We start from the raw sequence: 57,671 nt of genomic DNA, 5'->3' as shown, positions 1-57,671 counted from the left end.
TATTTATTCTTTTGATCAGGATGACGAGGCCATTGCCTATAATCAGCAGCAACTGTCTGAATTTATTGAAGACGGCAAACTAACCTTGATTCATGATAACTTCCGCAATTTAAAAGCAGCACTCCAAGACGTCGATGTTTCAGGAATTGACGGTATTGTTTATGATCTAGGGGTTTCTTCACCTCAATTTGATGAAGCTGGTCGCGGATTCAGCTACCGCTTTGATGCCCGCCTTGACATGCGGATGGATCAGGATAATCCACTCGATGCATGGAAAATTGTGAATGAATGGCCTTATGAAAAATTGGTGCGAATCTTCTATCGATATGGTGAAGAGAAGTTTGCCAAATCAATTGCCCGGCGCATCGAAACCGTTCGTCGAGAACATCCGATTGATACCACTAACGATTTGGTTGAAGTGATTAAGGAAGGCATCCCGGCAGCCGCTAGACGCCATGGTGGTCACCCGGCCAAAAAAGTATTTCAAGCGGTCCGTATTGCCGTCAACGATGAATTGTCTGCTCTGGAGGATTCACTGGAACAAGCTTTGGACCTGCTAAAGGTCAATGGCAGAATCAGCGTGATTACTTTCCAATCCTTGGAAGATCGCTTGGTTAAAACGATGTTCAAAGAAAAGACATCGCTGCCGGACCTACCGCCCAATTTACCCATTATCCCCGAAGGCATTAAACCAAAATTTAAGCCTATTACCCGAAAGCCAATTGTTCCAACCGAAGCTGAGTTAGAAGAGAATCATCGTTCACATAGTGCAAAGTTGAGAATAATTGAACGAATCAAAAACTAAAATAAAGGAAGAGTACATAATTATGGCGCAAAATAATTTAGCTCGTAACCTAACCGATCAACCGCAACCATACGTTTCCAGGCCTGATCAGGCCCAAGTGAAACGGGTGAGCATTTCTAAAGCCCTCAAACTTTCATCCTTTGAAAAGCTGTTAATTGTGTGTGGTAGCGCGGTCTTAACTGTGTTAATGTTAGTAGTTGTATCATCAAAAATTGCGTTGTCGAATTCACAACACGAACTCCAGCATCTGGACAACCAAATTGTGACGGTTCGTACCAGTAATACTAATTTAAAGCAACAGATCGGTGAGCTTCAAAGCAGCACCCGTCTGGATAAAATTGCCCACAAGAGCGGCATGTCACTCTTAAACGCAAATATAAGGAATGTTACTAAATGAAAGATTCATCTGATCGTTCCGCAGACAAACTTAATGCTCGAAAAAGCCGGAAAATTGTTGGAATAAGTTTGTTCCTTGCATTTTTCCTGCTTTTTGCATTTTTAGGTAGTCGTTTACTTGTCATTGCGGTTGGAAAAAATGTTAAAAACGTCAATTTAAATGACCGTGCTGAAAAACTTTATACCCAAACTCAGACCCTCAAAGCCAAACGAGGATCTATTTATGATGCGAACGGCAACCCGATTGCTGAAGATACCAGTACATATTCGTTGTATGCTGTTTTGGATAAGCGGCAGAAGGGCCTGAATGGCAAACCACTCTACGTTGTGAATAAGGAAAAGACCGCGAAAGTTCTGGCCAAGTATTTACCGATCACCGAAAAAAGGGCTTTGAAGACCCTATCTCCCAAGGATAAGCAACCGTTCCAAGTGGAATTTGGCAGTGCTGGGACTAACATTTCCTTATTGACTAAGAAAAAAATTGAAGCAGCTAAACTGCCTGGAATTGATTTTGTTCAAAAACAGGCCCGACTGTATCCAAATGGTGTCTTTTCTTCCAATTTAATTGGGGTTGCGGTTTCTGAAACCAACAAGAAAACCGGTACTGCCAACCTGGTCGGCCAAATGGGGATTGAGAAGGCTTTCAATAAAACACTGGCTGGCCAAAATGGCTTTAAAAATGCTCAATACGATGTTTATGGGTACAAGCTTCCTGGTAAACGGCAAAAAGAAAAACCCGCTAAAAACGGTCATAACATCTACACCACTATCGATTCACGGATTCAAACCTTGTTGGAGAGTGAAATGAACTCGGTTCAGTCACAAGTTCATCCGGCCGGCATGAATGCCGTCTTAATGGACGCCAAAACCGGAAAAATCGTTGCCGCTTCTCAACGGCCAACTTTTAATGCCGCAACCTTGAAAGGGATCGGCTCGGCGTGGACCAACACATTGTCCTCTGATATGTACGAGCCCGGGTCAACAATGAAGGTCTTTACACTTTCATCGGCGATTAATTCCGGCCATTATAATGGGACTGATACTTACGAGTCAGGCCGTTATTCAATTGACGGCAAGATCGTTCCCGATTGGAATCCTGGTGGATGGGGATACATTACTTATAACAAAGGATTTGCGTTGTCCAGTAACGTTGCCATGGCACATTTGGAACAGCAGATGGGTCCCACGACTTGGAAAAAATACATTAAGCGTTTTGGCTTTTTAAAGAGCACCAATAGTGGTCTGCCTGGTGAACTAACCGGCCGAATTCAGTTCAATTACCCAATTGAACAGGCTGATACGTCCTTTGGCCAAGGAATTGAAGTGACCACTTTGCAAATGATGCAGGCTTTATCTGCAGTCTCAAATAATGGTACAATGATGAAGCCGTACTTTATTTCTAAGATCATAAATTCGGCCAATAATAAGACGATTAAAAAATACGGCAAGAAGGTTGTTGGTCACCCCATTAGTGCAGCAACAGCCAAAGCCGTCAGAAAACACATGCAGGACGTTGTCTACAAGCCTTATGGGATTGGGGCCGACTACAAAATTAAGGGTTACCGAGTCGCCGCAAAGACTGGGACAGCTCAGGTCAGCAACGGGATGGGCGGTTACGCATCCGGCGATGATAGTTATCTGTATTCTGTTGCCGGTATGGTGCCAGCCAATAATCCACGCTACGTGATGTTTATCACGATGAAGCAGCCCAAACTGACTGGAACCAAGACGGCGACACAATTATTGGCCGAAATTTTCAAACCAGTGATTACCCGTGCGCTGCAGAATTCTAACGCCAAGCAGGCAACTGTTAAGCGGCAGGTACCTAGTGTGGTCTATCAGACAACGACGGATGCCAAACGAATTATGAATGAGAAAGGTTTTGACGTGGTCACAATTGGATCCGGCGATTCAATTCTCAAACAATCACCAGGCGTTGGAACGACTCAAGCCGAACAAAAGCGGGTATTTTTACTGACCAATAAGGGCTGGAAAATGCCACGGATCATTGGCTGGAGCAAGGATGATGTTGAAAAACTCTGCTCATTGACCGGTTTGAAGCTCGAATCTACTGGAAGCGGCTATGCTGACAGTCAAAGCATCAACTTTGAAAAGTCAATTGACACGGGCGATGTGTTAAAAGTAAATTTTGAATAATGAAGGATGGTAAATGGCGACTATGGGTAATTGGTTAACACCTCTATTAGGTACATTTTTGATAACGGCAGTCTTAATGCCAAGTTTGATCAAATATTTTCGGAGTCGGCATGAAGGTCAGATGATTCGAGAAGAGGGGCCTTCATGGCACGAAAAGAAATCCGGTACGCCAACGATGGGAGGCATCCTGTTTATCGTCGCTATTGTCCTGGTGGATTTGGCGTTTAGCTGGCTGAGGGGATTGCTGAACCCGACGCTGTTGATTTTGCTATTTGTGCTGGTGACGTACGGCTTGCTCGGAATGTGGGATGACAGTATTAAGTTGTTTCGGCGCCAGAACGAAGGACTAAAGGCCTGGCAAAAGTTGCTGGGGCAAATTGTGGCTGCCGTGATCTTTTCTGTGGTATACATACACGAAGGCTTCCCAATGGCGATTAAGATTCCCTTTGGTGGCGACCTTCGACTGGGCTATTGGTACATTTTGTTCGTTGTCTTTTGGCTGGTTGGCTTCTCCAATGCCGTTAATTTGACTGACGGGCTGGATGGATTGGTTGCCGGACTCGGGACAATCTCTTTTGCCGCTTATGGGATCGTTGCCATGGTTCAACAGCAGGTAGAAGTTGCAGTGTTCTGCTTTTCGGTGGTCGGCGGTTTGTTGGCATTCTTCATTTTCAACCATAAGCCTGCCAAGATCTTCATGGGAGATATGGGTTCACTGGCACTCGGCGGGGCACTGGCTGCCGTTTCAGTGCTGGTTCACCATGAGTTCTCCTTGTTAGTGATTGGGATTATCTATGTTTGTGAGACCGCCAGCGTGATCATCCAGGTTGGTTCTTTCAAACTAACCGGTAAACGGGTCTTCAAGATGACCCCGATTCACCACCACTTTGAAATGAGCGGCTGGTCTGAATGGAAGATTGATATCATTTTCTGGCTGATTGCCCTTGCGGCGTCTGCCGTAAGTGTGATGACGATTATTTAGAGGTTGGGACAAAACGGTTGGTTTTGTATCCAACCTATTTGACTATTCACATGACAAAAACGAGGGAATAAAATGAAAAAAATTGATGATTATAATCATAAGAAAGTATTAGTTTTAGGTGCTGGTAAAAGCGGAACTCACGCTGCTGAGCTCTTAAAGGAACTTGGGGCGACGGTTGTCCTAAGCGATTCCAAACCAAGTTCTGAATTGCCTGAAGTTGCTGAACTCCAAGATAATGGCATTCAAACCATTACTGGTAAACAGGACCCAGCCATTTTGGATGATGGCTTCGATATGATGGTCAAAAATCCGGGGATTCCTTATGACAATGCGGTTGTTGCCGCTGCGGTCGATCATCATTTGCCAATTATGACGGAAGTTGAGCTGGCCTCACAGATCACGGACGCGGAAATTATTGGGGTAACTGGCAGTAACGGTAAGACAACGACAGTTACCATGATTACTGAAATACTTAATCAGGAACGCGCCAAAGGGCATGCATACGCAGCTGGTAACATTGGTATTTCGGCCACTGAAACTGCTAAAAAGGCAACTGCTGACGATACGATCGTGATGGAACTTTCCAGTTTTATGCTGTTGGGAATTAAAACCCTGCATCCACATGTTGCAGTATTGACCAATATTTTCTCAAACCATTTGGATTATCATAAAACCCGTGAAAATTATGTGAATGCCAAGATGCGGATCACGATGAATCAAACACCCGATGATTTCTTCGTGGTTAACTTCGATTCTGATGAGTGGCGGGATTTGAGCAAGCGCAGTGCTGCAAAAGTCGTTCCGTTTGCCAGAACAACTGAGATTGATAAAGGGGCCTATGAAAAGAATGGCAAGCTGTATTATAACGACGAGTTCATTATGAACGCCGAAGACATCAAGGTTCCAGGCAAACAAAACGTTGAAAATGCTTTGGCGGCAATTGCCTGCGCAAAAGTCCTCGGTAAATCCAATCTTGCAATCACCAACGTCTTGGAGGCCTTCACAGGTGTTCGCCACAGACTTCAGTTTGTTCTTGAAGCCAATGGCCGCAAATTCTATAACGATTCTAAGGCGACCGACATTGAGGCCACTCAGATGGCGCTTGAAGGCTTTGATAAGCCAGTGGTATTACTGGCTGGTGGGCTGGACCGGGGTTATACGTTTGACAAATTAATTCCGCAATTCAAGGAACATGTTAAGGCAGCCGTCCTGTTTGGCGAGACGGCCGATCTTTTGGAAGATTCCTTGAAGAAGGCAGGCATTCAAAACATTTCGAAAGTTGATAATTTGGATGAAGCCGTTCCCACTGCGTACTCCTTCAGTGACGAAGGTGACATTGTCCTGCTCTCACCTGCAAATGCCAGCTGGGATCAGTTCAAAACTTTCGAAGAGCGTGGTGATCGCTACATCGCGGATGTTGAGAAGTTGACGAATAAGCAGGAGGAACACTAATGCGTTTAATCATTTCTGGTGGTGGTACCGGCGGGCACATTTATCCGGCGCTGGCAATTATCGAAGATTTACTCAAACAGGAACCGGACTCGAAAGTTCTCTACGTGGGGTCCAAACGCGGACTGGAAAGTTCAATCGTTCCACAACAGGGAATTGAATTTGTTGCTTTGGAGATCCAGGGCTTTAAGCGGTCACTCTCGCTTGAAAACTTTAAAACCGTTGCGCTATTTTTAAAGAGCGTCCATGAGTCGAAAAAGATTATTCGAGATTTCAAACCCGACGTGGTCATTGGAACCGGTGGTTATGTCTCCGGTGCCGTGGTTTACGCAGCCGCTAAAGCCCACATTCCAACCATGATCCATGAACAGAATAGTGCCGTTGGGCTAACCAATAAGTTTTTGAGTCATTACGTTGACAAGATTGCGATTGGCTTCCACGAGGCTGCCAGCCAATTTCCAAAAGAAAAGGTTGTCTTTGCGGGTAATCCACGCGCTCAGCAGGTCGCCAATATGAAGCCTACTTTCAAGTGGTCAGATATTGGCCTACAGGATAATGAACCGACCGTCCTGATTTTTGGTGGCAGTCAAGGTGCCCCTGCCATTAATAAGGCCGTGATTGGAGCTGTCAACGAGTTTAATAAACGTCAGTATCAAGTTGTTTTTGTCACCGGCCAAAGGCGATATCAAAACGTTTTGAACCTGCTTGATAAGACGCGGATCAGCAGTAACATCAAGATTTTGCCGTACATAAACAACATGCCGCAAGTCTTACCGAAGGTTTCACTCATCGTTGGTCGATCAGGTGCAACGAGTATCGCTGAAATTACGGCACTGGGCATTCCATCCGTTTTGATACCGAGTCCTTACGTTACTGCGGATCACCAAACGAAGAACACGATGAGTTTGGTCAACCGCGGAGCCGCATTGATGATCAAGCAAGAAGAGTTGAATCCTAAAAGTTTGTTAAAGGCAGTCGATCAATTGATGCACGATTCAGCGGCACGTGAGAAAATGGCAGAGAATTCAAAGCAGTTGGGAGTCACTGACTCTGCTGACGAGATTTTGAATTTAGCCAGAACGCTTATCAAGTAGTTCGACTAACGGGGGGGAGAGTCGTTTGGGAACACAAGACCAAAACGGGAAGAATCACGAAGGACTGTTTCGCGATTTTCAAAATAGAAACGTTAAAAAAATGTGGCCGCTGGTGATCCTGATTACCGTCATCCTGTTGGTCATGATCTTTATGATTTCATCCTATAGTCGGGTGCAAAAAGTCACAGTTTTTGGCAATGAAATTGTCAGCGATCAACAGATTAAGGCTTATTCACCCGTGAAGAAGGGAACGTCGCTTTTTGCGGTTTGGGGAAAGACGGACAAATTGGCAAAATCACTTAAATTGCGTAGCATGCGAATGCAATCAGTTCAGATGAAATTGGTCAACTTCAATCAGGTGAAAATCAAGGTTGAGGAATATCCAACGATCGGTTATCTTTTTGTTCACGGTGGCTATCAGCCGATTTTAAAGAGCGGCGTGATCATTAAGGGCAAAGTATTAAATCCCAAGGCTGGTTTTCCGGTTCTAAAGAAATTTCAGAACCCTAAAAAGCTGCGACGCACCATTAAGCAGTACCGGCGGATCAGTCCGCCTGTGCGCGCGGTCATGAATACGATCAGTTTTTCACCGACCAAGAGTAACCCCGATCGGATATTTATTCAGATGAGTGATGGCAACAAAGTCTATGCGTCTATTAGTACCTTTGGCGATAAGATGGACTACTATCCAAGCATTAGTTCGAAGCTAAAAGTCAAGAGTGTCATCAATCTGGAAGTTGGGGCGTATTCATACCCAATTTCCAAAAAACAGACTTCAACAAAAACGACTACAATGCAAGGCTATTAGAGCTAATTAATCTTTTTCGATGTTTATGATTGTGTTAAACTTATGTTATGTTCAGAAAATATTCTAGATGTGGAGGTTCCTTACATATATGGATAATTCGGGTTTATATGTGGGACTTGATATAGGAACTACCTCAATAAAAGTGATTGTTGCAGAAAAAGTAAAAGGGCAATTGAACGTTATTGGTGTGGGGAATCAGCCTTCAAATGGATTGAGCCGTGGTGTGATCGTCGATATTGACCAAGCCGCAGACGCAATTCGAAGTGCTGTGAATCAAGCTCAAGAAAAAGCAAGTATTGAGATTAAAGACGTGATTGTAAGTGTTCCGGCGAACATGTTACGGATTGAACCATGCAATGGATTAATTACTTTGGATGATCAGTCACGTGAAATAACTGAGGAAGATGTCCGAAACGTTGCCGCATCCGCACTCGGAACCAGTTTGCCACAAGAACGAGAGATAATTGACATCCAACCGGAAGAATTCATCGTTGATGGATTTGACGGCATCAAAGACCCTCGGGGGATGGTCGGCGTTCGTCTAGAAATGCGCGGTAAGTTAATTACCGGTTCAAAAGGGATTATGCACAACTTGCAAAAAGCCGTGAATAAAGCTGGTTTGAACATCATTTCGACTGTGTTAACGCCATTGGCCGAAAGCCATGTCGTTTTAAATGACGGTGAACAGGACTTTGGAACGATTATTGTGGATCTGGGCGGCGGACAAACTACCGCATCCGTCATTCATGATCATCAATTAAAATACGCCACAACTGATCCTGAGGGTGGCACCTTTATTACCAAAGATATTTCAATTGTTTTAAATACATCAATGGAAAATGCTGAAAAAATTAAACGTGATTATGGTTATGCCGACTCCTTACAAGCATCGGCAGATAATGAATTTCCAGTTGAGGTAGTTGGTCAATCAGAACCAACGTATATCGACGAACGTTATCTCGCTGAAGTCATCGAAGCACGGTTAAGCCAGATTTTTGATCGAATTAAGGATCGTTTGAATCAAATTCAAGCACTTGATTTACCAGGTGGAATTGTTTTGACTGGCGGTGTGGCTGCACTTCCAGGAATTGCCGAATTAGCCGCTGACCAATTCAACACTAATGTCAGGGTCTATATTCCTGATCAGATGGGATTAAGACATCCGTCGTTTACAGCCGCACTTTCACTGGTATCGTATTTTGCCGACTTGGCAGATGTGGATATGATTGTTCGATCGGCCGTTGGTGCGACATTAACCAAGGCACCTAAACTTAGTCAACCAGAACAAGTCAAACCTGCTGTTGCTGGTAAGTCTAAAAAGGCCAAGAAACCGACACAGAAGAAAAAACGCGGTGAAGGAATCAAGAACTTCTTTAGTGATTTCTTTGATTAAGCGCACAAACGGAGGGAAAAGACAATTATGGAATATTCATTAGATTCCACCGATAACCACGGTGCAAACATAAAAGTTATCGGCGTTGGCGGTGGGGGAAGTAATGCCGTTAACACGATGATTAACTCAGATGTAAAAGGTGTTGAATTTATCGTTGCCAACACCGATGTTCAGGCTTTAGCAACTTCAAAAGCCGAAACCAGAATTCAATTAGGACCCAAACTTACACGTGGGCTGGGTGCCGGTTCCAACCCTGACGTTGGTGCTAAAGCTGCTGAAGAAAGTGAAGAAGCCATTACTGAAGCACTTGAAGGTGCGGACATGATCTTTGTAACGGCCGGAATGGGTGGCGGTACTGGTAACGGTGCTGCGCCAATTGTTGCCAAGATTGCAAAGGACCAAGGTGCACTGACTGTTGGTGTGGTTACCCGGCCATTTAGCTTTGAGGGACCTCGTCGAGCAAAGTATGCTGATGAAGGGGTGGCTCAGCTCAAAGAAAATGTCGATACTTTGATTGTCATTTCAAATAACCGTTTGCTGGAAATGGTCGACAAGAAGACACCAATGATGGATGCCTTCAAGGAAGCCGATAACGTTCTACGACAAGGTGTCCAAGGAATTTCAGATCTGATCACCAGTCCTGGTTACGTTAACTTGGATTTTGCTGATGTTAAGACCACGATGCAGGACCAAGGTTCAGCTTTAATGGGTGTCGGAACCGCAAATGGTGAAAATAGAACCGCTGAAGCAACCAAGAAAGCGATTTCTTCTCCATTGCTGGAAGTTTCAATTGATGGCGCCGAACAGGTGTTGTTAAACATCACCGGTGGGCCTGACCTATCCTTGTTTGAAGCCCAAGATGCTTCTGACATTGTGTCACAAGCTGCAACCAGCGATGTCAACATCATCTTTGGAACGTCCATTGACGAAACACTTGGTGATGAAGTCCGCGTGACGGTTATTGCTACCGGGATCGATAAGAAGAAAGCCGAACAGGAGCGGATGTCAACACGGCGGACTCGTTCTGCTCGTCCACAACCAAGTGCACGGCCACATTCAGATCGCCAAACGTCAGACACTGATCAAACAAAAGACCGTTCAAATACTAATAGTGATCCACTTGGTAACTGGGACATTCGAAAACAACCAGCCCCAAGCCGTCCTGCTGCTCAGGATGAATTCAACGACGTTGAGAAAAAGGATTTTGATCCCTTCCAACCAGACGTTAGTTCTGATGACACAAGGCCAGACACCAGTGATGATTCACAAGACGATATTCCACCATTCTTTAAGCACCGTCGTTGAGGTAAGTAGTACAGGCTGACCGGTACTGATGTTTGGTGAAATGTGAAAGGACACGAAATGCCAAAATTTAATTTAGCCAATTTTTTTGGGATGGATACAGACCAACCAGAAAATCAAATTGATAAGCCGGCGGATAACGTTGTATTGATGAATAGACAGGAACCAGAAACCAGCAGTATCGTTGTTTTTGAACCAGTCAACTATACTGATGTTGACACGATTGCCCAAAAATTACTGGAGGACAGCGCTGTCATCATCAAGCTGGACAAACTCGATAACAATTCAGCTGCCCGGATGGTTGATTTCTTGAATGGTGTTTTGTTTGCCATTCACGGGTCAATCAATCGGCTCGGTCGAAACATTTTCATTTGTTCACCAAAGAAATTTCAAGTAACTGAGTAATCTCAAAAAATAAGGAGCAACCTATTGGTCACATTTGTTATGTATGCAGTTTGGTTTATCGACAAGGCCATCAACATTTATATGCTGTGTATTGTCGTGTATGCCCTAATGAGTTGGTTCCCAAATGCTTATGGAACGGCAATTGGTCGATTCTTGGCACGGATTGTTGAACCGTTTGAAAGCTTGTTTAATTTTGCCACAATTGGGATGATTAGCCTTGCTCCGATTGTTGCTTTAGCAGTATTGACGTTTGTTCAAATGGGCGTCAATTATCTTGGACAATTGTTAATCGGCTATTAATTGGGGTGCAGACGTTTCAGCAAGAGGGGGAAATATCTTGGTAGACTCGAATGTTTCGCAACACTATCGACAGGCCGAATTGCCTTTTTTAGAGTCAATCGACAGTTTGAGCGGCAGGGTTGCAAATGAATATCGACCGATCCTTACTGATTTTTTGAATCCTAGACAGCTTTATATACTTGAAACAATCGTCAATAGATACGAGGGTGTCTCATTTCAGACGCTTGGCGGATATCCTTCGGCCGAATTAAAACGAGCGGTTGCCTTTCCGGATTACTTTGTTCCCAAGGCCGACGATTATAATATTACCGCATTCCAAATTGACTATCCCAGCAAATTTGCAACCTTATCTCACGGACAAATTCTGGGATCAATTATGGGGAGTGGCATTGATCGAGATGTCATTGGTGATATCGTCACCGATGGTTTGAATTGGCAATTCATGTGTGAGTCCGAAATGGCGGATTATGTTCAATCACAAGTCGATCGGATTGGTAAGATTAAAATCAAGCTGGAAAAAATTCAGCCTGAAGAGATCATTGTGCCGGTTGACGAAGGCGAAGAATTAACAACAACTGTTGCTTCTTTACGGGTTGACGCACTCGTTAGTGAAGGATTCCACATTTCTCGTCATCATGCCAAGGAACTCATTGAAAGCGGCATGATTCGCATTAATTGGGAGGATGCCAACCGTCCTGATTTAGAAATTTCCATTCAAGATATTATCTCGGTTCGCGGTTTCGGCAGATTGGTTGTGCAGGATATTGCCGGCATGACCAAAAAGGGTAAGATTCGAATTGCATTAAAAGTATATAATCGAAATAAATAGGAGGATTGAATCATTATGGTATTAAGCCCACAAGATATTCATAACAAGGAATTTTCGACAAAACTACGAGGCTACAATGTTGATGAGGTTAACGATTTTCTTGACCAAGTTATCAAGGATTATCAAATCGTTTTGCAAGAAAACAAAGACTTGGACTCCCAGCTCAATGAAGCCAAAGACAAACTTTCCTACTTTAACGATTTAAAGGATTCCTTGAACCAATCCATTTTGGTTGCGCAGGAAGCTGCAGATAAAGTTAAAACCAACTCGAAGAAGGAAGCTGAAATCACCAGCCGTGAAGCACAGAAGAAGGCTGATGATATTTTGAACGCTGCTAACGAGAAGGCGGATGCTGTTCTTGAAGAAGCTTCAAAACGTGCTAAGAAGTTAGCGATTGAGACTGATGATTTAAAGAAAAATACCAGGGTGTTCCGTCAACGACTTCAAGTCATGTTAGAAAGTCAGCTTGAAGTGATTAAAGGTTCTGACTGGGATCGTTTGGTTGAAGAGAAGCCAACCACGACCTATGAAGATATTGAAAAAGTGGTTGGTAGCCTTGACAACATTGTAAAACCAGGGGTACAATCTGAAACTAAACAGAGTAATGGTGCGAAAGATGTTGAGGAAACACCGGCTACTGTGGATGATTCAGATCAAACCGTTGTGATTTATCCAGATGGTCGCACGAAAAGTGAATAATTAATCGGTTAGAGAAAAGAAAGTTATTGGCTGACACAACAGCGAGCTGAAGTTAGTGGAAGTTCAGCAGTCACCAACCAATAAATCGATCACCTCTAGTACATAAATCGATTATCTGAAGAGATAGAATTTTAAATTCTAAAATTGGGTGGTACCGCGAAGACTTCGTCCCTTGTGACGGGGTCTTTTTTTGTAAGAGCGCGACAAGGGCTGGGTGACCCGGTTTCCAAGGGTACTTTGATTGAAGTTCCTGGGTTTGGAACTTTAATCAAAGTACCCTTGGAAGTTAGGGCCAGGCCCGTCGGAGCGTATTTTAAAGGCAGAAGGGGAGCACATAAGAATCTAACAAACGTGTTTCTGCGACGTGCCCCAGTTAGCTTCTGAGCACGTTTCGATCAGAGTGCGGAGCCGAGCGGTTAGTAACCGGAGCCTAAGTTGACTTTGGGGGAAATCGAGTTTGATTTCGCCCGATGTTGGCTTAGGCACAGGTTGCTGCTCGGTGGAGCACATTTCACCTAGCTGTTCACGACCACTCAAACTTCATCCACCACCAAGCTCCATGGCACCAAACTCATCATTACTCCGTCAAATATCTCCACGAAAGGAAGTCCAGCAATGCGGGTAAAAGATACGTTAAACTTAGGCAAAACAAAGTTCAAAATGCGTGGTAATCTTCCTGTTAAAGAAGTCGATCGTCAAAAGGCTTGGGAAGACAACGATGTTTACCAACAAAGACAAAAATTAAATGAGGGCAAACCAACATTTGTCCTCCACGATGGCCCGCCATATGCTAATGGTGACATTCATATGGGCCATGCCTTAAATAAAATTTCAAAGGATATTATTGTTCGATACAAATCTATGACGGGTTATCGAGCACCTTACGTTCCAGGTTGGGATACTCATGGACTGCCAATCGAGCAGAAGTTGATTCAGGCCGGGTATGACCGCAAGAAAATGTCGACCAACGAATTCCGCAAATTATGTCGGGACTATGCTTTAAAGCAGGTTGAACGTCAAAAGGAAGAATTCAAACGTTTGGGTGTTTCGGGTGACTGGGACAACCCATACTTAACGCTGAAGCCAGAATTTGAAGCTCAAGAAGTTCGTGTATTCGGTGCCTTTGCCAAGCGTGGCTTGATTTACAAAGGTAAAAAACCGGTTTACTGGTCATGGTCATCAGAGTCTGCACTCGCAGAAGCTGAAGTTGAATACCATGATATTACTTCACCAACGGCATTTTATGGTGAGCACGTCGTTGATGGTAAAGGTGTCTTAGATGATGATACCTACATGGTGGTTTGGACTACGACACCATGGACGATTCCAGCTTCTGAAGGAATTACCGTGGATGCCGGTTTTGATTACTCGGTTGTTCAGCCCGAAGGTGAGACTCGGAAATTTGTCATCGCCACTGAGTTGGTTGATAAAGTTGCCGACCTCATCGGCTGGACAAATGTTAAAACAGTTAAAACGGTCAAAGGCCAAGACCTTGAAGGCATTTTGGCGGAACATCCATTTGATCATAGCCGTAAACTATTAACGATGTTGGGCGATTTCGTCGACCTTGAAGAGGGGACCGGATTAGTTCATACCGCTCCTGGTTATGGGGAAGATGACTTTAATATTGGCCGCAAATACGGTTTGGATATTTTTGCCCCCGTTGATGATAAAGGTTACTTAACCAAAGAATCCGGTGAAGATTTTGCCGGCGTCTTCTATGATGATGCCAACAAGATTGCCTTGGACAAATTAAAGGACGACAACTTATTGCTTCACTACATGCCATTGAAGCATAGTTATCCATTTGACTGGCGGACTAAAAAGCCAATCATTTTCCGGGCAACCCCACAGTGGTTTGCGTCTGTCGACAAAATTAAAGATGAAATCATCAAATCTTTGGATGATGTTCAATTCTTCCCTGATTGGGGCAAGGTTCGTCTCTCCAACATGATTCAAAACCGTGGGGATTGGGTTATCTCCCGTCAACGGGTTTGGGGTGTGCCGCTGCCAATTTTCTATGGTGAAGATGGTGAAGCAATTATCACCGAAGAGACCGTTAACCATGTGGCTGACTTATTTGAGAAATATGGTTCTGACATCTGGTTTGAAAAGGAGGCCAAGGACTTGCTACCCGATGGCTTTACTAGCGAGCATTCACCAAATGGTCAATTCACCAAAGAAAACGACATCATGGATGTGTGGTTTGATTCTGGATCCTCACACCAGGGGGTTCTTGAAGAACGGCCAGAACTGACCTATCCGGCTGATATGTACCTTGAAGGCTCAGATCAGTACCGTGGCTGGTTCAACTCCAGTTTGATTACCAGCGTTGCTGTTTCTGGCAAGGCTCCTTACAAACAAGTGGTTTCACAAGGCTTCACTCTCGATGGCAATGGCCATAAGATGAGCAAATCACTTGGTAACACAATTGCACCAATCGACGTGATCAAACAGATGGGAGCTGAAATTGTTCGTCTGTGGGTTACCTCAGTTGATACTTCAGCTGATGTGCGGGTAAGTACCGAAAACTTCGTCAAAATTTCGGATTCGTATAAGAAGATTCGGAACACGATGCGGTTCTTGTTGGCCAACACAACGGACTTTGATCCTAAAGAAAATACCGTCCCATTTGATGAATTGGAATCTCAAGATCAATACATGCTGGTACTTTTCAATCAATTCCTGGCTGATACCAGAAGCTATTTGGAACGATATGACTTCTTGGATTGGAACAAGAAGGTCATCGGTTTTATTACCAATGATCTGTCCGCGTTCTACCTTGATATCGCGAAGGACATTGTTTACATCGACAAGCAGGACGGCCATAAACGTCGTTCAATGCAGACGGTCATGTATGAGATTGCCGTTGGCTTAACTAAGTTGATGACACCGGTATTGCCACACACTACTGAAGAGATTTGGGGATTCCTCCACGAACCTGAAGAATTTGTTCAGTTAACCGATATTCCGGAACCTAAGAAATACGAGCACGATTCAGAGATTCTGGCCAACTGGACGAAATTCCGAAGTTATCGTGATGATGTTCTTAAAGTGCTTGAAGAGGCGCGTGACGCCAAGAAGATTGGGAAGTCATCGGAAGCTGCTTTGACAATTTACGCAACTAGTGAAGTAGCCGACTTGATGAACAGTTTGAAGACTGATCTGGCAACTGTCTTGATGGTTTCTCAATTGACCATCAAGGACTTTGCCGATGCGCCTGATAACAGCACTAAATTCGATAGCGATGGCTTGGCACTACTGGTTGAACCCGCCGAAGGCAAGACCTGTGAACGTTGTCGTCTGGTTCGTAAGGACGTTGGTGCTGATTCGGACTACCCAACTTTCTGTCAATCTTGTGCCCAAATTGTCCGTGACCAGTTCCCTGAAACAGCGACTGAAGGATTTGAGGAAAAGTAAGTCGAAGTTTGTACCATTGATCCTTTAAAATTCAGCAAAAGATGTTTCAATCTTCATGATTAACCATTAAAATGAAACTATGACTTAAATGTTGTAGTTTCTTTTTTTATTTTAAATAATTGAAATGTGTGTTGGCCCACCCCGTGTGCCGAACACTTCGGAGGATATTTTGCTTAAAGGAAAAATTAAAAGTTATAACCCACAGAATGCATTTGGCTTCATTACTCAGGACAGTGGCGAAGATGACCTGTTCTTCTTTAAAAACGCCTTTCCTGAAGATCAATATGGCACCATTCAAGTCGGTAAACCAGTGGAATACGTTGTTGTTGCCGGACAGAAGGGACCCCAAGCTGCCAAGACCCACGTGATCGATGATTAGCCGTCTTGATTGCAATGACCCGGTATTATTTGTAGAATGATCCTATTAACTAAAAAAGGTGATCGAGTTGGACTTTGAAGAAAAAGTAATGGGTACTGAGAAGATCTATGATGGGGCAATTATCAATGTCGAAAAGCAGACGGTTAAGCTGCCTGACGGACAGACATCATTTCGAGAGATTGTCCACCATTCCGGTGCCGTGGGTATTTTAGCCCTTACCCACGATAATAAAATAATTCTTGAGAAGCAGTGGCGCGCACCAGCTAAAAAGACCACCATTGAGATTCCTGCGGGAAAAGTCGATGGTCGAGATGCTAATTTTCACGATACCGTCATTCGAGAATTAAACGAAGAAATTCGTTATGTGCCCAAAACCATCAAAAAACTCTATGGTTTTTACTCATCAGTCGGTTTTTCTGATGAATACATGAAACTATACCTTGCTGAAGGACTGACGCCGGTTGCTAATCAATTGCCACGCGACAAGGGGGAATTCCTTGAAGTGTTTGAAAAAACGCTGGATGAGGCGGTGGCAATGATTGCTGATGGCGAAATCCAAGACGCAAAGACCATTACTGCCATTCAATATTGGCAGTTAATGCAAAAGTAGGTGACCATTTAACTTGGCGATCGATGATAATCACAAAAATGACGGGAAACCGTTAACGCGAGAACAGTATCGAAAATTAAAAGGGCAACAGGAAGCTGACTTTCAGGCACGCGATAAACGTCGGGTGCAAGTCGAACGTGAATATGCAAGAAAACACCATCAGCCGGTTTCCGAAGCAACTCCTGAACCACAGGAAACAACGCGGGCTCGTGAAAATTATTCAGTAGCCGATGATTTTAAAACACCGCGTTGGCATCGGATTAACCGCAAGATGAACTGGACAATCACAATCTTAATTTTACTGATGGTGATCGTTTTTTTAGTGTTGTTTTTTGTCAATTAAGGAGAATTTGAATGACTTACGGAATTATTTGTGCAATGGATGAAGAACTGGCGATCTTAAAAGAAGCCCTTTCTGGTGAACAAACAAAGCATTATGGCAATGCTGATTACTTTCTTGGAACGATTCAGGGTCAAACATTGGTCATTGTTAAATCAGGGATTGGTAAAGTGCAAGCCGGTATCACGACATCAACTTTGATTAATGAATTTCACGTGGATGCCGTAATTAACTCAGGTTCAGCTGGCGGCATTGGTGCAGGTTTGTCGGTTGGCGACATTGTTGTCTCAACCGAGACGGCCTATCATGACGTTGATGTCACCACTTCCGGCTATAAGATGGGGCAGCTGCCTGGGTTCCCAGCTCGCTTTAAAGCGTCAGAAGAACTAGCCGACAAGATCGTCAAAGCGGCTCAAAAAAGTGGTGTGACTGCCCACAAAGGGTTAATTGTTTCTGGCGACCAATTTATTGCCGATTCGAATAAAATTGCGCAAATTAAGCACAACTTTCCCGATGCCCTGTGTTCTGAAATGGAAGGAGCGGCTGTTGGACAAGTGGCTTATCAGAATAATGTTCCATATGCCGTTATTCGCGCCATGTCTGACGTTGGTGATGAGGAAGCTGAAATCAGTTTTGATAAATTTATCATTACAGCCGGTAAAAAGTCCGGTCAGATGCTGATTGACCTCTTTAAGAACGAGTGAATTTAAGGAGTAAAAATAATGAAAGAGATATACCTCGATAACGCCGCAACGACCCCGGTTTCTGATGAGGTTTACACGGAATTGATGGATAAATATAAGAATCTTTACGGGAATGCTTCCACCCTGTATGGCCTGGGAAGAGAATCCAAAGCCGTCATGGAAAATGCTCGGGACCTGATTGCCAAAAGCATTAACGCTGATCCAGATGACATTGTCTTTACCAGCGGCGGTTCTGAAAGTGACAATACGGCAATCACCCAAACGGCCATTGCCCGCAAGTCACTTGGTAATCACATTATCACGACCGCCATTGAGCACGAAGCCGTTTTAAGGCCCTGTGAAGCACTTGAAAAAATGGGCTTTCGAGTTACCTACCTCTCCGTTGACATCTATGGCAACATCTCTTTAGACGACCTTAAGGCTGCTTTGGACGATGACACGATCCTGGTTTCAATTATGACTGGGAACAACGAGGTTGGTTCAGTGATGCCAATTCATGAAATCGGCGAAATCTTGAAGGACCATCAAGCCTGGTTCCATACGGATGCCGTTCAGGCATACGGATTGTTGGATATTGATGTTCAACGTGATCACATTGACATGCTGTCAACATCGGCTCACAAGATCAATGGTCCCAAGATGATTGGTTTTCTTTACCGTCGTAAGGGGGTTAACTTCCCCAGTTTGATTAAGGGCGGTGATCAAGAGGAAAAGCGCCGTGCCGGGACCGAGAACGTTCCCGCAATTGCCGGATTTGCCAAGGCGGTCGAAACGATTACGGCCGAAGAGAAGGCTCATCGACAAGCAAAATATTTGAAATTTAAACATTATATCGCGGATAAATTGACCCAAAACGGGGTTGAGTTTGAAGTCAACGGCCGCATCACTGAGGATAATTTGAATCACGTGTTTAATATCTGGCTTAAAGGTATTTCAACCTATGTGATGCAGACCAATCTAGACTTGGCGGGAATTGCTGTTTCCGGTGGATCGGCATGTACAGCCGGCAGCATTGAGCCGTCACACGTTTTGGTGGCGATGTATGGCAAGGACAGCCCAAGAATAAGCGAGTCGATCAGAATCAGCTTTGGGCGGTATAATTCAATTGAGGACCTTGATAAGTTGGTAGATGCAATTACCAAGATTGTTAATCGGGTCAAAACTAAGGGGGTAAAGATGTAATGGCATTTTCAAAGACAGGTAAGGTTAACGGTGATGATACGGTGTATGAGCTGAGGGATAACGTTAAACGGTTCACACTGCGTGATTTAGGGTTTATCGAAGGCAAGACGGGGGTCTTTTCACTGGAAAAGTCCTTGGACCCAACGTCGCCATACAATGCCAACTATAAATTCAAAATGAAGGTTGATAAGGATTTGAGTGGTTTTAGAATGGCGATCACCACTGGAAACGGTCTGGAAAAAGTCAACATCTTCAATAATCCCGACACTCAACCGAGTGTTGATCAATATCAATTTATTATTAATGATTTGATTGATCGGGATGTAATTAAGAGAAGAGTGTGACGAGCAACGGGTGAGGCGGAACGTATTTTAAAAGCTGAAGGGAGCACAAAAGAGCATAACAAACGTGCTCCTCTGTGTGAGAGACCTGGATAGGACCCGGAACACCTTTCAGCCAAGTACGAGTCAAGATCATCACATGCGATAAGCACTCACATACAAAAACATAATTCGCCTCATGCAAGAGAGCCAGGACAAAAGCAATACCTTGTCCTGGCTCTTTTGCAGTCTGGCCTACTAAGTTGAATGGTGGCTCAATCAGCAGCTTCCGGCCGTATAAGCGGGCTTGGCCAAATATCCAAGCCCTGGATATCTGACTAAGCCCGCTTATACTCTGGAAGCTAACCGCTGATTGAGCCACACTGTCTTTCTCAAGATTAACATTGACACCTCCACATAAAAGCGATAAATTAGATAATAATTAAGATATGATGATAAACGAATAAGTGATGATCTTATGAACAAGGTGTGTTTCATGTTCGTCCGATGATTTCTTACATATCTGAATTGTAGAAACCATACTTAGTTACAACGCTTATCACCTGCTTAATTAATATTTTAAGGAGGACACATATACATGGCAAAACAAAAGTTAGAGGATTTAGATTGGACCAATCTTGGATTTGCATATCGTGATTTACCGTACAGTTATAACGAGGAATTTAAGGACGGCAAGTGGCAAAATGGCGGTTTAACGACCGATTCGACATTAACTTTCAACGAAGCTGCTGAAGATTTGCATTATGGCCAGGAAGTTTTTGAGGGGATGAAGGCTTACCGGACCAAGGACGGCCAAATTCAACTCTTCCGTCCCGATATGAATGCAAAGCGTTTTAATAATTCCGCTAAACGCTTGGTTATGGAACAATACCCTGAAGATAAATTTGTTGAAGCGGTTAAAGAAGTTGTTAAGGCAAATGCTGATTTTGTGCCACCTTATGGTTCAGGCGGCTCGCTTTACATTCGGCCATTCATGGTTGGAACCGAACCACTGGTTGGGGTTTCACCCTCATCGACTTACACGTTCCATATCTACGCGACCCCAGTTGGTGCTTACATTAAAGGGCTTCATCCAATGCCATACATGGTCAGCAAATACGACCGGGCTGCTTACGCTGGAACTGGCCAAGCGAAGACTGCCGGCAATTACGCTGGAAGTTTGTTAGCAGCTAAGGAAGCTAAAGATAATGGTTTTGCCGGCGAACTTTATTTGGATCCTCGTCAACATAAATACGTCGATGAATTTGGCGGCGCCAACTTCTATGCCATTGGCAAGGATGGCAAGTTCTATACACCAAAATCTCATTCAATCCTACCGTCAATCACGAAGAAATCAATCCTTCAAATTGCTAAGGATTTAGGATTAGATCCTTCTGAAACCAACATCGATGTCAATGACTTGGATGAGTACACAGAAGCCGGTGCCATGGGAACCGCTGCCGTTATTTCGCCAGTTGGTTCGTTAACCAACAACGGTAAAAAGCATGTCTTTTACAGTGAAACTGAACCAGGCCCCGTTACTCAGAAGCTTTATGATACATTATTTGGGATTCAATCAGGTGATGTTGAAGATAAATATGGCTGGGTTGTGCCAGTTGAATAAAAGAGAGCGCGACGAGACCCGGTTAGGGCCCAGAACATAAGCGAAAGCTTCCAATGATGAACGGCTTTTGTTCATCGTTGGAAGCTTTCGTTTATGTGGCCGGGCCCTGGGTCGACGGAGCGTGTTTTCAAAGCAGGAGGGAGCTCAAAAGAGCATTACAAACGCACCAGAGCGCGGTTTATATTCTGGAAGCTGCTTGATGTCCCACGTTTCCGCAAGGTAACATTTAAAATCATAAAGGACAGGTGAGACAAACAATGTTTTTGTCTCACTTTTTTGACGACTTAATCCCTTCGAAAGTGTTTTACATTTTTTCTAACACACATTAGAATATTAAAAAATGGTTAGACCGATGACAACTCACTACTACATATCCTCAGGAGGGACACTATGGCAAAAGCAAAACCGGCAACAGAAATTGATTGGGAAAACTTAGGCTTTGATTATATGGATTTACCATATCGCTTCTTAGCCCATTATCAGAACGGCAAATGGGACGATGGCGAGCTCACTGAAGACGGTACCTTACACATCAGTGAAGGCTCAACCGGGCTTCATTATGGGCAGGCGGATTTCGAAGGCTTAAAGGCGTATCGAACAAAAGATGGTAGTATCAACCTGTTTAGACCGGATCAAAACGCCAAACGGATGACCCGATCCTGTGCGCGTTTATTGATGCCGGCATTTCCCGAAGATAAATTTGTGGCGGCGGTAAAAAAAGTCGTTGCGGCCAACGCGGATTATGTGCCGCCATACGGAACGGGTGGAACACTCTACTTACGACCTCTGATGATTGGCGTCGGTGGCACCATTGGTGTTCATCCGGCTGATGAATACATCTTCACGATTTTTGCGATGCCAGTTGGTGCCTACTACAAGGGTGGTCTGAAACCAACTAATTTCACAACCTCTTACTACGATCGGGCAGCTCCTCATGGAACCGGCCAGAGTAAAGTTGGTGGCAACTACGGCGGCAGTTTGCTGCCTGGGGACCAAGCTCACAAAGCTGGCTATTCGGACGTGATTTATTTGGATCCCGCAACCCATACCAAAATCGAAGAGGCAGGCTCAGCCAACTTTTTTGGGATTACTGCAGACAACGAATTTGTGACACCAAAGTCAGATTCAATTTTACCAAGTATTACCAAATATTCGCTGTTGTACCTGGCGGAAAACCGCTTAGGGTTAACGGCCATTGAAGGCGATGTCTTCATCGATGACCTTGACCGATTCAAGGAAGCCGGCGCCATGGGAACTGCCGCGGTGATTGCACCAATCGGCGGGATTGAATACAAAGACCAGCTGCATGTCTTTTATAGTGAAACGGAAGTCGCACCGATTACTAAGAAACTTTACAATGAACTAACTGGTATTCAGTTTGGGGACGTTGAAGCTCCAGAAGGCTGGATTCAAAAAGTCGAGGTTTAACCGATCAACAAATGATGGCATCGAAAAAGTCAGACTGGGACAATAGGCATTTAGATCCCTGCCGTTTGCCACGTAGGCTAGGCAAGCGATGCTGGCCGTCGTTGCAGCTTTTGGCAAGATAGAAGTGGTGATCAAAGTTGCCATTAACAACGCAAAAGGGTTAGGTCCCATCCCCCTGCGTGTTTTGACTACCGTTTACCAATGATCGGGTGTGGTGAAGTCAGTTGATTGTCCACGAAAGGAAGGTCATTGTGCTCAAACGAGAAGGCCATACGCACACAGAATTTTGTCCCCATGGCAGCGGGGACGATGTTGAATTGATGATTCAAAAAGCCATCAAGTTAGGTTTTCAAGAATACAGTATTACTGAACACGCTCCGTTACCAGATGGGCTGGCTAAGCAATACGCTGGGAAGACAACCGGGCTGACTGAGGCGTCAATGGCTGCCGGCGATTTGGATGCTTTTTTTCAAAAAGTTAACCGAATGAAGGCCAAATACGCTGACCAAATTAAAATTAATATTGGTTTTGAAGTCGACTTCTTACCTGATTTTGTCGACTGGACCCGCGACTTTTTGAATGAATACGGTCCGCGGACAACTGACAATATCTTGTCGGTTCATTTCATGCAAGGAAAAAATGACAAATTTTGGTGCGTGGATGACACCCTTGAAGACTTCCAAATTGGGCTGTTGAGTCGGTATCCGGACTTCCAAGACCTATACGAAAACTATTTTCAAGCAGTCTTAGCGTCCGTTAACGCTGACTTGGGGCAATACACACCTAAGCGCATTGGTCACATGACTTTGATCAAAAAGTTCCAAGATTATTTTGGCTTGGACCGCCACTTTTCGATGGATAATCTGCGGCTGGTTGAGACCCTCCTGGAGTCGATTAGCCATCAGCATCGTGAACTGGATTTGAATGCTGCGGGCTTGTACAAGCCCTATTGTAATGAGCAGTATCCAACATATTCAATCATTCAGATGGCAAAAGCGTTACAAATCCCATTTGTATACGGCAGTGACGCCCACAGTATTGCTGAAGTAGGGCAGGGTTACAATGGCGTTGTCTCGTTAGTTGAATAAACTGCTTGACAATCGGTCGTTTGGTGATAGTATATGAAATTAAACAAAGCAAAGGTTAATATAATAAAGTTTTGATTAGAAAAAGTAACCAGTTGTCATTTAAAAGAGAGTGCCGATGCTGAGAAGGCACATTTGACGCTGGCGAACACACATCTATGAACTAACCGGTTGAATCAAGTAGACCGGTTCGCATGTTTAGCGTTATCAGGGTTACCGTATCTGTTATCAGAGGATGACTAGATATTGGCAACGTAAGGCCGGCTACTGTGAGGTAGCGGCAAATTGAGGTGGAACCACGACTTTAAGGCGTTCTCGAAGACTGAATACAGTTTTCGGGGACTTTTTTTATTGAAATAGGAAGTGACAGTTATGAAAAATAAAACTTACCAAGCGGTACCCGCGACGAATTTGGCACGGAGGCTGAGGTTAAGGAAACAATTGAAAATAAACTTTTCCAGGGATTTCGAAAACGAGGATTTCGAAAGTTAACGACACCGGTTTTAGAATATTCAGATGTTTTTCAACCGTTGAGTGCCGAGAATTATCGGCCTTACCAATTATTAGACGAGCAGGGTGAACCACTTGTTTTACGGCCGGATTTGACGCTCCCGGTTGCCCGGGTCATGAGTACGACCGGTATTGAGCTGCCAGTCAAATGGTACTACAGCGGCGATGTTTTCCGAGTGAAAAAACAGTTATCGGGGAGTTACAACCAGTTAACTCAGGCTGGCATCGAAATTGTTGGTTACAAAGGCTTGAAGGCTGATTGGGAATGCCTGGAAGTCGCTTTAGCCGGTTGTCGTGACATGGGAATCGAAAATGTCACGATTGAGCTCAGCCACGCTAAATTTGTCGATGTGCTGATGGAGCGTCTGGACTTACCGGAACCTACGAAAACCAGTTTGAAGCAGGCACTATTCACCAAGGATCTCAGCAAGTATAACCAGCTCTCACAACCATTGGCCCAAACCTCATTTTTTCCATTCATCAATGAGTGGCCTTGGCTATTTGGCGATTTTAACCAGGTGATGAAAGTCGTTGACACATTGCCTGATATGACGGCACTCGCAGGCATCATCGATCAGTTAAAAGAGACGGCAACTTTCATCCGCCAGTTATTCCCTACGGCCAATGTCACGCTTGACCTAAGCATTCCCTCACCACAAAGCTATTACACTGGTATGGCCTTTCGCGGCTTTACCGATAAATCCTCAGACTATTTGTTCAGCGGTGGTCGCTACGATGACTTATTAACCAATTTCCAAAATGTCAAAACGTCTGCCGTCGGGGTGGCATTTGACGTTGATGCCTTGGTCGAACGGACCAGCTTCCCGGATGAGACGCCGAATACTCTGATCTTTTTTGATGATGACCAGTGGCAGGAAGCAGAAGCGACTTTGACCAAGTTCGCCAATGCCACTTTGTGTTTGACCGATGATTTTGAAGCTGCCAAGCGGCTGGCAGCCAGCACCAACAGTCAACTCATTAATTTAACAAAAGCAGTTGAAAAATGATGGAACGTCTTAAAATTGCGCTTACCAAAGGTAGGACCGAAGATCAAGTGGTTCCACTACTTGAAGCGGCCGGAATTGACTGCCAGGGCATTCGAAACAAGCAGCGGCGGTTGATTTTCGATGAGGATCCACGCTATGAAATTATCCTGGTTAAGGGGCCTGATGTCCTTACTTACCTTAACAGCGGCTCGGTTCAAATTGGGATTGTCGGCAGTGACATCTTAGCTGAACAGGAAAATTTCCAATACCCAATGTTGTATCTTAACGTCGGGAAGTGCCGGTTCGTCCTGGCATCGACCAAGGATTTTAATCCCCAGGCTCACCGGCGAAAAATTATTGCCACCAAATATCCGAATATCACCAAACGGTATTTCCAGGGAATTGGTGAAGACGTTGAAATTATCAAAATTGAAGGGTCAGTTGAATTGGCACCATTGATTGGGTTGGCCGACGCGATCGTCGATATTGTCGAAACCGGCAATACCCTGCGAGAAAACAACCTCCAAGTCTTTGCGAAATTGACTCCGGTTAACACCAAAGTCGTTGTTAACCGACTGGCACTGCGCCAATACCAATCCGAAATCAAAAACTTGATTACCAGTCTTGCCAATGCCAACGACCAAATGAGCCGATCAAAATTAATTAGGAGTGAGTGAAATGAGAACAGCAACAATTGCTCGCAATACAAATGAAACCCAAATTGAATTAAGCCTCAACTTGGACGACTATTCAAAGATTCAAATTGATACTGGAATTGGTTTCTTCAATCATATGCTCGATGCATTTGCCCGTCATGGCCGCTTCGGGTTGGTAGTCAAGGCAAAAGGCGATTTAGATGTTGACCCAAATCATACGACAGAAGACGTTGGGATTGGCACTTAAACAAGCATTAGGTGATAAAGCCGACATTGAACGGTTTGGATCTGCGTTGATCCCACTTGATGAAACGCTGAGTCGAGTGGTGATTGATTTATCCGGCCGGTCTTACCTGGTGTTTAAAGCCGAATTTGCCAACGATCATTTGGGCGGCTACGATACCGAAGTCACCGAAGACTTCTTTCAAGCATTCGCGTTCAACGCAGAACTGAATCTTCACGCTGAAGTCTTATATGGCAGAAATACCCACCACAAAATTGAAACACTCTTCAAAGCGCTGGGCAGATCCCTGCGAGCAGCTGTGACCATTAATCCAGAAATCAAGGGGATTCCGTCGACTAAGGGGGTCATCTAATGATCACAATCATTGATTATGATACTGGCAATACTCGTAACGTTAAGAACGCACTGGATTTCTTAGGGGTTCCCAACCAATTATCTGCTGATCCAAATGAGATTTTAATGGCTGATGGGTTGATCCTGCCTGGTGTTGGGGCATTTAAAAAAGCGATGGATTCTTTGAATGAACGTGGCCTGGCTCCAGTGATCCAACAGGCAGCCGATGCAGGGATCCCAATTTTAGGAATTTGTCTGGGAATGCAGATTTTGTTTGATACAAGTTATGAATTCGGTGAATCCACCGGGCTGGGACTAATTGCCGGTGAAGTGGTCCCGATTCCCGAAGATTTGGGCGTCAAGGTGCCTCACATGGGATGGGATCAAAACCGGTCCCGGAAAGTCGACCCGCTTGGTGATGGGTTTGATGAGCAATTTAGTTATTTTGTTCATTCCTACTATGTTAAAACCACTTCTGAAAGTATTGTCTCGACAGTCGATTATGGTGTCCAGATTCCAAGCATTGTTCGCAAAGATAACGTCATTGGATTTCAGTTTCACCCTGAAAAGAGTGGGGCGGTTGGTTTAAATGGTCTGTCAAAATTCAAGGAGATGGTAGAAAATGCAGATTATTCCCGCAATTGATTTAAAAAATCAGCAAAGCGTCCGACTTTATCAGGGAGACTTTCAACAAACTACCGTGATTAGCAAGTCGCCGCTACAACAGGCAGTGGCAATCGATTCTGCCGGTTTGAAGAATTTACATCTCGTTGACTTGGATGGTGCCAAATCAGGTCGGCCGGTGAACCGCTCGTTGATTGAACAAATTTGCGCACAAACTGATCTCAAGGTTGAAGTTGGCGGCGGTATTCGATCGCTTTCCCAAATCAACACCTACCTGACATCCGGGGTTAACCGGGTCATTCTCGGGTCAGCAGCTCTGAACAACCCCAAACTGGTTCAGCAAGCCATCGCACAGTTTGGTGCTGATCAAATCGTCGTTGGCATTGATGGTAAAGACGGTCGGGTCGCCGTTTCGGGCTGGCTCGAACAAAGTTCCGTGGAAATGGGTGAATTGATGGCATCAATGGTGGCTTTTGGTGTCAATACCTTTGTGGTAACCGACATTTACCGGGATGGGACGATGATGGGTCCCAATACTGCTCAGCTCAGTCGCCTGCAGACCCAATTCCCCCAAGTTACTGTGGTGGCTTCCGGTGGGATTCGTAACGTTTCTGATCTGAATGATTTGGGATTTTCCGGAATTAAAGCCGCAATTGTTGGTAAGGCAATGGCAACGGGCGATTTACCACTCACTGTTCTGGCGGAGGTGAATGCCAATGTTAGCTAAACGCATTATTCCTTGTTTGGATGTTGACCACGGCCGAGTCAAGAAGGGCGTCAATTTCGTCAATTTACAATACGTGGGGGATCCAGTCGAGATTGCCGCGGCCTATCAACAACAAGGGGCCGATGAGCTGGTGTTTTTGGACATCACGGCAACGAATGAGAAGCGCAAGGCGATGGCTGAAACCATTAGAAAAGTGGCCAGCCAAGTCTTTATGCCACTGACGGTTGGCGGTGGCATCCACAGCGTCGACGATATGCAGAACCTGCTGAAAGCCGGCGCCGACAAGACAGCCATCAACTCGGCGGCCGTCAGTAACCCCGAAGTAATCACCGCCGGGGCTGAAAAGTTTGGCGTTCAATGCGTTGTGTTGGCGATTGATGCCAAATGGAATTCAGCGCGTCGGCAGTATGATGTTTATGTCAATGGTGGCCGTCAGCAAACCAATTTGAACGCCATTGAGTGGGCGAAAAAAGGCGTTGCATTGGGTGCCGGGGAACTTTTGGTAACCAGTATGGATAAAGACGGCACTAAAAGTGGCTACGATATTCAGCTTTACAAGCAACTAACCGCTGCCGTGAACGTACCGGTGATTGCTTCTGGCGGCTGTGGTCAGTTGGGCGACTTTGTTGAAGTTTTTGACCAAGCAGATGTGGATGGTGCCTTAGCCGCTTCGGTCTTTCACTTCGGTGAGTTGACGATTTCGGAAGTAAAAGCTGATTTACGCAAAGATGGGGTGATTGTGCGATGAAACCTGATTTTGATAAATATTCAGACGGCCTGGTGCCAACGATCGTGATTGATAACAATACCCAACAAGTGTTAATGATGGCCTATGTTAATGAAGAAAGTTTCAATTTGAGCATGCAAACCAGACAAACTTGGTTTTGGTCCCGAAGTCGCCAAGAATTGTGGCACAAGGGCGAAACCAGTGGGAACACCCAAGCCATTGTGTCAATCGACATCGACTGTGATGAGGATACTTTACTAATGAAAGTGATTCCGGCTGGACCGGCCTGTCACACTGGGCACACCAGCTGCTTTTACCGAACCATTTTACCGGAAACAACCAAGGAGGAATAATATGCAAGATTTAGACGAACTTTATCAATTAATTCTGGAACGCAAAAGCAACCCCGAGAAGGGCTCATACACCGATTATTTATTTACCAAGGGTCTGGACAAGATTCTGAAAAAAGTCGGTGAAGAAGCGACCGAGGTGGTGGTTGCCGCCAAAAATCCATCCGATACCGACTTTATTTTAGAAGTTGCCGATTTGGCCTACCACGTTGAAGTCCTAATGGCTGAACGTGGGATTACCCCCGATCAGATCAAACAGGAGCTTGCCAGCCGTGAAGGCAAAAAAAGTATTACCAAGGATCGTAAACAAATTAAGGAGTGGTAGGAATGGTCAAAGAAGCCGTTAAACATCTGAAACCATACGTTCCTGAACTCACTTTGGAACAGTTGAAGAAGCAAAAGGAGCTGGATAAGTTAGTTCGATTGTCCGCCAACGAAAACGCCTATGGCACCTCAGCCGATGTGGCCAAGGCACTGGACAAATGGCACTATCGCGATGCCAACCTGTATCCGGACAGCAACGCCGATGAGCTGCGGGCTATTATTGCTTCTCACTTTGATATCAATGCCGACAAGCTGATCTTTGGAAATGGCCTCGATGAAATAATTGAACTACTCTCCCGGGTGATCCTTGAGCCTGGCGATGAAGTCTTGGATCCCGCACCCACTTTCTCAGAATATGCGTTGCACGCAGAAATTGAGGGTGCCGAAATTAGGTCAGTTGGGTTGGATGACTCCGGCCGGATTGATTTAAAAGCAATGGCGCGATCAATCAACGCCAAGACAAAAATGATCTGGATTTGTAATCCCAACAATCCGACCGGAACTTTTCTGGAGGCCGATGCAATCCGGGCATTTGTGGCAGCTGTTTCTGAATCAGTCACGGTGATTGTCGATGAAGCCTACATTGACTTTACCGGCGGCATTCACGATTCAGTGATTCAATTGACCAAAGAATTCAAGAACCTGGTCGTCTTGCGGACATTTTCCAAAGCATACGGCTTAGCGAATTTTCGGGTGGGATTTGCCGTTTGCTCAGACCCATTAATCGGCTATCTGCAAGCAGCCAGATTGCCCTATAATCTGAGCACTTTTGCGGAAATTGCTGCGACGGCCGCATTTAAGGATCAGTCGTTTGTTGACAGCACCGTCAAAAAAGTGATTGCTGAACGAAAAAAATGGGAACATTTCTTGATCAAAGCATGTTTGCCGTTTTATGATTCGGCAACCAACTTTATTTTCTTCCAAGTGAAGGGTGGGGATGCTAATGCGCTTCATGACTATTTGTTGGAAAATGGTTATTTACTTCGGAACGGTTTACGCCAGGGTTGGCTGCGAGTTACCATCGGCCACCCGGAAGACAATCAAGCCGTCCAAAAATTGATAGCAACTTTTCTTGGACAATAATTTTACTTACAAAAAGTAGCATTCATTTCAAGAATGAGTTAATATTAGTTTTACTGGAAATTACGACCTTCAACTCGTGGATTCTCCAGAATCTAATTGAAATGATGGTGGTTTTATGCAAGACAACAGTCAAACACGTGTTGTTGTTGGAATGAGTGGTGGTGTCGACTCCTCAGTCGTCGCCTATTTACTTAAACAACAAGGATACGATGTGATTGGCGTTTTCATGAAGAACTGGGATGATACTGATGAAAACGGCGTATGTACTGCAACCGAAGACTATAAAGACGTTGCTAAAGTCGCTAACAAGATCGGCATCCCATATTATTCTGTTAACTTTGAGAAGGAGTATTGGGACCGCGTGTTCACTTACTTCTTGGACGAGTATAAAAAGGGCAGAACACCCGATCCTGACGTTATTTGTAATAAGGAAATCAAGTTCAAAGCCTTCTTAGACTATGCTTTGGAGTTGGGTGCCGATTACATTGCAACTGGGCATTACGCTCAATTAACCCGTGATGCTGATGGTCACAATCACCTGTTGCGGGCATCTGATGGCAACAAGGATCAGACCTACTTCTTGAGCCAGCTGTCAGCTGACCAGCTTGACCGGGTAATGTTTCCCATTGGCAACATGGTTAAGCCTGATGTGCGAAAGATTGCGCGCGAAGCTGGCTTGGCAACGGCCGACAAGAAGGACTCCGTTGGGATTTGCTTCATTGGTGAGAAGAACTTCAAGAACTTCTTAGGCCATTATCTACCAGCAACACCTGGTAAGATGATGACCGTTGACGGTGAGGTTAAGGGGCAACACGATGGCTTGATGTATTACACAATCGGCCAGCGTCGTGGACTTGGAATCGGTGGCGATGGCGTTGATAACCAGCCCTGGTTCGTTGTCGGCAAAGATTTAAAGCGGAACATCTTATACGTCGGCAAGGGTTACCACAATCCATTGTTGTATGCTGATTATCTTGAGGCTTCAGACATTCACTGGGTTAATAACCTCGACCGCGGTAAGGACTTCCACTGCACTGCCAAGTTCCGTTATCGTCAAAAGGATACCGGCGTGACCGTTCACATCAGTGATGACGGCCAGTCGGTCCGCGTTGATTTTGACGCACCGGTTCGTGCAATCACGCCCGGACAAGCCGTTGTTTTCTATGATGGTGACGAATGCTTAGGCTCTGCAATTATTGATGCCGCTTATAAGCAGGCTGAGGAATTGCAGTATGTTTAAAAATATGAGACTGGGGGCAATAGGCGTTTAGATCCCAGAGTTTAACGAGAAAAGACAACCATTCCTGGTTTTGGAATGGTTGTCTTTTCTCGTTAAATGGCAGGAATCTGCCGTTTGTCCCAGCTTTTTGCAAGATAGAAGTGGTGATCAAAGTCACCATCACAAATGCAAAGGATTAGGTTCCAACCTTTTTTTATATTGGCCGAACGTAAACAGCATCTCCCAGTCCTCGTTACACGTCAAACTTCCTTAACAACCTGCTTGATCAGGCGTCAGCCCATTTTGAAACGCGGTGATGACATCGGCTCCGTTGGTTATTTGAACCGCGCCATCGAGGAGACCAGAATCATCACTTAAGCGAATGCTATGGTTTTGATAATCGAGTTTCAAACCATTGCCTAGGAATGTCAGATCATAGTTCGAGGTGAATAAGGGGATTCCAGCATGATTAACTAATCGGACGGGATAGTCGGCATCCGGTTTATCTAAAATAATCATGCTGAAGTTGGCACCAATTGTGCAGGCACCCCCTTTGAGCGAATATTTTCCGCCACCATCATCAGTGATGAGTAACAGGGTTTTGTTTTTGAAGCGCCGCTCACAAAGTAAGCTGCGGATAGGATCAGTTAAGTGAATCGTTATCATTAAGAACACCTCCAAGAACATTGTACACAATTTGTCAAATAATCAAAGATGAATTTTGTTTTCAGTTTTGAAATCAAACCGGTTTCCTGTCATAATGTAAGAAGCTAACAGCAGTTTGGAGGAATGTCATTTGACTAAGTTGTACTTTGTCCGTCATGGAAAAACTGAATGGAATCTTGAAAGCCGTTATCAGGGCGCGGGTGGCGATTCTCCGCTGCTGGCTCAGAGTTATACTGAAATGGATTTGTTAGGCAAACATTTTCAGAAAATCAATTTTGCCCATATTTACGCCAGTCCCATCAAACGTGCCCGGGTGACGGCAGCCCGAATTGGCCGCAAACTAAAAAGTCATCCAGATATTTCACTGCTGTCCCGGTTGGAAGAATTTCACCTGGGCAAAATGGAAGGCCAAAAGTTTGCTGACGTGGAGCTTGCCTACCCTGAGGAGTTCGAAGACTTTCGTAACCATCCTGATTTATATGATCCAAAGGCGATTGGTGGGGAGAGCTACCTGGATGTCATCAACCGGATGACCCCGGCAATCACCGCGATCGTTAGGGCATATCCGGATCAAAATGTGATGATCGTCAGTCATGGCGCCGCGCTCAATGCAGAAATCAACGCCTTGCTGGGAGTGGGACTCCCGGATTTACGAAAACGTGGAGGTTTGGCGAACACCAGCACGACCATTTTGGAAAGCAATGATCAGGGGCAGTCCTATCAATTGATTGATTGGAACAACACCAGTTATTTGAACAAACAATTAGACCCGACAGATTTGGTATAGGTGACAATATGGCAAATAATTCAGATAAAATTAAAAAATTACAAGCAAAAAATCAGGAAAATCAACGTAAATATACCAAGAAGCGCGAGGCTGAGGAAGCAAAGGCCAAAGCGGCAATCCACAAGTTGGTTGAAAAAGTCGATCGTGACCCAACCAACTATCACAACTACTATGACCTGGCAGCATTTTTGGTTGAAGCTAAAGACTATGAACAGGCTGAAGAGCTATTGATGAAAGCACTCGGTTTATTTGACAAGTCCGGCGCAGATGTTCAAGACACCCTGAAATTTGGTCTTGGGAATGTCTACTATGCAGCAGCCGAATATGATAAAGCCATCAAACTCTTTCAAGAAATCGACGACAAAAAGCTTCAGGCAGAATCTTATATCATGCTTGCCCAAAGCTATATGGCCAAAGGTGACAACAAGCGGGCGATGGTTTTTGCTTTATCGGCTCAAAGCGCTCGACATGATGATCCGGACGTGAATCAAATGATCGGTGACAATCTTTTGGCCCTTGGCAATTTTGCCCAGGCGGGGGACTTCTACGATATTGTGTTAAAAACGGAACCCGAAAACGGTAAAGCCAACTTCAATCGCGGCTTGGTTGCCATGGTGAATGGCGAAGACTTTGAAAACTACTTTGCAAAAGCCAAACACGAAGACCCCGATTATTTTGAAAAGGGTCAGCAAAAATTGAAAGATATTGAAAAAGTTATCCAAATCAACAAAGACAAGCCGAAAAAGTAATTGTCATCAGGAGCAAGGAGGACCGTCTTGGACCATTCAATGGATTTATTTGGCTCAGAACAGAATAATCACGAACCGCAATATGTTGATGGTCGATTGAAGGCGATCTTCTTTTCGAGCAACGACAGTTTTTACAAAGTCGTCCTGGTTGAGATTACGGAAACGAATGTCAATTGGCCAGAAGATGAAATCGTCGTTACTGGGAACTTTGGCGATTTGGTTGAAGAAAACAGCTATCATTTCACCGGCAAGCTGGTCGACCATCCCCGCTATGGCAAGCAATTCCAGGCCATCAACTACACCAGTGTGATCGCAACCACCAAAGAAGGGGTCGTCAAATATTTATCTGGCGACCAGTTTCCAGGAATTGGCAAGAAAACAGCAGAACGGGTGGTGGAGGTTCTCGGTGATGATGCAATTGAAAAGATTACCGCGGATAATCGTGTCCTGGACGATGTTCCCATCAGTGCTAAACTGCGTGCGGCAATCATTGAGAACCTTAACGCCGATGATAACTTGGAAAAGGTGATTGTTGGATTAAACAGCTATGGGTTTTCCAGCTCGATTGCTTCTGCTATTTACCAAAAATATCATGAAGATGCGTTGAGAATTATTTCTAATAATCCTTACCAATTAGTTGAGGACATTGACGGTATCAGTTTCAAAAAAGCCGATGCCATCGCCCTTCGATTAGGGATTGTCCCGGATTCTAATGAACGGATTCGCGCAGGGTTGATGTATGCGATTGATGAGTTATGCCTTCAAAATGGGGATACCTATACCACAACTGGACCACTCATTAAGACTGCAGCCAGCGTATTGGAAGGTAATTCCCAGCAGCAAATCCCCGGGAAAAAGTTGGCCGAAAGTCTGGTCCAACTGGCTAAAGAAGGTAAAGTCGTTGGTGAAGAAGACCGAATTTATTTGACCCGGCTTTATAATGCCGAAGTCCAAATCGCCGACCATTTAAACCGGGTGATCAAGAATAAGGATGATGAAGATCAGCTCAAAGAAGCCGCCATTAAAAAGCAGCTGCGAGTTGTTGAAAAACAATTCGATATTAATTATGATGATTCCCAAGTGGCCGCCATTGTTCAAGCCATTCAGTCACCGGCCTTTATTTTAACGGGTGGCCCGGGAACTGGAAAAACGACGATTATCAATGGGATTGTCAACACTTATGCGCGGCTGCACGAGTATTCACTGGATATCAATTCCTATAAAAACAAGCCGTTTCCAATTGTCCTGGCCGCGCCAACTGGTCGAGCTGCTAAACACATGACCGAATCGACTGGTCTGCCTGCCAGTACGATTCACCGACTGCTTGGCTTGAACGGGCGCGAATCTAATGACACTACTGGAACCAACGATATTGAGGGTGCCCTGTTAATCATTGATGAGATGTCAATGGTGGATACTTACCTGTTCAGGTCATTGGTTCGAGCAATTCCCAATCATATGCAGGTGGTTTTGGTCGGGGACCAGGATCAATTACCTTCAGTGGGGCCGGGCCAAGTATTTCATGATTTGTTGGTCTCAAAGCAGATTCCCGCCATGCAGTTGAATACCATTTACCGCCAGGAGAAGGGGTCATCGATTATTCAGTTGGCTCATGATATTCATCGGGGAGAACTGTCCGATAGTTTTACTCAGAATCAAGCGGACCGTTCGTTCATCCCGTGCAACGAATATCAGATTTCGTCGGTCATCGAACAAGTGACTAAGCGTGCCAAGCAAAAAGATTTTGGCTTGATGGATGTTCAGGTCCTGGCACCGATGTACCGAGGTCGAGCCGGCATTGACCGGTTAAATGACGTGGTTCAAAACGTCTGGCAGGGGGATGCCACGGGTAAAAAGTCAGTTACGATCAGGGAGCATACGTATCGAATTGGCGACAAAGTTCTGCAGCTGGTGAATAATCCTGAGAACAACGTTTTTAATGGTGATATTGGGATCATCGTCTCAATGGAAGCCCCAAAAGGACAGAAAATTCCCAATAAAATTACGATTGATTTTGATGAAACCGAAGTCACCTATGAGAAGAATGAATGGACCCAATTTACCCTGGCCTACTGTACTTCGATTCATAAGGCGCAGGGTAGTGAGTTTAAAATGGTGATCCTGCCAATCGTTCGCCAATTTTCGCGGATGCTTCAGCGTAACCTGCTGTATACCGCGGTGACCCGTGCCAGCGACTTCTTGATTCTGCTGGGTGAAAAAGAGGCCTTCGAACAATGCGTCAGAAATGTTTCGGTTAACCGCCAAACCAGTTTGGTCAAACGACTGGTGGATCAAATTGGGATTCAAACGGATTTAGACGCCGGTGAAAAAGGGGCCACCAGTAACTCTCAGGCTGAACAAGGTGTGGATGAGGATGACGTTAAAAATTTGCCCGATCATTTGACGATGGAAGTGATCAACCAAAACTTAATTGATCCGATGATTGGCATGGGAGATGTCAATCCCCGAGACTTTCTAAAGGCGTAGGTTTATAAGCGGCGCCAGTTGAGAAAAGGTATTTTAATGCTGAGATGAATCAATGTCTTGGGCGCCCGCCATTGTATTAAGCCAATTGGGAATTAATGTATTGGGCAACCACTTCTTTGGACACATTGCCTAAGGTACTCATAAAGTAACTGGGAGTCCATAAATGGCCACTCTATAATTGTTGCTTGGTTTCCGGAAATTGGCTGAACCACTGACGTGCCGAACCCCCTTTAAATGACTTTACAACCGAAGCCGGCGTCATTTTCGTGGGGAAACTAATCATCAGGTGCACGTGGTTAGGCATCACCTCCAGTTTTTGAAGCTCGACCCCATGCGGCTGGCAATCTCTCGCAGAATTCGTTTCAAACTATTAACCCTTTCAGGGGTAGTGAAGATGGCTTTGTGGTATTTGGCGACTCAAACTAAATGAAAATTAAAATCATAGTCATTGGTTCGTTCATGCTTAATTATCTGAATGTTCCCCTTCCCTTGTAACGATACAGTTATGTATAATTTAATCATAACAATGGTAAGGGGGGGGCGCCATCATGGTTCTCAAAGGGGTTAAGTTACGCATCTACCCCAACGCTGAACAGCAGCTCAAAATTAAACTCAACTTTGGCTATAACCTGTTTGTCTGGAATCAAATGTTGACCATGATGATTCAACGTCATGAAAATAACCCCCAGGCACCATTTTTAAATGCGTTTGCGCTGAATAATCTACTTCCGGCACTAAAAATACAATACCCTTGGTTGAAAGAAGCTGAGAGCACGAGCTTACAGTCGACAAATCATGACCTGATGGAGGCGTACAAGCGATTTTTTAGGAATCACAAGGGATTTCCAAAGTTTAAGTCTCGGAAATATCCGAAGCAAAGTTACCAATCTAAGATGGGGATTCGAATGATTGATAGCAGTTACTTAAGGCTTCCTAAATTGGGGGTCGTGCGATATAAATGTGGCCGGAAAATTTCTGGTAAGATTAAAAGTGCGACGATTCGATTATCAGCAACTAAGAAGTTCTATGCAATTTTACTGCTTGATACTGATATTAAACAACTTGATAAAACCAATCAATCAGTTGGGATTGATCTGGGGGTTTCTGACCTGATGATTACCAGTGATGGCGAGAAGTATCCTACTGTGCGGTTTGATAAACTCATGGCTGATAGGAAGCGCCATTGGGAAAGGAAGCTTGCCCGCCGCCGACGGTTGGCGGAAAAAGAAATTGCTTGGGATCGCCATAATCAAGTTCTTGAACCCAGAACCTTAGCGGATTTTAAAAACTACCAAAAGGCAAAAACCATGGTGGCTAAGTACAATGAGAAAATCGCTAACCAGCGGAATAACTATCTCCAGCAACTAACTAAGCAACTGGTGACGAACTATGACGTGATTAAAATCGAGGATTTGAAAGCCAAAAATCTGATAAGAAATCACAAGCTTGTCAGAGCGATTGCCAATCAAAGCTGGCGAAAACTGCGACTCCAATTAGAGTATAAATGCGCCTGGTATGGCAAAGAGTTGCGAATCGTTAGTCCATATAAAACCAGTCAAATCTGTTCTCATTGTGACTATGACGATGGGCAACATTCACTAGAAATTCGTGAGTGGACGTGCCCTCAATGCCATATGCATCACGATCGGGATATTAACGCGGCCAAAAATATTTTAACCGCGTAAACTAAACAATTAGGCCCGGAATGGGCCCTGGTCAATAGCCGTAACCGCTACATCAGCGCGTTTACACGATGATGCAAGTCAGCGGTGTTCCCAGAAGCTCGGTCATTCATGGCCGAGTAGTTCACCAGTGAATTCTTAGCAAGTTCAGGCCAAAGTTATGGTAGAATTTAGATAAATAGGTAAAGAAGAATACTTGGAGGAAATCATGGCCGAATCAAAAACGCATCCCAATCTTAAATTATTTTCTTTGAATTCCAACCGCCATTTGGCTGAGAAAATCAGTAAAGCAGTCGGTGTGCCCCTTGGTAAATCAACAGTTGAAAAGTTTAGTGATGATGAAATCAAAATTAGTGTTGACGAAAGCATTCGGGGTGATGAGGTTTATATTATTCAGTCCGTTTCTGATCCCGTTAATTCTAATCTGATGGAGTTATTGATTATGGTTGATGCGGTTCGTCGAGCAAGTGCCAAGTCAATTAACGTGGTGATCCCTTATTACGGTTATTCACGTGCCGACAGAAAGGCCCGCTCCAGAGAGCCGATCACTGCCAAATTAGTCGCTTCTTTCTTAGAGATGGATGGCGTTGACCGGGTCGTTGCGCTTGATCTGCATGCTGACCAGATCCAGGGATTCTTTAACATTCCTGTTGATCATTTGAAGGCGGATACCCTGCTGGCAGACTACTTTGTCAAAACACATAAGAGTTCCGATGTGGTCGTTGTTTCCCCAGACCATACGGGGGTTTCGCGGGCCCGAAAATTCGCCGAACTTTTGAGTGCCCCAATTGCCATCATTGACAACCGATCGCCTGAAGACGCTACGACGGTTCCCGAATCAGTTATTGGCAGTGTTAAAGGTAAGCGGGCGATTATCGTCGATGACATGATCGATACCGCATTTAAACTCACGATTGCGGCTGAAACTTTAAAGAAGGCTGGCACAACCGACGTCTTTGCGATTGCGACTCATGCCGTCTTTTCAGGGGATGCCCAACAGCGGCTTCAGGATTCACCAATCAAAAAAGTTATTGTGACAGATTCAATTAGTATTTCAAAAGCTGATCAATTTGAAAAATTGGAGGTTGTCTCTGTGGGTCAATTATTTGGTGAGGCCATTAATTTGATTCACAATCACAAATCCGTTGGTAAGCTGTTTGGAAGATAAAATATTTTACGAGGTGGTTTAATTTATGTATAAGGCAAATGACGATCGTTATGAAAACGCAGTGGTACGCAGAGCAGGAAATTCTGGGCTCCAACTGCCGGCACTATCATTCGGATTGTGGCATAGTTTTGGCGATGACGCCAACTATGGCGACAGTGAAAAAGTCATTTTGAAGGCCTTTGATTTAGGAATCTTTAGTTTTGATAATGCTTATAATTACGGTCCGAGTGCCGGCGCTGCCGAGCGGATGTTTGGTGAAGTGTATCGTGCCAACCTTAAGCCGTACCGTGATGAATTGGTCATCACCACTAAAGCAGGATTTAATATGTGGCCTGGCCCTTATGGTAACTTCTCTTCAAAGAAAACGTTGGTCAACGCCCTTGACGGCAGTTTAAAACGCATGGGCCTGGATTATGTGGACATCTATTACAGCCACCGGTTCGATCCCAATACCAGTCTTGAAGAAACTGCCGAAGCGCTCGATGAAATTGTCCGCTCCGGAAAAGCCCTTTACATTGGGATTTCTAACTATAACGCAGCCCAAACCGCCGAAATTATTAAGTACTTCAAGGAATTCCATACGCCGTTTGTTGTCAACCAGGCATCGTATAATATGCTTAACCGCGGTATCGAAGCCGATGGCTTGTTGAAGACCCTTAGTCAAAACAACAAGGCATTGGTTGCATATGGGCCACTGGCTGAAGGCTTGCTGACTGACAAATATCTAAACGGGATGGATGATGATGTCAAAATTCATTGGAGTAATGAATTTGTGATTAAGCATGGCAAAGATGAGTTGGTTAAGAAGTTAAATGAACTCAATGACATGGCCAAGAATCGTAATCAAAATCTGGCTCAGATGTCGTTGGCTTGGCTTTTGCATGATCCAACGGTTGCCAGTGTGGTTACTGGTGCTTCTAAGATTAATCATTTGGAAGACAATCTAAAAGCATTGGAGAATCTTGACTTTACTTCAGATGAATTAGCGCAAATTGATAAAATCGTTAAAGAATAATTGCTAAACTGCAAATAGCTTGTTTAAAATAAGCATTAAATTGGGATTAAACCGGTTTAATGCTTTTTATTTGGTATAATTTAACTAAAGACATTTGTCTGTGAATGGAGAATAATTATGACAAAGAAAGTGACAATTACTGATTTGGCTGCCCGTGCCCAAGTTTCAGTGACAACGGTTTCACAAATCCTTAATGGCAAAGCGGCCCGTTTCAGCAGCAAAACCGTCGAAAAAGTGAAGCAATTACAGAAGGAAATGGGCTACGTTCCTGATTTTAATGCGCAAAGTCTCATTCGTAAAAGCGGTCGAACAATTGGTGTGATCATCCCGAACATCAATAACCCGTTTTTTAGTCGATTTTTGCTTGGAATTGAGTCAGAGGCAATTAAGCAGGATTATGTGCCCCTTATTTTCGGTTCTAACAACAGCCAATCCCAGGAGACACACTATCTCTTTGAATCCGTTAGAAGGGCCGCAGACGGCATGATAATCGCTTCAGCGGTGTCTGATATTAATTACATTGATAATATTTTAAATCAAAACGGGATTCCCTATCTTTTGATTGACCAGGCACCCGTGGTTAAAGGCGACCGGGTCGATGCTAATAACCAAAAGGGCGGTGCGCTGCTAGCCGACTACCTGATCAAGAATGGCCATAGAGATGTGGCGGTCATTTGTGCCACCAAGCCAACGCTTAATTTGCAGGAACGATTACAGGGATTCCTGGCGACTTATCAAGCTAACGGGACACCAATTCCGACCAACCGAATTGTAACAACAGACATGACCAAGAAGGGCGGCTATTTGGCCACCAAAGCTGCCTTAGCCACCGATCCAAGTGCCATCTTTGGGATTAATGACGAAGTCGCTATTGGTGTTTATCGTGGGCTTGAGGAAGCCGGTTTAAAGATTCCGACCGACATTTCAGTTGTTGGCTATGATGATATTGATTTGGGTGAGTATGTTTCGCCCAAATTGACCACCATTCACCAGCCTGCTTTTGAAATGGGAATCAACGCGGCTCAAATGATCATCAAGCGAATCGAAAATCACAGCGAGCCAATCCAGCAGGTTTCACTGCCGGTATCTTTAGTGGAACGACAGAGTGTTCAAGCAATTAAATAAAGGGAGTAGTTGTTAAATTTGAGAAAATTTGATAGAATTTAGTTAAAGGTTTTAACACACTATACTAAGGGATTTAGAGGAGCTTATTATGACAAATAAAGTGGTTGTGCTTGGAAGTCTAAACGTTGATACAACATTGCACATTGACCAGATGCCAAAGCCGGGGGAAACGATTAGTGCCAAAAGTAAAACTAACTCAGCGGGTGGTAAAGGTGCCAATCAAGCGGTTGCGGCTGCCCGTTCTGGTGCAACAACCAGTTTCATTGGTCAAGTGGGCGATGACTCAAACGGCGTTTTTATGATTGATGCCTTAAAACTTGATGGCATTAATACAGCTCACGTGGGCATTAGTCAAGATGAGGGGACTGGATCTGCGGTCATTCTTTTGGACAGTCAAGGCCAAAACAGTATCATGGTTTATGGGGGCGCTAATCAAGCGATGAAAACCGAAATGATTGCTGAAAGCCAAGCACTCATCGAAAGTGCCGATGTTTTGATTTCCGAATTTGAAACGCCTCAAGAAGTTACTTACGAAGCGTTCAAGCTGGCGAAACAGCATGGCGTTACCACGATTCTAAATCCCGCCCCAGCCTCCAAAATTATCTATGGGTTACTTGAAGTGACTGATTTGATTGTTCCGAACGAAACTGAAAGTGCCACATTGACGGGTATCAAAGTCAACGATACTGATTCAATGGATCAAAATGCTGCTAAATTCAGTGAGATGGGCATTGAGAATTTAATTATTACGGTAGGCGATCGGGGAGCTTATTACCATACCCCAACCGGCAGCGGATTTGTACCCGCCTTCAAAGTAAAGGCTCAGGATACAACCGCAGCCGGGGATACTTTTATTGGGGCTTTTAGTTCGCAAATTGATAAAGATTTGACAAATATTGAAGAAGCTCTGATTTACGCCCAAAAGGCGTCTTCCCTTACCGTCCAACGTTTGGGGGCTTTACCTTCCATTCCAACAGCAGAAGAAATTAAAGCAGAATACAATTAATATTATCCAAATCATTAGTTTAACTTTGGTGAGAGAAGTGTTTTCTGGCTGGGTGTTGCTTTCTTGGATTTTATCTGGTAGTATATCCAGACGTTAGCAGGAAATGTTAAAAAATTGATAACATTCCCGTGTTAGAATCCAGTGTTGATAAATTGAAATTCAAATTCAATGTTCAAAGGAGTTTATAGCTATGAGTAATAAGTTAGAAATTCTGAGAGAATACCAAAAGGCATCCTCGAAGCTTGATCAATTAAAGTCTGAAGAAGCGGACAAAATCAAGTCTACCCCAGTGAATACGAGTTCTACTGAAGTAATCACACCACAGTTTGGAAACGAAATGACGCATTTGAATCAAGAATGTATGCAGCTCAACATGATCTTAGAAGCAATGGATGCTTCTGAAGACTAGATTGTGTGTTAACGGGATCGTCTAAGGACGGTGCCGTTTTTTTAGAGTGGGACTTAAAGCGGTTAGTTTCCAGAATATAAGCCAGCAATCTGAATATCCGGGGTTTTGGATATTCAGATTGCTGGCTTATATGGCCGGAAACTGCTTTAATTCCCACGTTTCAGTAAGATGATAGTCGAAATGATCAAGGACGGGTGAGGCGACAACTATTTTTGTCTCACCTTCTTTTTATCATCACGTGTTCCACTGAACGCAAAAATAAGGCAGGTAGCGGTGAAGACACTCATCGTTATCTGCCTTATTTGGCGTTCAATTGAAGTTTTCGTGTTTTATGGGGGAGTGTGGTCCGTGAACAGCCAACCGGCTTTAGAAGTTGTCTGATAGTAAGGCCACAGACACCGCAATCTTCATCTGATTTCTTCCCTGTAATTTTGACAGCCAGTTTTCAGGAAAGGTCACCGGCGCAAACAGCAGCGATGCCAGCATCGAAGTAATCGAGCCGATAGTATCCGCATTACTGCCAAGATTGACCGCTTTTGACACGGCAACGTTATATTGTTCCGAATTCATTAGGCACCAAAAAACGGCGTTGAGGGTCGCAATCACGTCACTTGATGGCCTTAGTTTGGTGCTTGACTGTCGCAGGAAGTGAGACTCCTCTAATTGCTCAAAAAACGGCACCTGAGCGGCGTACTGATCTTTTGAACGGTAATAGTCCAGTGCTTCCTTAACCGCTCTCAGCATGGCGTATTTATTCGGATTTTGAATCAATCGAATAATGACATTGGTCAAAATCCCAGAGCCAATAAAAGTTTTGGGGGTTCGGTTGGTCGTGGCAGTGTAGTCATGAATTATATCGGCGACGGTTTCATTGAATGTGTACTGTTGGTTCTTTGTTAAAATGTAAAACGCCAATGGCATCAGTCGCTTAAGCGCGGTGTTGTCATTATCAGAATCGAGTGTGCCGCCGCATAGGACCGGCGTGGTTCCCTTATCGAAGCGTTCAATTGCGGCTTTTGAGGTATTATCCACATCATATGCGTTGTTGAAGGGGGTGTAATCACCGAAATGATACCATTGCGAATAACGGGTCATCAGGTCATACAGGTTATATCCAAAGGTTAAACTAACCAAAGAGGCAATTGACAGAGAGGTATCATCAGACCACGTGCCGGCTGGAATTTGATTTGTCCGGTGTTCGACCATCTCATGAATTGGGTCATCGAAGGGATTTGGACGTGTATCGTGTTGAATCGGGTATCCAAGCGCGTCACCCAGAGCAACTGCTGTTAATGATTGGAATAAAAGGGAGCTGGTTGAATACATAGAATTACCTCGTCGTTAGTTTTTCGCGATACTGAAACTTATCGGACCCAAAACGGATATTTGATCGTGTTGAGCTTCAGATTATAGGACCGCGCACCAAGCTCTTCACCATCAATTTGACCTAGCCGATTACCATTTGTTTTGATAAACAGCTCTTTTTCATGATAATGATGAATAAATTTAAGTCGTAAGTGCCTCTTTAAAAATATCATAGATATAAATAAAATCAATTGCCAAAGGCTCGGTTTTTCGACTACGACCAAATCAAGATGGTCATCAAATACTGATGCAGTGGGCACGATGTTGATGCCACCCCCAAAATAAGGAATATCTGTTGTGGTTAATAAAAATACGTTATCAAATGTCACTTCAGGCACATTTGCTGGTTGGATTTCGGCGTGGAATCCTTGAAAATGGATGATGACGTTTAATATAGCCGCCATGTATGAAAACTTCCCGAAGAATTGGTGGGTTTTTAATGAAGATTTATTTGCCAGGTGAACAACGGTCGCGTCAAAGCCGATCCCCAGATTGTTGGTAAAGAAGCCTTCCAAATGATGATCGAGGTCAACATAGTGACCCACGTTGATGATCTTGGAAGTTGCGCCACTTAAAATGTCAGCGAGCGCGTTTTCCCACTTTAAGGGGATCTTCAATCCGCGGGCGAAGTCGTTTCCCGAACCCACTGGTAGAAAGGCAGTTGGCACTTGATGGTCGTGGGGATGGGCTTGGTAGTATCGCTGACACCCCAAGAGTGTTTCGTGAAGGGTGCCATCGCCGCCAGCAGCAATCAGCACGGCATCAGCTGGACTAGTGGTATCAAGCTCATCGAGAATCTGTTCGGACAGTTCAATCGCATGGTTAGGGTAGGCGGTGTACAGTGTTTGATAATCCGCATGCGAAGCGGCCAGCTGCCTTTGAATAGCTGGCCATACTTTCTTGGCATTATCACCACCCGCATGTAAATTAATAATGATGAAATATTTCATTGGCGAATGGGCTCCCAACTTAGATGGTTTTACGTAAAAAACTTGAGAATCGAATATGGCTATCCGCTTCTCAAGTTTTCTAATGAGTTTCGTTCAGTTTGGTTATTCCTTACCATTCATGATTAACATCGGTAAAATCATTGGATGTCTTTCGGTCTTGTTGTAAAGAAATTCTTGAAGGTCATCAATAATTGCATTTCTAATTGAAGACTCAGTTGCCTTCTTTGCCAGCATTGATTTTCGAATGGTCTTAAAGACTCGGCGTCTTCCTTCATCCAAGAGCTCACCGGATTCTCGCATGTAAACGAAGCCACGGGACAAGATATCTGGACCGGATTGGATTTCCTGGTTGGTGAGGTTAATCGTTGCGACGACCACAACAATGCCTTCTTCAGAAAGCAGTTGACGGTCGCGTAAGACAACGTTACCAACGTCACCGATGCCACTGCCGTCAATATAAACATCCCCGGCAGTGAAGTGACCGGCCATCCGAGCGCTATCTTTTGAAAGGGCAAGCACATCACCATTTTGCATGATAAAGCTGTGATCAAGCGGCACGCCACATTGTTCAGCAAGTTCCGTATGAATCTTCAGCATTCTGTACTCACCATGAATCGGCATGAAGAACTTTGGCTTCATCAAGCGCAGCATTAACTTCTGTTCTTCTTGGCCACCATGTCCGGAAGTATGAATGTTGTTCACACGACCATGAATGACATTAGCGCCAGCTTCTTCAAGCTTATTGATAACACTGTTAACGCTGGTTGTGTTACCAGGAATTGGATTACTTGAAAAGATAACCGTATCGCCAGGCTGAATGGAAATCTGACGGTGAGTACCGTTGGCAATCCTTGAGAGGGCGGCCATTGGTTCACCTTGAGAGCCTGTACACAGGATCAAAGTTTTGTTAGCCGGTAGAGACTGCAGTTCATGAGCGTCAACAAAAGCGTCGTCCGGGATATCAAGGTAGCCCAGTTCACGACCATTGACAATTGCTGCATCCATGCTTCGACCAAAGACGGCAATTTTGCGTCCATGTGCCATGGCATTATCGCAGGCGGTTTTAATCCGAGAAATGTTGGAGGCAAAAGTTGCAAAAATGATTCTGTCTTCAATATTATCAAAAATGTGGGCAATCGAAGTGCCAACCCATTTTTCAGACTTGGTCCAAATTGGCTTTTCGGCGTTGGTGCTGTCAGACATCAAACAAAGGACGCCTTCTGCACCCAGTCGGGCCATTTCTTGAAGATCAGGCGGCTGATTGGTGACAGGTGTGAGGTCGAACTTGTAATCACCAGTTTCCACGATCACGCCCACCGGTGTGTGAACGGCAATCCCAACCGTATCAGGAATCGAGTGGGTGGTTCTGAAGAATGAAACTTTCATTTTTCGGAACTTCAGAACCGACTTGTCACTAATTTCGTGCAATTCCACGGAATTTAACAAACCGTGTTCTTCTAATTTATTCTTAATCAGTGCCATCGCAAGTGGTCCGGCATAAATAGGGACATTTAAAACTTTCATCAAATATGGCACACCACCGATATGGTCTTCGTGACCATGGGTGATGACCAAAGCTTTGATCTTATCCTTATTTTCAACCAGATACTGGTAGTCTGGAATGACATAATCGACACCCAGGAGATCATCTTCGGGAAATTTAATTCCCGCATCAATCAGGATAATCTCATCCTGAAATTGGATCCCGTAAGTGTTCTTACCGATTTCACCCAAACCACCAACGCCATAGATAGCTGCTTCGTTATTCTTGACGTTTAGTTTTTTCATTTATTATTAAACTCCGTTACTTTGTAATCAGGATTACTTTGCTCATACTCCAAATGCTTTCCTTGGAGGGGTTCGATGAATTCAATATCGTAATCGGTATTGTCTTCAACTAACGCGTGAGCTTCAACCTCTGTGTCGGCCTCAACATAGAGAGAATGAGTCGTTTCCCGGCGAGGACTTTCCTTCTTGCTGGGTTGATATAAAACCTTCCAAATCATAAAAAAACTCCTTTAAAATTAAACAATTTTTTTGCAGAAGCACGAGGCTTCTTTACGGACAAGTGGTTGTGAAAACACAACTAATAACGATATTCTACCATAATCTAAAAAATAAGTATATAAACATGAAAGTAATCAACTCGCACCATTGCATGGTAAAATTAACCCAATGAAAAGAAATGGGGCTCAGTTATGAACATCGATTTGATTATTCAAATTATCATCGGGTTGGTTGCGGCTTTTGCTGTTTACAATTTGATTCATTATATCTTTGTAACGAGACCTGGCAGAAAACGGCTCGCATTGGCCCAGCGGATTACCAATGAAGCAGTGAAAACGGCTGTTAATAAGCTGGTTGAACAAAAGATCATCTTACCGTTTGATGAAAGTGATTTTAAATCTGAAGATATCGCCGAGGTATGGGGAAGAGGCGTCATGGCCTTTGAATACCACCTGCCAAAGGCGACGATTGAAAGCCCAATCTCTGAGTTTAGAAAGGCTTTGGCGGGTACGCTTGAGCAATATGGTGATAATCATCATATGCACGCACATACTGAGCAGGCTGATCGGCCGGCCTTCATCGTGACGGATGTCTGGCAATTGGCTGATCGGGTGCATTTTGATGTTGCTTATCTGGTGAACGTGACGACGATTGAATATGTGGATGATTTGAAGCGGCTTCATTAGCAATCATCGGCTAGTCAGTGTGATTGGCTTTTCGATACTGCTGGGCCAATCGCTTGCGCACGTTGATGATTGCCAAAAGATTGTGATCCACAGGTGGCGAATAGAGATTTTCAACAGCGACGAGCTTGGCAATCAGGGTCAAGCCCTTTTTTTCGCCGCCAAAATAAAGCTCCCAGATTGCTGTGATCAATTGTTGCTGGAGTCGGCCAGCCCAACTTAAGTCTAAAGTATTGAGCCGGCTAACTTTAGTTAAGATTTCTTTTGCCGAATGATATTGGGCTAGGTTGAGGTCGATTTGAAAAAGAGAAAGGTACAGATCCATTAATTCATCGGCGATGTGAAAGGGGTCGTCCACCGCACCAAGGTATTTTTGGCAGTTGTTCTCGAATCTTTCAACAATTTCTGGAATCAATTTTTCTTGATGACGACTGACCGCAATTGGCAGTAGAATTTGGGCTTTCCTAATTTCCTCAAGCGTCCAAGTCTTTGACGCAAAAAGGGTGTCCCACAGATTTTTCATTGCTGGTGTGACGGTGAACGTTTTTGAATAATAAGTGACGACCAATATTTGACCCATCGCAGCGACCGATTTGTAACTGAGGTTGCTGCGCTTTTTGGTTTCATCGATAATTCGGCCCATCGTTTGAAGGTCGTGGCCGTTATATGCGCGTAGTAAGCGCCTTCTTAGTGAGGTTGCAGCAGGCTCTTGATAGTCGTTTTGAATAAAACGGAATTCATTGGGCGAAATGGACAGATTATCTAAAATCTTGAATAATTTAGCCGCACTGATATCATTTTCACCATTTTCAAATCGATGGGCAAATGATCGTGACATCACGCCTGAGTACACTTCGCTTTGAGTGAAGCCTTTAATTTGTCGAATCATTTTAACCGTTTGACCAATTGTTTTCATAAGGCCCTCCCACGTGGCATATATGCAACATATTTTACATCTATCCCTTTAATATTGGTAGTAGCATCCAGGTAATCAAAATTAAAGCGGGTGCTGACAATGGAAATTAGTGATCACGAGTCAAATATGCAGGTTTTAAAAGATGTATCAAGTAACTTCATCAGTACTTTTTGTGGCGACATGTTTTCATTCGCGCTGGGGCTTATGTTGCTGCGGGCGACGGGGATGTCTTTAAGCTTTGGATTATCAATGATTATTATGCCGATTGTGACTTTGATCGGGTTAGTGCCAATTGGTAATGTGGTAGATACTTATCCGCACGAGCGGATTTTGATTATCAGTTTGGTTGTTCGGATCGTTGCATTATCCGTGTACGCAGCCACGGTTGGCCGCTTTACCGGCGTCGGGAAATTGATTCCAACAATTGGGTGTCTGATTATCAATTACGCATCGGTCAATCTCTCAAATTCCGGTTATCTTGCTTCAGTCCATGAATTAGTCAATGATGCTCACATCCAAAAATTGAACTCTCTGAGTCAATCTTCAGCCTCATTTGCCTCAACATTCTCCCCCATAGTGGCTGCCGGATTATATGCGTTAGTCGGTTTTAATCTATTCATCATCTTTCAGCTGATGGCGCATCTAATCGCACTGGGAATTCTCTTGACCATGAACCTCCATTATGTACATCCAAATCAAGTAAGTAAGGCCCCACAAGAATCTCAGTGGGCAAAATTTAAACTGGGATTGGATTATTTGATGACGCAAGCCTTTTTACGATACCTCATTTGTATTGCGCTGTTTTTGAATTTCATTTTTGCCGTTATCAATGTTGGCTTACCGTATATCGTCGTGGAACATCTGCACTTGGGGAATGTGACGCTTGGAATTTTGAATTCCGCTGATGCCCTTGGCATGTTGATTGGGAATTTGGTCATTAGCGTCTCGCCAGAATTGCGACATTTGGCAAAAATATTGACCATCACCATGATCATCATTGGGACAGGATTGATGGGTGTCGGGACGTTGTTGATGGTTGCTTTTGACAAATTGATGGTTCAATTGGTGGGGTCTTTGATGTTGTTTTCGGTAGGGATGTCACTGGCCTTTATGAACACGCCTTTTGGCATTTACATGCAAAAAACCGTTCCGACTGAACTAATGGGCAGGGTATCGTCCACCGAAATGTCTTTGAATATGATGTCAATTTCCTTAGGAACCGTCTTTTATTCATTTATTTTCCAACTCATTCCAAACGGAAGTGTCTTCATTGTGTCTGGAATCATTTTGGTTGCTGTCACTGGGTTGACGATGCCAAGCTTTATGCATATTCAAATGCCGACTAGCGATCAAGACCCCAAAAGAGCCGATCTTCAACATCGGTAGTTTTAAATCAATTGGTAATATGTCTATAAGTAAAACGGTTTGTTACAAAACCAATGAAAAGGAGGCATTGACTTACAAAAAGTTCATTCGTTATTCGTTCACAAGGCATGACCAAACTGCTGTGGCAAGGCGGACACCAATGTTGGCAAAATCGGTTGAATCAAAAAAGCCGGGCATGAAGTGAACCCTGCAAGTTGGACACTTTAATTTAGGCAACTTTTCCTAAGGCAAGATTCCGATATTTAATCGGCGTCTTGCCTTTTAATTTATGCCTTATTCGATATTGGTTGTAATATACAATCCACGCCTTCATGGCTTTAATCAATTCCTGTTTGGTTTGATAATGATGATCATAATACAATTCAGCTTTCATGGTATGAAAGAAGCTCTCCATTGATGCATTGTCTAAGCAGGTTGCCCGGCGTGACATGCTTTGGAAAATATGATGCTTCTTTAGTGTCTGGCGCCATGTATTTGTTTGATATTGGATGCCTTGGTCACTATGAACGGTCATGCGGTAGCTAAGCACGGGCCGCTTATTAATTAGCTCGATTAATGGTTTCATCACAAAATCAGTAGTCGGGTGATCGCTAATATTATAACTAACGATCTCACCAGAACACAGATCTTTAATTGGCGAAAGATAAACCCTTTTGTCCTGGCTCATATTACCATAGCGATACTCACTCACATCAGTTACCATTTTCTGATAAGGACGATCAGTGTTAAACCGTCGGTTTAACCGATTCATAGCCTTCTTACCTTGGGGGCCAATCGATGAATCATATTTACGGGTTTGACGATTATACATTAGTGACGATAGCCCATTTTCACTCATCAGACGGCTAACTCGTTTGTGATTAGCCTTGATTCCACGGTGGTGTAGTTCATCGGTTACTGGTCGATATCCATAGCCGGGATTCTGTTGTTTGATGTCTTTAATGACTTGGAGTAATTCTTGATTATCTTTAGCTTCATGACGGTGTGCTTGGTAATAGAACGTACTCCGCTTAATGGTGGCGTATGGCAAAATCTCCGTTAAGCTAAATCCGAATTCGTGCCTTAGTTCTTGGATGATTTGATATTCTTCTTTGACTGTCCGCGACGTTGAACTAAGGCTTCGAGTTTTTTTAGATATTCGTTCTCCACTTTCAAAGCCCGATTATCAGCCTTCAAGCGCTCTAACTCTGATAACTGTTTCCTAGCTTGGTGATTATGGTTAGTCATCATGTGGTTTGCCCGTCCTCTTCTGGTAAACAAGGCCTCAATACCACGTTCTTTAAGCTTCCTCTGCCAATTAGCGATGGTCCCGGGATTACTAATATCAAATTGGAGTGCTGTTTGTGGATACGAGGCTTTGTGTTGTTTTTTCCAGTTTAAGACTTTTAGCTTAAAATCACCATCATAATCAAATTTTGGTGAACGAATTTCTAGGCCTTGAATACCATATTTTCGATAACGAGCAACCCATGTCTGCACAGATATTTTCCCTTTAATGCCTAATCTTCGGGCAATAGTCGGTGAACCGATTCCAGCTAAATACATTTGAACAGCTTTAAGTTTAACTTCAAAACTAAATTTAGTCATAGTAAAACCCCCATAGTTAGAATTTTTCATCCAACTATGGGGGTTCACTTCAGCAAAGTTTTGAGTTTGCTCGGCTTTTTAAATTGATTAGATTAGTTGAGACCCTTTTTGTTGATGTGTGAGCGGCTCATCTGCGGCACGCTAGTACACAAAGATCTCATCATCCGTTTTGGCATATGGATTATCTTTATTAATGTGATCATAAAAGAGGGTTCCATGAAGATGATCGATTTCATGCTGACAGACGATTGCCGGATAATTTTTCAGCCGAACTTTGTGTTCTTTGCCGTCAACGTCTTGATACTTCAAGGTAATTCTTGCTGCTCGAGGGACGTAGCCGGGGATGTCCTTATCAACGGACAGGCAGCCCTCGCCCTCGGTTAATGCACCGCGCTGAACGGAATTCGAAACAATCACCGGGTTAATAATGACGTCTTTGAAAACCGGTTCATCTTTTTCATCTTCGTCTTCGCTTGGTACTAGTACCGAGGCCATCATTTCAGAGATGCCAACCTGTGGGGCAGCTAAGCCGACACCGGCCCGTAGGCCTAACTTTTCACATTGCTCTGGATCTTGGCTGACTTCCAGATATTCCATCAGATCATGAGCCAGCTGTTTATCTTCTTTGCTCAAGGGAAATTTAACCTTTTGAGCTTGTTCGCGGAGAACTGGGTCCCCATCTCGTACAATATCCTTCATTAAAAACACACTAAAGACCTCCGAAAATATTTTAAGCATTAATTGAATAACTTCTATTCTAACTTAATTTTAACAAAAAAACACTATTCACAAAGTTGGTGAATTTTCACAAACTATACTCCCGCAAGCGGTTTCAAACCGAATTTTGTCAAGTGAAAATTATATTCAAAAAAGTTGGTTTCATCACAATGCAAGGGCTTGCAAACGTCGCTGAAAAATGCTAAATTTAACCTGTGGTTTAGAAGTGATCAGTTAGTGCATCACGAGTCTAGCTTTACAGGAAAGGAAAGTGTTATCTATGGCAGCAAAGAGTAAGCATGTTGTTGATTTTGCCAAGATCAAATCAACGATGAGCGATCCATATAAGAAACCGGTTCAGGTTATTGATGAAAACGGTAAAATAGTTAATCAAGAATTATTTGACCAATTCAGCGATGACGAACTAGTTACTCTGATGGAAAAGATGGTTTGGGAACGTGCATTGCATGAACAAACAATGAACTTTTCACGTCAGGGTCGATTAGGTTTCTATGCTCCTACTTACGGTGAGGAAGCCTCAGAGATGGGGATTGCCCACGCAATGAAGAAACAAGACTACCTATTCCCAGCATATCGTGATTTACCACAATTAATCCAACACGGTGCAACCGTTAAAGAGGGTTACTTATGGTCAAAAGGTCACTACCAAGCTTATGACTACGTACGACGCGGTGTACGTGCATTTATCCCACAAATTATTATTGGTGCTCAGTATGTTCAATCAGCTGGTGCAGCACTTGGAATCAAGAAGAACGGCGAGAAGGATACCGTTGCTTACACATTTACCGGTGATGGTGGTACTTCACAGGGTGACTTCTATGAAGGAATCAACTTTGCTAGTTCATTCCAGGCTCCAGAAGTATTCTTTGTTCAAAACAACGGTTGGGCAATTTCAGTTCCACGGAAGACTCAGACCGCCGCTGAAACCCTTGCACAAAAGGGTGTTGCTTCCGGCGTTCCTGGTGTTCAAGTTGATGGGATGGATATTCTGGCAACTTACTTGGTTGCAAAAGAAGCGCGTGACTTTGTTGTTGCCGGCAATGGTCCAGCATTAGTTGAAACCTTGACTTATCGTTTCGGTGCCCACAGTTCAGCTGGTGATGATCCTAGTCGTTACCGAACTAAGGAACAAGAAAAACCATGGTTTGACCGAGACCCACTAATTCGTCTGAGAAAAGTTTTGACTGACAAGAAGCTTTGGGATCAAGACAAAGAAGACAAATTAGTTGCTCAATACAAAGATGAATTTAAGGACGCAATGAAAGATGCCGAAGCTGCTCCTAAGCAAAAGGTTAGCGACTTCTTGAAGAACACATTTGAAGTTCCAACCCCAGACGTAGCAGCTGACATTAAGAAATACGAAGCAAAGGAGTCGAAGTAATCATGGCTAAAATGACATATATTAAAGCAATTACCAACGGACTTGACCAAGTATTACAAGACGATCCCAAGACTCTGATTTTTGGTGAAGATGTTGGTAAAAATGGTGGTGTGTTCCGGACAACTGAAGGCCTTCAAGATAAATATGGCGAAGACCGAGTATTTGATACCCCACTTGCTGAATCAGGAATTTTAGGAATGTCAATCGGACTTGCATTAACCGGCTGGCGTCCAATCCCAGAAATTCAATTTATGGGATTCACAATGGAAGCTGTTGATTCTGTTGGCGGTCAAATGTCACGTAACCGATTCCGTTTCTCAGGCGACGTTACAATGCCAATCACAATCAGAACCCCATTTGGTGGTGGTACCCATACTGCCGAACTTCACGGTGACTCACTAGAAAACTTATTCATTGGCATTCCAGGATTGCGAGTTGTAACACCTGCAAATCCTTATGATGCTAAAGGAATGGTCATCTCCGCCGTTGAAAATAACGATCCAGTATTATTCATGGAAAACCTGAAGCTTTATCGTTCAATGAAGGATGAAGTGCCAGACGGTCATTATACTGTTCCCCTAGACAAGGCCAATGTTGTTCGTGAAGGATCTGACATTACCGTTGTTGCTTACAGTGCCGAAGTTAACGAAGCACTAAAAGTGGCAGATAAATTAGAAAAAGAGAACATCTCAGTTGAAGTGATCGACTTACGTTCATTATCACCAATTGATGATGAAACAATCTTTGCTTCAATCGACAAGACTCACAAAGTAGTGATTGCCCAAGAAGCACAAAAGATGGCTGGTGCCGGAGCAAAAGTTGCTTCAGACATTGCTGAAAACGACATTATGTCATTGGATGCACCAATTGGCCGTGTTTCTGCTCCTGACAGTATCTTCCCATTTGCTATGGCTGAAAATGATTGGCTTCCAAATGCTGATGATATCGAAGCTAAAGTACGAGAAATTTTGAACTACTAAAATTCTAATTTGTTACAGAAAGGAAGTTAGATCCCATGGCTTATAAGTTTAAACTACCAGAGATGGGAGAAGGAATTACTGAAGGTGAAATCGCTACCTGGGATGTTAAAGTTGGCGATACCGTCAAGGAAGACGATCCGTTAGTTGAAATTCAAAACGACAAGTCTGTCCAAGAAATGCCATCTCCAGTTGCCGGAACCATTAAGAGTATTGAAAAGCAGGAAGGAGAAACTGCTGAAAAGGGTGACGTCTTAGTTGTCATTGACGATGGTTCTCCTGATGAGCCTGACGATGCCGCTCCAGCCGCACCTGCAAAGGAAGAAGCCGCACCTGCTCCTGCTAAAGAAGAAGCACCTGCACCAGCTGCCGCACCAGCACCTGCCGCTGCTCCAGCCGTAGTAACTGCTGCTCCAGCTGCTTCAAATCCAAACGCAATCGTGAAAGCAATGCCATCTGTTCGTCAATATGCACGTGACAAGGGTGTTGACATCACTGCTGTTCCTGCTACTGGAAATCACGGTCAGATAACTAAAGCTGACATTGATAACTTTAATCCAGCTGCCGCTCCTGCTGCACCGGCTGCCGCTGCACCCGCAGCTGCTCCTGCTGGCGAAGCAAAGGCTGCTGCCGGACAAGCTATCAAGCCTTGGAAGTCCGATCAGCCAGACCTTGAAACACGTGAACCAATGTCACCAATGCGTAAGATCATTGCTAAATCAATGCGGACATCTAAGGATATTGCCCCTCACGTAACGTCATTTGACGATGTTGAAGTCAGTGCTTTAATGGCTAACCGTAAGAAGTACAAACAAGCAGCTGCCGACCAAGATATTCATCTGACATTCTTACCTTACATTGTTAAGGCATTGGTTGCCGTTATGAAGAAATATCCTGAGTTCAATGCTTCGATTGATGACACCACTCAAGAAATTGTTTACAAGCACTACTTCAATGTTGGTATTGCAACCAACACTGACCATGGTCTGTATGTGCCAAACATCAAGAATGCCGATTCCAAGGGTATGTTTGAGATTGCCAAAGAAATTACTGATAACACCCAAGCCGCATATGACAACAAACTTGGTCCGGATACAATGAAGGGTGGTTCAATTACCATCAGTAACGTTGGTTCGATTGGCGGTGGCTGGTTCACACCAGTTATTAACCAACCTGAAGTTGCTATCTTAGGTGTTGGTAAGATTGCTAAGGAACCATATGTTGATCCAGAAGATAGTGAAATTAAAGTCGGCAACATGCTGAAACTTTCATTGAGCTACGATCACAGATTAATCGATGGTGCCCTTGCACAAAATGCTTTGAATTACATGAATCAATTGCTTCATGATCCAGCAATGCTGTTGATGGAAGGATGATCGAATAATGGCTGATGTTGAAAAGAAAGAAACAGTAATTATCGGAGCTGGCCCTGGTGGCTACGTTGCCGCAATCCGTGCATCCGAATTAGGACAAAAAGTAACCCTGATTGAAAAATCAGATACACTTGGCGGTGTTTGTTTAAACGTTGGTTGTGTTCCTTCCAAAGCTTTGATCGCTGCTGGGCATCGTCTCCAAGAAGCTAACGATGCTTCGACGTATGGGATTACAACTCAACCAGCTACAATCGATTTTGCTAAAACCCAGGAATGGAAGCAAAAGAAGGTTGTTGATCGAATGACCAGTGGTGTTAAGATGCTTCTGAACAAGCATAAGGTTGAAGTCATTCATGGTGAAGCCGTTCTTGACAGTGATACTCAATTAAGAGTAATGCCAACCGGACCGCAACAATTTATGAGTGCTGATACTGGAACCACTATTCAGTTTGATAACTTAATCATCGCCAGTGGATCCCACCCAATTGAAATCCCTGGTTTCAAGTTTGACGGTCGAGTTGTTGACTCAACCGGCGGCTTGAACCTGCCAGAAATTCCAAAAGAATTTGTCGTTATCGGTGGTGGTTACGTTGGAACCGAATTAGCTGGTGCATATGCTAACTTGGGTGCTCACGTTACAATCATTGAAGGACTGGATTCAATCTTGAATGGATTCTCCAAAGACATGGTTTCATTAGTTGTTAAGAACTTGAAGAAGAAGGGCGTTGATATCCATACCAGTGCTAAGGCAATTTCTTCAAGTCAAGATGACAACAGTGTGTCTGTTACCTATGAAGAAGATGGCAAACAGACAACCATTAAAGCAGATTACTGCATGGTCACTGTTGGCCGTCGTCCCAACACTGATGACCTTGGTTTGGAATACACCAAGGTTAAGTTGGACGATCATGGAATTGTTCAAACTAATATCCAAGGCAGAACCGATTCTGAACATATCTTTGCAATTGGTGATATTGCTTCAGGTCCTGCATTGGCTCATAAGGCATTCTTCCAAGGCAAAGTTGCTGCTGGGGCAATTTCTGGTAAGAACACTGCTAATGACTATGTTGGCGTTCCTGCAGTCTGCTTCTCAGACCCAGAAATTGCTGTCGTTGGGATGACACAAGCACAAGCCAAAGATAAGGACATTGAAGTTTCAACTTCGAAGTTCCCATTTGCAGGTAATGCGCGTGCTGTATCACTTGATCAAGCAGATGGATTTGTTCGGTTGATTTTCACCAAGGATGACAAGACCATTGTTGGTGGCGAAATTGTTGGACCCGGTGCAAGTGATTTAGTTGCTGAATTAAGTTTGGCAGTTAATAGTCACATGAATGTTGAGGACATTGCCCTTACCATTCATCCACATCCAACCTTGAGCGAACCAGTTCAAGAAGCTGCTGATGTTGGATTAGGATTCCCAACCCACATCTAAAAAGTAATTGTTTAATAAATCCGGGTTATCTCGGAACAAAGAGGCTGGGACAAAAGTCCTAGTTAACGCAAAAAAGCTTCGGAAATTTTTCCGAGGCTTTTTTGCATTTTATGTAGCATAGAGAATTCAACTCTGCTATTCTTAAATCGACAAAAACCCAAGGATAGGAGTGAATCTCTATGTACAAACATTATAACAATAATCAAACCAATTTAACATTACCACTGGAAATTTCAATGTCAGAAACGCATATTGTCCGTGCCATTAGCGCATTTGTGGACACGA

General features: G+C 44.0%; 55 protein-coding genes, 3 pseudogenes and 1 other annotated feature (1 of these 59 running past the window's edge). Of the genes and pseudogenes, 48 read left to right on the top strand and 10 right to left on the bottom strand.

Annotated features, from left to right (window positions below; genetic code table 11):
- The 33 genes and pseudogenes from rsmH to mnmA form a co-directional block, all read left to right on the top strand.
- A protein-coding gene (gene rsmH / locus LPKJCM_RS03790; RefSeq protein ID WP_057963045.1) for a 16S rRNA (cytosine(1402)-N(4))-methyltransferase RsmH crosses the window boundary here: on the top strand, window positions 1–805 show its 3' portion. 143 nt of this gene lie to the left of the window's left edge; 805 of the gene's 948 nt are visible here — the last part of the coding sequence; the start codon falls outside the window, past its left edge; it ends in the stop codon at window positions 803–805.
- 22 nt (window positions 806–827) lie between these two features.
- The gene (gene ftsL / locus LPKJCM_RS03785; protein ID WP_057963044.1) at window positions 828–1,202 is read left to right on the top strand and encodes a cell division protein FtsL; all 375 of its coding nucleotides are present in this window, start codon (window positions 828–830) and stop codon (window positions 1,200–1,202) included.
- Window positions 1,199–3,358: a penicillin-binding transpeptidase domain-containing protein gene (locus LPKJCM_RS03780; RefSeq protein WP_057963043.1), complete on the top strand. Its 2,160-nt coding sequence runs from the start codon at window positions 1,199–1,201 to the stop codon at window positions 3,356–3,358. Before ftsL ends, LPKJCM_RS03780 begins: the two co-directional genes overlap by 4 nt.
- Window positions 3,359–3,380: 22 nt before the next feature.
- Window positions 3,381–4,340, top strand: a complete 960-nt coding sequence (mraY, locus tag LPKJCM_RS03775) for a phospho-N-acetylmuramoyl-pentapeptide-transferase (RefSeq protein ID WP_057963067.1) — start codon at window positions 3,381–3,383, stop codon at window positions 4,338–4,340.
- 72 nt (window positions 4,341–4,412) lie between these two features.
- Window positions 4,413–5,792: a UDP-N-acetylmuramoyl-L-alanine--D-glutamate ligase gene (gene murD / locus LPKJCM_RS03770; RefSeq protein WP_057963042.1), complete on the top strand. Its 1,380-nt coding sequence runs from the start codon at window positions 4,413–4,415 to the stop codon at window positions 5,790–5,792.
- On the top strand, window positions 5,792–6,883 hold the full coding sequence (gene murG / locus LPKJCM_RS03765; protein WP_057963041.1) for an undecaprenyldiphospho-muramoylpentapeptide beta-N-acetylglucosaminyltransferase: 1,092 nt from the start codon (window positions 5,792–5,794) through the stop codon (window positions 6,881–6,883). The genes murD and murG overlap by 1 nt, the downstream gene beginning before the upstream one ends.
- A gap of 25 nt (window positions 6,884–6,908) precedes the next feature.
- Window positions 6,909–7,691, top strand: coding sequence for a cell division protein FtsQ/DivIB (locus tag LPKJCM_RS03760; RefSeq protein WP_057963040.1), 783 nt, complete (start codon window positions 6,909–6,911; stop codon window positions 7,689–7,691).
- A gap of 88 nt (window positions 7,692–7,779) precedes the next feature.
- Window positions 7,780–9,084, top strand: coding sequence for a cell division protein FtsA (ftsA, locus tag LPKJCM_RS03755; RefSeq protein ID WP_174659006.1), 1,305 nt, complete (start codon window positions 7,780–7,782; stop codon window positions 9,082–9,084).
- A 27-nt stretch (window positions 9,085–9,111) separates the two neighbouring features.
- A complete protein-coding gene (gene ftsZ, locus LPKJCM_RS03750; RefSeq protein ID WP_087069546.1) occupies window positions 9,112–10,389 on the top strand; it encodes a cell division protein FtsZ in 1,278 nt (425 codons plus the stop codon).
- 57 nt (window positions 10,390–10,446) lie between these two features.
- Window positions 10,447–10,791 (top strand): cell division protein SepF, encoded by a 345-nt coding sequence (locus LPKJCM_RS03745; RefSeq protein ID WP_014939623.1) that lies wholly within the window; start codon window positions 10,447–10,449, stop codon window positions 10,789–10,791.
- 24 nt (window positions 10,792–10,815) lie between these two features.
- Window positions 10,816–11,091 carry a YggT family protein gene (locus LPKJCM_RS03740; protein WP_013727518.1) on the top strand — a complete coding sequence of 92 codons (276 nt, stop codon included), beginning with the start codon at window positions 10,816–10,818 and terminating at the stop codon, window positions 11,089–11,091.
- 37 nt (window positions 11,092–11,128) lie between these two features.
- Complete coding sequence (locus LPKJCM_RS03735; protein WP_087069545.1) at window positions 11,129–11,920, top strand: YlmH family RNA-binding protein; 792 nt, start codon at window positions 11,129–11,131, stop codon at window positions 11,918–11,920.
- 15 nt (window positions 11,921–11,935) lie between these two features.
- Window positions 11,936–12,619 carry a DivIVA domain-containing protein gene (locus tag LPKJCM_RS03730; RefSeq protein ID WP_057963037.1) on the top strand — a complete coding sequence of 228 codons (684 nt, stop codon included), beginning with the start codon at window positions 11,936–11,938 and terminating at the stop codon, window positions 12,617–12,619.
- 615 nt (window positions 12,620–13,234) lie between these two features.
- Window positions 13,235–16,039 carry an isoleucine--tRNA ligase gene (gene ileS / locus LPKJCM_RS03725; protein ID WP_057963036.1) on the top strand — a complete coding sequence of 935 codons (2,805 nt, stop codon included), beginning with the start codon at window positions 13,235–13,237 and terminating at the stop codon, window positions 16,037–16,039.
- A gap of 169 nt (window positions 16,040–16,208) precedes the next feature.
- Complete coding sequence (locus LPKJCM_RS03720; protein ID WP_057963035.1) at window positions 16,209–16,418, top strand: cold-shock protein; 210 nt, start codon at window positions 16,209–16,211, stop codon at window positions 16,416–16,418.
- A gap of 67 nt (window positions 16,419–16,485) precedes the next feature.
- Entirely contained in the window at window positions 16,486–17,028 is a 543-nt protein-coding gene (locus tag LPKJCM_RS03715; protein WP_057963034.1) for an NUDIX hydrolase, read from the top strand.
- Window positions 17,029–17,041: 13 nt separating this feature from the next.
- Window positions 17,042–17,371 (top strand): hypothetical protein, encoded by a 330-nt coding sequence (locus tag LPKJCM_RS03710; RefSeq protein ID WP_057963033.1) that lies wholly within the window; start codon window positions 17,042–17,044, stop codon window positions 17,369–17,371.
- Between the two features lie 11 nt (window positions 17,372–17,382).
- Window positions 17,383–18,072, top strand: coding sequence for a 5'-methylthioadenosine/adenosylhomocysteine nucleosidase (locus LPKJCM_RS03705; protein ID WP_057963032.1), 690 nt, complete (start codon window positions 17,383–17,385; stop codon window positions 18,070–18,072).
- Window positions 18,073–18,090: 18 nt separating this feature from the next.
- Window positions 18,091–19,254 carry a cysteine desulfurase family protein gene (locus LPKJCM_RS03700; RefSeq protein ID WP_057963031.1) on the top strand — a complete coding sequence of 388 codons (1,164 nt, stop codon included), beginning with the start codon at window positions 18,091–18,093 and terminating at the stop codon, window positions 19,252–19,254.
- Window positions 19,254–19,598 (top strand): DUF1831 domain-containing protein, encoded by a 345-nt coding sequence (locus tag LPKJCM_RS03695; RefSeq protein ID WP_057963030.1) that lies wholly within the window; start codon window positions 19,254–19,256, stop codon window positions 19,596–19,598. The genes LPKJCM_RS03700 and LPKJCM_RS03695 overlap by 1 nt, the downstream gene beginning before the upstream one ends.
- A gap of 574 nt (window positions 19,599–20,172) precedes the next feature.
- Window positions 20,173–21,198 (top strand): branched-chain amino acid aminotransferase, encoded by a 1,026-nt coding sequence (locus tag LPKJCM_RS03685; protein ID WP_057963028.1) that lies wholly within the window; start codon window positions 20,173–20,175, stop codon window positions 21,196–21,198.
- 390 nt (window positions 21,199–21,588) lie between these two features.
- Window positions 21,589–22,626: a branched-chain amino acid aminotransferase gene (locus LPKJCM_RS03680; protein WP_057963027.1), complete on the top strand. Its 1,038-nt coding sequence runs from the start codon at window positions 21,589–21,591 to the stop codon at window positions 22,624–22,626.
- Window positions 22,627–22,877: 251 nt separating this feature from the next.
- Window positions 22,878–23,714, top strand: coding sequence for a histidinol-phosphatase HisJ (hisJ, locus tag LPKJCM_RS03675; protein WP_057963026.1), 837 nt, complete (start codon window positions 22,878–22,880; stop codon window positions 23,712–23,714).
- A gap of 62 nt (window positions 23,715–23,776) precedes the next feature.
- Window positions 23,777–24,031 (top strand) — a binding site (T-box leader).
- A gap of 63 nt (window positions 24,032–24,094) precedes the next feature.
- Window positions 24,095–25,228, top strand: a pseudogene (locus LPKJCM_RS03670) (ATP phosphoribosyltransferase regulatory subunit); the annotation flags it as partial.
- Window positions 25,228–25,884, top strand: coding sequence for an ATP phosphoribosyltransferase (hisG, locus tag LPKJCM_RS03665; RefSeq protein WP_057963066.1), 657 nt, complete (start codon window positions 25,228–25,230; stop codon window positions 25,882–25,884). The pseudogene LPKJCM_RS03670 and the gene hisG, both read left to right, overlap by 1 nt.
- A 1-nt stretch (window position 25,885) precedes the next feature.
- A pseudogene (gene hisB / locus LPKJCM_RS03660) lies at window positions 25,886–26,459 on the top strand (imidazoleglycerol-phosphate dehydratase HisB).
- Complete coding sequence (gene hisH / locus LPKJCM_RS03655; protein ID WP_057963025.1) at window positions 26,459–27,085, top strand: imidazole glycerol phosphate synthase subunit HisH; 627 nt, start codon at window positions 26,459–26,461, stop codon at window positions 27,083–27,085. The pseudogene hisB and the gene hisH overlap by 1 nt, the downstream one beginning before the upstream one ends.
- Entirely contained in the window at window positions 27,063–27,791 is a 729-nt protein-coding gene (gene hisA, locus LPKJCM_RS03650; RefSeq protein WP_057963024.1) for a 1-(5-phosphoribosyl)-5-[(5-phosphoribosylamino)methylideneamino]imidazole-4-carboxamide isomerase, read from the top strand. The genes hisH and hisA overlap by 23 nt, the downstream gene beginning before the upstream one ends.
- Window positions 27,781–28,539, top strand: a complete 759-nt coding sequence (hisF, locus tag LPKJCM_RS03645) for an imidazole glycerol phosphate synthase subunit HisF (protein WP_057963023.1) — start codon at window positions 27,781–27,783, stop codon at window positions 28,537–28,539. Before hisA ends, hisF begins: the two co-directional genes overlap by 11 nt.
- Entirely contained in the window at window positions 28,536–28,871 is a 336-nt protein-coding gene (hisI, locus tag LPKJCM_RS03640) for a phosphoribosyl-AMP cyclohydrolase (RefSeq protein ID WP_057963022.1), read from the top strand. Before hisF ends, hisI begins: the two co-directional genes overlap by 4 nt.
- Window position 28,872: 1 nt before the next feature.
- Entirely contained in the window at window positions 28,873–29,193 is a 321-nt protein-coding gene (hisE, locus tag LPKJCM_RS03635) for a phosphoribosyl-ATP diphosphatase (protein WP_057963021.1), read from the top strand.
- 2 nt (window positions 29,194–29,195) lie between these two features.
- Window positions 29,196–30,275, top strand: a complete 1,080-nt coding sequence (hisC, locus tag LPKJCM_RS03630) for a histidinol-phosphate transaminase (RefSeq protein ID WP_057963020.1) — start codon at window positions 29,196–29,198, stop codon at window positions 30,273–30,275.
- A 115-nt stretch (window positions 30,276–30,390) separates the two neighbouring features.
- A complete protein-coding gene (mnmA, locus tag LPKJCM_RS03625) occupies window positions 30,391–31,515 on the top strand; it encodes a tRNA 2-thiouridine(34) synthase MnmA (protein ID WP_057963019.1) in 1,125 nt (374 codons plus the stop codon).
- Between the two features lie 249 nt (window positions 31,516–31,764).
- On the opposite strand, the gene LPKJCM_RS03620 is transcribed toward mnmA, so the two are convergent.
- Window positions 31,765–32,160 carry an iron-sulfur cluster biosynthesis family protein gene (locus tag LPKJCM_RS03620; protein WP_057963018.1) on the bottom strand — a complete coding sequence of 132 codons (396 nt, stop codon included), beginning with the start codon at window positions 32,158–32,160 and terminating at the stop codon, window positions 31,765–31,767.
- Between the two features lie 130 nt (window positions 32,161–32,290).
- Here LPKJCM_RS03620 and LPKJCM_RS03615 point away from each other — a divergent pair, with 130 nt between their 5' ends.
- Genes LPKJCM_RS03615 through recD2 form a run of 3 tightly spaced genes read left to right on the top strand, consistent with a single transcriptional unit; the run spans window position 32,291 to window position 36,183 of the window.
- Window positions 32,291–32,947, top strand: a complete 657-nt coding sequence (locus LPKJCM_RS03615) for a histidine phosphatase family protein (RefSeq protein ID WP_057963017.1) — start codon at window positions 32,291–32,293, stop codon at window positions 32,945–32,947.
- 8 nt (window positions 32,948–32,955) lie between these two features.
- Entirely contained in the window at window positions 32,956–33,696 is a 741-nt protein-coding gene (locus tag LPKJCM_RS03610) for a tetratricopeptide repeat protein (protein WP_057963016.1), read from the top strand.
- Window positions 33,697–33,723: 27 nt separating this feature from the next.
- Window positions 33,724–36,183 (top strand): SF1B family DNA helicase RecD2, encoded by a 2,460-nt coding sequence (gene recD2 / locus LPKJCM_RS03605; RefSeq protein WP_087069543.1) that lies wholly within the window; start codon window positions 33,724–33,726, stop codon window positions 36,181–36,183.
- Between the two features lie 76 nt (window positions 36,184–36,259).
- Here the strand turns inward: recD2 and tnpA are convergent.
- Window positions 36,260–36,705: pseudogene (gene tnpA / locus LPKJCM_RS03600) on the bottom strand (IS200/IS605 family transposase).
- Between the two features lie 26 nt (window positions 36,706–36,731).
- Here tnpA and LPKJCM_RS03595 point away from each other — a divergent pair.
- The 6 genes from LPKJCM_RS03595 to LPKJCM_RS03570 all read left to right on the top strand — a co-directional run bounded on the left by LPKJCM_RS03595 (window position 36,732) and on the right by LPKJCM_RS03570 (window position 42,588).
- Entirely contained in the window at window positions 36,732–37,868 is a 1,137-nt protein-coding gene (locus tag LPKJCM_RS03595; RefSeq protein WP_057963015.1) for an RNA-guided endonuclease TnpB family protein, read from the top strand.
- Window positions 37,869–38,073: 205 nt separating this feature from the next.
- A complete protein-coding gene (locus LPKJCM_RS03590) occupies window positions 38,074–39,033 on the top strand; it encodes a ribose-phosphate diphosphokinase (protein ID WP_057963014.1) in 960 nt (319 codons plus the stop codon).
- A gap of 25 nt (window positions 39,034–39,058) precedes the next feature.
- Window positions 39,059–40,048 (top strand): aldo/keto reductase, encoded by a 990-nt coding sequence (locus LPKJCM_RS03585; protein WP_057963013.1) that lies wholly within the window; start codon window positions 39,059–39,061, stop codon window positions 40,046–40,048.
- 117 nt (window positions 40,049–40,165) lie between these two features.
- The gene (rbsR, locus tag LPKJCM_RS03580; protein ID WP_057963012.1) at window positions 40,166–41,173 is read left to right on the top strand and encodes a ribose utilization transcriptional repressor RbsR; all 1,008 of its coding nucleotides are present in this window, start codon (window positions 40,166–40,168) and stop codon (window positions 41,171–41,173) included.
- 88 nt (window positions 41,174–41,261) lie between these two features.
- Entirely contained in the window at window positions 41,262–42,179 is a 918-nt protein-coding gene (gene rbsK / locus LPKJCM_RS03575; protein ID WP_057963011.1) for a ribokinase, read from the top strand.
- Window positions 42,180–42,369: 190 nt separating this feature from the next.
- Window positions 42,370–42,588: a hypothetical protein gene (locus tag LPKJCM_RS03570; protein WP_057963010.1), complete on the top strand. Its 219-nt coding sequence runs from the start codon at window positions 42,370–42,372 to the stop codon at window positions 42,586–42,588.
- Window positions 42,589–42,954: 366 nt separating this feature from the next.
- Here the strand turns inward: LPKJCM_RS03570 and LPKJCM_RS03565 are convergent, their stop codons facing one another.
- The 4 genes from LPKJCM_RS03565 to LPKJCM_RS03550 all read right to left on the bottom strand — a co-directional run bounded on the left by LPKJCM_RS03565 (window position 42,955) and on the right by LPKJCM_RS03550 (window position 46,909).
- The gene (locus LPKJCM_RS03565; protein ID WP_057963009.1) at window positions 42,955–43,914 is read right to left on the bottom strand and encodes an ADP-ribosylglycohydrolase family protein; all 960 of its coding nucleotides are present in this window, start codon (window positions 43,912–43,914) and stop codon (window positions 42,955–42,957) included.
- Between the two features lie 38 nt (window positions 43,915–43,952).
- A complete protein-coding gene (locus LPKJCM_RS03560) occupies window positions 43,953–44,903 on the bottom strand; it encodes a diacylglycerol/lipid kinase family protein (RefSeq protein WP_057963008.1) in 951 nt (316 codons plus the stop codon).
- Window positions 44,904–45,005: 102 nt separating this feature from the next.
- Entirely contained in the window at window positions 45,006–46,691 is a 1,686-nt protein-coding gene (rnjA, locus tag LPKJCM_RS03555) for a ribonuclease J1 (RefSeq protein WP_057963007.1), read from the bottom strand.
- Entirely contained in the window at window positions 46,688–46,909 is a 222-nt protein-coding gene (locus LPKJCM_RS03550) for a DNA-directed RNA polymerase subunit epsilon (RefSeq protein WP_020281887.1), read from the bottom strand. The genes rnjA and LPKJCM_RS03550 overlap by 4 nt, the downstream gene beginning before the upstream one ends.
- A 192-nt stretch (window positions 46,910–47,101) precedes the next feature.
- On the opposite strand from LPKJCM_RS03550, the gene LPKJCM_RS03545 reads away from it, so the two are divergent.
- Entirely contained in the window at window positions 47,102–47,596 is a 495-nt protein-coding gene (locus tag LPKJCM_RS03545) for a hypothetical protein (protein WP_057963006.1), read from the top strand.
- Between the two features lie 10 nt (window positions 47,597–47,606).
- Here LPKJCM_RS03545 and LPKJCM_RS03540 read toward each other — a convergent pair whose 3' ends face one another.
- Window positions 47,607–48,509, bottom strand: a complete 903-nt coding sequence (locus tag LPKJCM_RS03540; RefSeq protein ID WP_057963005.1) for a helix-turn-helix domain-containing protein — start codon at window positions 48,507–48,509, stop codon at window positions 47,607–47,609.
- A gap of 99 nt (window positions 48,510–48,608) precedes the next feature.
- Here LPKJCM_RS03540 and LPKJCM_RS03535 point away from each other — a divergent pair, with 99 nt between their 5' ends.
- Window positions 48,609–49,895 carry an MFS transporter gene (locus tag LPKJCM_RS03535; protein ID WP_057963004.1) on the top strand — a complete coding sequence of 429 codons (1,287 nt, stop codon included), beginning with the start codon at window positions 48,609–48,611 and terminating at the stop codon, window positions 49,893–49,895.
- Between the two features lie 208 nt (window positions 49,896–50,103).
- Here LPKJCM_RS03535 and LPKJCM_RS12885 read toward each other — a convergent pair whose 3' ends face one another.
- From LPKJCM_RS12885 to def, 3 genes are all read right to left on the bottom strand, one after another.
- Complete coding sequence (locus LPKJCM_RS12885) at window positions 50,104–50,973, bottom strand: IS3 family transposase (protein ID WP_233156220.1); 870 nt, start codon at window positions 50,971–50,973, stop codon at window positions 50,104–50,106.
- Window positions 50,958–51,482 (bottom strand): helix-turn-helix domain-containing protein, encoded by a 525-nt coding sequence (locus LPKJCM_RS13435; protein WP_057911394.1) that lies wholly within the window; start codon window positions 51,480–51,482, stop codon window positions 50,958–50,960. Before LPKJCM_RS13435 ends, LPKJCM_RS12885 begins: the two co-directional genes overlap by 16 nt.
- A gap of 141 nt (window positions 51,483–51,623) precedes the next feature.
- On the bottom strand, window positions 51,624–52,190 hold the full coding sequence (def, locus tag LPKJCM_RS03520) for a peptide deformylase (protein WP_057963003.1): 567 nt from the start codon (window positions 52,188–52,190) through the stop codon (window positions 51,624–51,626).
- A 289-nt stretch (window positions 52,191–52,479) separates the two neighbouring features.
- Between def and pdhA the strand changes: the two genes are divergently transcribed.
- From pdhA to lpdA, 4 genes are read left to right on the top strand one after another with little or no spacing between them, the layout of a single operon-like run.
- Entirely contained in the window at window positions 52,480–53,601 is a 1,122-nt protein-coding gene (gene pdhA, locus LPKJCM_RS03515; protein ID WP_087069542.1) for a pyruvate dehydrogenase (acetyl-transferring) E1 component subunit alpha, read from the top strand.
- A 2-nt stretch (window positions 53,602–53,603) separates the two neighbouring features.
- The gene (locus tag LPKJCM_RS03510) at window positions 53,604–54,581 is read left to right on the top strand and encodes an alpha-ketoacid dehydrogenase subunit beta (protein ID WP_013727558.1); all 978 of its coding nucleotides are present in this window, start codon (window positions 53,604–53,606) and stop codon (window positions 54,579–54,581) included.
- A gap of 35 nt (window positions 54,582–54,616) precedes the next feature.
- Entirely contained in the window at window positions 54,617–55,954 is a 1,338-nt protein-coding gene (locus LPKJCM_RS03505) for a 2-oxo acid dehydrogenase subunit E2 (RefSeq protein ID WP_057963002.1), read from the top strand.
- 7 nt (window positions 55,955–55,961) lie between these two features.
- Window positions 55,962–57,386 (top strand): dihydrolipoyl dehydrogenase, encoded by a 1,425-nt coding sequence (lpdA, locus tag LPKJCM_RS03500; RefSeq protein ID WP_057963001.1) that lies wholly within the window; start codon window positions 55,962–55,964, stop codon window positions 57,384–57,386.
- Window positions 57,387–57,671 lie beyond the last annotated feature (285 nt).

Source organism: Lentilactobacillus parakefiri (genome assembly GCF_002157585.1).
Taxonomy (GTDB): Bacteria; Bacillota; Bacilli; order Lactobacillales; family Lactobacillaceae; genus Lentilactobacillus; species Lentilactobacillus parakefiri.
This window is presented reverse-complemented; position numbering and strand designations above follow the sequence as displayed.

Bases quoted from the DNA above. Each gene is read 5' to 3' on its own strand.
- hisI (WP_057963022.1), top strand. From the start codon at position 28,536: ATGAAACCTGATTTTGATAAATATTCAGACGGCCTGGTGCCAACGATC.
- hisE (WP_057963021.1), top strand. From the start codon at position 28,873: ATGCAAGATTTAGACGAACTTTATCAATTAATTCTGGAACGCAAAAGC.
- rbsK (WP_057963011.1), top strand. From the start codon at position 41,262: ATGACAAATAAAGTGGTTGTGCTTGGAAGTCTAAACGTTGATACAACA.
- LPKJCM_RS03535 (WP_057963004.1), top strand. From the start codon at position 48,609: ATGGAAATTAGTGATCACGAGTCAAATATGCAGGTTTTAAAAGATGTA.
- LPKJCM_RS03565 (WP_057963009.1), bottom strand. From the start codon at position 43,914: ATGTATTCAACCAGCTCCCTTTTATTCCAATCATTAACAGCAGTTGCT.
- LPKJCM_RS03705 (WP_057963032.1), top strand. From the start codon at position 17,383: ATGACTTACGGAATTATTTGTGCAATGGATGAAGAACTGGCGATCTTA.
- LPKJCM_RS13435 (WP_057911394.1), bottom strand. From the start codon at position 51,482: ATGACTAAATTTAGTTTTGAAGTTAAACTTAAAGCTGTTCAAATGTAT.
- hisG (WP_057963066.1), top strand. From the start codon at position 25,228: ATGGAACGTCTTAAAATTGCGCTTACCAAAGGTAGGACCGAAGATCAA.
- hisA (WP_057963024.1), top strand. From the start codon at position 27,063: ATGCAGATTATTCCCGCAATTGATTTAAAAAATCAGCAAAGCGTCCGA.
- LPKJCM_RS03680 (WP_057963027.1), top strand. From the start codon at position 21,589: ATGGCAAAAGCAAAACCGGCAACAGAAATTGATTGGGAAAACTTAGGC.
- pdhA (WP_087069542.1), top strand. From the start codon at position 52,480: ATGGCAGCAAAGAGTAAGCATGTTGTTGATTTTGCCAAGATCAAATCA.
- LPKJCM_RS03620 (WP_057963018.1), bottom strand. From the start codon at position 32,160: ATGATAACGATTCACTTAACTGATCCTATCCGCAGCTTACTTTGTGAG.
- ftsA (WP_174659006.1), top strand. From the start codon at position 7,780: ATGGATAATTCGGGTTTATATGTGGGACTTGATATAGGAACTACCTCA.
- LPKJCM_RS03550 (WP_020281887.1), bottom strand. From the start codon at position 46,909: ATGATTTGGAAGGTTTTATATCAACCCAGCAAGAAGGAAAGTCCTCGC.
- ileS (WP_057963036.1), top strand. From the start codon at position 13,235: ATGCGGGTAAAAGATACGTTAAACTTAGGCAAAACAAAGTTCAAAATG.
- hisH (WP_057963025.1), top strand. From the start codon at position 26,459: ATGATCACAATCATTGATTATGATACTGGCAATACTCGTAACGTTAAG.
- LPKJCM_RS03560 (WP_057963008.1), bottom strand. From the start codon at position 44,903: ATGAAATATTTCATCATTATTAATTTACATGCGGGTGGTGATAATGCC.
- lpdA (WP_057963001.1), top strand. From the start codon at position 55,962: ATGGCTGATGTTGAAAAGAAAGAAACAGTAATTATCGGAGCTGGCCCT.
- ftsZ (WP_087069546.1), top strand. From the start codon at position 9,112: ATGGAATATTCATTAGATTCCACCGATAACCACGGTGCAAACATAAAA.
- rnjA (WP_057963007.1), bottom strand. From the start codon at position 46,691: ATGAAAAAACTAAACGTCAAGAATAACGAAGCAGCTATCTATGGCGTT.
- LPKJCM_RS03780 (WP_057963043.1), top strand. From the start codon at position 1,199: ATGAAAGATTCATCTGATCGTTCCGCAGACAAACTTAATGCTCGAAAA.
- murD (WP_057963042.1), top strand. From the start codon at position 4,413: ATGAAAAAAATTGATGATTATAATCATAAGAAAGTATTAGTTTTAGGT.
- LPKJCM_RS03685 (WP_057963028.1), top strand. From the start codon at position 20,173: ATGGCAAAACAAAAGTTAGAGGATTTAGATTGGACCAATCTTGGATTT.
- LPKJCM_RS03570 (WP_057963010.1), top strand. From the start codon at position 42,370: ATGAGTAATAAGTTAGAAATTCTGAGAGAATACCAAAAGGCATCCTCG.
- LPKJCM_RS03610 (WP_057963016.1), top strand. From the start codon at position 32,956: ATGGCAAATAATTCAGATAAAATTAAAAAATTACAAGCAAAAAATCAG.
- LPKJCM_RS03540 (WP_057963005.1), bottom strand. From the start codon at position 48,509: ATGAAAACAATTGGTCAAACGGTTAAAATGATTCGACAAATTAAAGGC.
- ftsL (WP_057963044.1), top strand. From the start codon at position 828: ATGGCGCAAAATAATTTAGCTCGTAACCTAACCGATCAACCGCAACCA.
- LPKJCM_RS03590 (WP_057963014.1), top strand. From the start codon at position 38,074: ATGGCCGAATCAAAAACGCATCCCAATCTTAAATTATTTTCTTTGAAT.
- LPKJCM_RS03695 (WP_057963030.1), top strand. From the start codon at position 19,254: ATGGCATTTTCAAAGACAGGTAAGGTTAACGGTGATGATACGGTGTAT.
- rbsR (WP_057963012.1), top strand. From the start codon at position 40,166: ATGACAAAGAAAGTGACAATTACTGATTTGGCTGCCCGTGCCCAAGTT.
- LPKJCM_RS03700 (WP_057963031.1), top strand. From the start codon at position 18,091: ATGAAAGAGATATACCTCGATAACGCCGCAACGACCCCGGTTTCTGAT.
- LPKJCM_RS03545 (WP_057963006.1), top strand. From the start codon at position 47,102: ATGAACATCGATTTGATTATTCAAATTATCATCGGGTTGGTTGCGGCT.
- mnmA (WP_057963019.1), top strand. From the start codon at position 30,391: ATGCAAGACAACAGTCAAACACGTGTTGTTGTTGGAATGAGTGGTGGT.
- LPKJCM_RS03595 (WP_057963015.1), top strand. From the start codon at position 36,732: ATGGTTCTCAAAGGGGTTAAGTTACGCATCTACCCCAACGCTGAACAG.
- murG (WP_057963041.1), top strand. From the start codon at position 5,792: ATGCGTTTAATCATTTCTGGTGGTGGTACCGGCGGGCACATTTATCCG.
- LPKJCM_RS03585 (WP_057963013.1), top strand. From the start codon at position 39,059: ATGTATAAGGCAAATGACGATCGTTATGAAAACGCAGTGGTACGCAGA.
- hisC (WP_057963020.1), top strand. From the start codon at position 29,196: ATGGTCAAAGAAGCCGTTAAACATCTGAAACCATACGTTCCTGAACTC.
- LPKJCM_RS03730 (WP_057963037.1), top strand. From the start codon at position 11,936: ATGGTATTAAGCCCACAAGATATTCATAACAAGGAATTTTCGACAAAA.
- LPKJCM_RS03510 (WP_013727558.1), top strand. From the start codon at position 53,604: ATGGCTAAAATGACATATATTAAAGCAATTACCAACGGACTTGACCAA.
- LPKJCM_RS03505 (WP_057963002.1), top strand. From the start codon at position 54,617: ATGGCTTATAAGTTTAAACTACCAGAGATGGGAGAAGGAATTACTGAA.
- mraY (WP_057963067.1), top strand. From the start codon at position 3,381: ATGGGTAATTGGTTAACACCTCTATTAGGTACATTTTTGATAACGGCA.
- LPKJCM_RS03745 (WP_014939623.1), top strand. From the start codon at position 10,447: ATGCCAAAATTTAATTTAGCCAATTTTTTTGGGATGGATACAGACCAA.
- hisF (WP_057963023.1), top strand. From the start codon at position 27,781: ATGTTAGCTAAACGCATTATTCCTTGTTTGGATGTTGACCACGGCCGA.